We start from the raw sequence: 57671 nt of genomic DNA, 5'->3' as shown, positions 1-57671 counted from the left end.
CTCGATGCCGAAGGCGACGAGCATCGCGACATCTTCGATGCCCGCTTCGCCGGCACAGCGGACGGGCTGGACTGGGACCTGGAGGCGATGGGCCAGACCGGCTCGGTCGGACCGAAGTCGATCGCTGCCTGGGCCGCCGGCGCGCGCGCCGGCTACACCTTCGGCGACATGCCGTGGCAGCCGCGGCTCGGGCTGCAGGTCGACGCCGCGTCGGGCGACACCCGTGCCGGCGACGGCACCCTCGGAACCTTCAACCCGCTGTTCCCGAACGGCTACTATTTCAGCCTCGGCGGCTACACCGGCTACAGCAACCTGATCCATGTGAAGCCGTCGGTCACGGTGAAGCCGGTCGACGGGCTGGCGCTGACGGCGGCGCTCGGCCTGGTGTGGCGCGAGACCACGGCCGACGCCGTGTACACCCAGCCGAACGTGCCCGTGGCCGGCACGGCCGGGCGGGGCGACGCCTGGACCGGTGCCTATGGCCAGTTCCGCGCCGACTACGCCTTGAACGCCAACCTGACCGGCGCGGTCGAGGCCGTGCACTATCAGGTCGGCGATGCGCTGCGGCGGGCCGGCGCCCACGACAGCGACTATCTCGGCATCGAGCTGAAATTCGGATGGTGATGCGATGAAACCGACCCTCCCGGTGATCCTCAGCCTCAATGCCGGCTATGTCGACACGGCCGGTTTCCTGGCGCTGCAGGGGCTGTTCACCGCCCATGTCACCGGCAATTTCGTCACCTTCGGCGCGGCGGTGGCGCTCGGCACGACCGGCGCGGTGGCGAAGCTGCTGGCCCTGCCGGTCTTCTGCCTCGTCGTCATCGGCACGAAGCTGCTGGCCTACGCGCTGCAGGGTGCCGGTCTGCCGGTGTTGCGGGCGATGCTGCTGCTGAAGCTGCTGCTCCTGACCGCGGGCGCGGTGCTGGCGATCCGGCTCGGCCCGTTTCCCGACGGCGACGCCTGGCCGGCGATCGTCACCGGCATGGTGCTGGTCTCGGCAATGGCGATCCAGAACGCGGTCCACCGCATCCACCTGGCCAGCGCGCCGCCGACCACGCTGATGACCGGCACCACGACGCAGATCATGATCGATCTCGCCGATCTCCTGCACGGCGTGGCGCCGGACGCGGCCGGCGCGGCCCGGTCCCGGCTGGCCCGCATGTCGGCGGCCGTCATCGCCTTCGCCCTGGGCTGCGGAGCGGCCGCCCTGGCCTTCGTCCTGTTCGGCGAATGGTGCTTCGCCGTTCCGCCCGTCATTGCCCTGGCCTCGACGCTCGCGTCCGGCGCCAGGCAGGGCGCGTAGCCTTCGCTATGCGTCGGGAGCTTGCGCCATCGGCCGGCTCGGCGGATCACTGGGCGGCTGTTTGCTCCGCTGCCGGAATCGACGCGACAGGCAGATTGCCTTCGAAGAGAGGCCGTGAGCGCCCGATCTCGCCTGCCAGATAATCGAGGAACACCCGCACACGAGCCGATTGGCGAAGGTCGGGGTGGGTCAGCAGCCAGAGATCCGCCGCGAAATCCGGGTTGGGCGGGGCGAGGCGGACCAGCGTCGGGCGGACATCGCCGATGAAGCAGGGCAGGTGGCCGATGCCGATCCCGCTCTCGACCGCCTCCGCCAGGCCGAGCACCGTGTTGATCCGGTAGACGATTCGCTCCGGCGCGACGTGCTGCCGGACGAAGCGCACCGCCTTGAGCGCCGCGAGATTGTCGCCGAGCGATACCCAGGCGCGGTCGGTGAGGTCGCGCAGGGCAGGGCGCTCGGGCCGCGGGAAATCGGCGGCCCGCCCGTACAGCGCCCAGGCGATCCGCGCGACCCGTCGTCCCACCAGAGCTTCGGGCGGATCGTCCGTGGCCCGGATCGCGACGTCAGCGTCGCGCTTGGACAGGTTCAACGGCTCGTTGCTGAGCACGACCTCCAGCCGCACATCGGGGCACTCGCGCTGGAACTTGGCGAACAGCGGGGTCAACAGATGGATCAGCAGGGAATCGTTGGTGGTGACCCGAAGCTCGCCGGCCGGCGAGATGGTCCGGCCCGCAACCTTGCGGGTGAAGCCGGTGATATCGTCGTCGAGGCGGGTCGCCAGCTCCACCATCTCCTCGCCGACCGGGGTCAGGACGTAGCCGGAGCGATGCCGTTCGAACAGCGTCGTGCCGAGAGCCTGTTCGACCTGTCCGAGGCGGCGGAATACCGTCGAGTGGTTGAGGCCGAGCTGGGCGGCGGCTCCGGGCAGGCCCCGGGCGTCCGCGACGGCCTTGATCAGCCGGAAATCATCCCAGGAGACATTGCCGAAAGGCTCGCCCATCCCTCGACTCCGCGCTTCGTGAACAGCGATGCAGCCAAGCTGTCCCTTTCCTCTGTGCAAGACAAATTGCCAGATTGCAGTATCATCTTTGCATGAACGCAAGCGCTCTGCCATCGGCTGGTGGTGCAATCGGTACTATCTGAAGGTCTCGAGCGGGCCGACGGGGCTCGCATTCCGGAGACACGCCATGCGCAGCAACGGCATTCATCACGTCACGGCGATCGCGGGCCCGGCCCGGCGGAACCTCGACTTCTACACGCGGGTGCTGGGGCTCCGCCTGGTGAAGAAGACGGTCAATTTCGACGATCCCGGCACCTATCACTTCTACTATGGCGACGAGGCCGGCCAGCCCGGCACGATCCTGACCTTCTTCCCCTGGGCGCATGTCGCGCCGGGGCGGCTCGGCAGCGGCGAGACGCAGGAGACGGTGTTCCGCGTGCCGGAGGGGGCGATCGGCTACTGGGTGCAGCGCTTCGTCGAGAAGGGCGTGCCGCACCAGGCCGTCGAGCAGCGTTTCGGCGAGACCGTGCTCGCCTTCAAGGACCCGGACGGCATGCGCCTGGCCCTCGTCGCGGTCCCCGGGATCGGCAACGAGCCCGGCTGGGCCGGCGGCGACGTTCCGGCGGAGCATGCGATCCGCGGCTTCCACAGCGTCAGCCTGCTGCTCGAGGACACGGCCGCGACCGGCGCGATCCTCGACGACGTGCTCGGCTTCAAAGAGATCGGGCGGGAAGGGGCCATGGTCCGCTACCGAGCCGGCGACACCGCGATCGGCGGCATCGTCGATCTGCAGGCGGCGGGCGGGGCTCTGCCCAGCCGGCCCGGCGCGGGCTCGGTGCACCACATCGCCTTCCGCGCGGCCGACGACGCGGCCCAGGCCGAGATGGTGAAGCGGCTGGCCGACAACCACCGGCTCATCACCACCGAGCAGAAGGACCGCGCCTATTTCCGCTCGGTCTATTTCCGCGAGCCGGGCCGCGTCCTGTTCGAGATCGCCACCGACATCCCGGGCTTCGCGGTCGATGAGCCGGCGGATACGCTCGGCCGGGCGCTGAAGCTGCCGCGCTTCCTGGAGCCGCATCGGGCCGAGATCGAACGGGTTCTGCCGGACGTCGCCTGACCTGCGGAGACAACTTTTGCCGGGCGCCCCTGCGGCGTCCGGACCCCATCTTGCCAGACATCGGAGCTTGCGCGATGACCCAAGCCTTCATCCATCGGTTCGAGCCCGGCACGCAGCCGGGCGCGCCGCCGCTCCTGCTGCTGCACGGCACGGGCGGCGACGAGGGCGACCTGCTGCCGCTGGGGCGTGTCGTCGCCCCGGGCTCGGCGCTGCTGTCGCCGCGTGGCAAGGTGCTGGAAGGCGGGATGCCGCGCTTCTTCCGCCGGCTGCGGGAGGGCGTGTTCGACGAGGAGGATGTCCGCGCCCGAGCCCATGAGCTCGCGGATTTCATCGCCGAGGCCAGGGCGGCCTACGGCCTGCCGGCCCCCGTGGCGCTCGGCTTCTCCAACGGGGCGAACATCGCCGCCGCCGTGCTGCAACTGCGGTCGGAGGCGCTGGCCGGCGCCGTCCTGCTGCGGGCAATGGTGCCGTTCGGCGATCCTCCGGCTGCGGATCTGCGCGGCAAGCCGGTGCTGCTGCTGTCGGGCCAGTTGGACCCGATCGTACCGGCCGACAATGCGGCGCGGCTCGCCGGGCTGCTCAGGGATGCCGGCGCCGCCGTCCGGCACCGCGTCCTGCCGTCGGGCCACGGCCTGTCGCAGGCCGATGTCACGATCGCCAGTGCCTGGCTGCGGGAGCTTGCGGCGGCATCGCCGGCCCCGGCCCATCAGCAGGCCTGCTTGCGTTGAGATAAGATCCGACGGCACGGCCTTGCCAAGCGGCGGTTGAAACCACCGAAGGCCGCGTCGAGCGGCCGCCAGGTGGTGACGAGCTACCACCCCAGCATCACGGCCGGTGGAGGTCGTGGATCAGGTGCCGGGAACGCAGGACCCATCGATCACGATCAATCTCGGCGCGGTGGATGCTGTAGGACTCGGTCAAGATGACTCTCCGAGACTCGGAGAGGCCTTGGGCGTTCGGGAGCTGTGGTTCTTCTTGAGGAAGGCATCCATCAGCTCGACGATTTCGTCCGCCGCGGTGTCGAGCGCGAAATGGCCGCCCTCCAGGACATGGACCTCCGCTGCAGGAACATCGCGCTTGTAGGCGTCAGGCTCCGAGAGCTCGAAGGACGGGTCGTATTTTCCCCACAGCACCAGCATTGGCGGCTGGTTCTCGCGCAGCCATGCCTGCCATGCCGGATAGGAGGCGACATTGTTGCGGTAGTCGTAAAACAGCTCGATCTGGATGTCGGCCTGGCCTTCCCGATTGAGGAAGGCGAATTCGTCGGTCCAAAGGTCCGGGTCATAGCGGTCGGTCCTCGGATCGCTGCCGAGATGGCGGGCGCGCGTGGTTTCAAGCGACAGCAGATTGGTGCGCAAGGCCGCTTCGTGCGCCGCGCGGTCCGCCCAGAAAGCGCGCCTGGTCGCCCAGATCTTGCCCAGGCCCTCGTCATGCGCCACGGCATTCTGGATGATCAGGCTCTCGACGCGATCCGGGTGGGCGAGCGCGAGCCGGAAGCCGACCGGCCCACCGTAATCCTGCATGTAGAGATGGTACCGGGAGAGCCCGATTTTCTCGGTGAAGCGGCCGATGACGTCGGCAAGGTGGTCGAAGGTGTAGGAGAAGTCGTTCGGCTTCGGCGCGTCGCTGTGGCCGAAGCCGGGATAGTCCGGCGCGACCAGGTGAAAGCGGTCCGAGAGCCGCTGCAGCAGCGGCTCGAACATCCGCGACGATGACGGCAGGCCGTGCAGCAGAAGAACCGTCGGCGCATCCGTCGGGCCGGCCTCCCGGTAGAAGATCGACAGGCCGTCGACATCGACGGTGCGGTAGCGGGCCGGGTGACTCATGCGGGGCTCCTGGGGATGCGCCTGCCGGGCTCAGTCACCGACCTGCAGGATGATCTCGATTTCGACCGGCATGCCAAGCGGCAGGCTCGCCACGCCCAGGACGATGCGTGGCGAAAGCATCCCGATCCCGAAGGCCTTGACGAGGATCTCCGACGCGCCGTCGGCAACCTTCGGGTGCTCCCGGAAATCGCCTGCGGTCGCGATGTAGACGCCGAGCTTCGCGACGCCGGTCACCTTGTCGAGCGTGCCGAGATGCGCCTTGGCCGCGGACAATGCGTTGAGACAGGCGGTCCGTGCCGCCTCCCGCCCCGCCTCGATCGACAGTTCGGCGCCGAGTCGCCCGACGGATTGTGGGGTTCGGCCGACGACCGGGAGCATCCCGCTCAGGAAGAGCAGGTCGCCGATCTCCACGGCCTCGACATAGGCGCCGAGCGGTATGGGCGGCGGCGGCAGCTCGATGCCCAGGCTCTTCAGCCGCTGTTCCACGCCGGCGGCCGGCACCGTGCCGAGAGCTACCATCGGCCCAGATGGGCGCCGCCGTCGACATGCAGCACCTCCCCAGTGATGTGCGGGGCCTCGGTCAGGAAGACGACGGCGTCGACGATATCCTGAACGGTGGAGATGACGCCCATCGGCGACAGTGTCTTGAGAACGTCCTTCGGATCGTCCTTGTGGAGCGGCGTGTCGACAATGCCGGGCGCCACCGTGTTCACGCGGATTCCCGCCTTCGCATATTCCATCGCGATGTTCTTCGACGCGGCTTCGATGCCGCCCTTGGTGATCATCGCGACCGAGACGTCGACGCCGGCGATTGGATGGTCGACCAGCGGCGTGGTGATGCTGACGATGCTGCCGCCGGACTTCTGCACCAGCATCTGCCGGACCACGAGCTGGGTGAGATGCAGGAATCCCTCGGTGTTCGTCGACGCGAGCTTGCGGTAGTCGTCGACGGTGTAGTCGATGAACGGCTTGGTGAAGAAAATCCCGGCATTGTTGACCAGGGCGTTGATCGCGCCGAACCGGGCCAGGGCGATCTCGGCGACGTTCCGGGCCGTCGCCGGATTCGCGATGTCGCCGTCGACGCGGGCCACGCGGTCGGAATCGGGGATCTCCCCCGACCGGCTGACCTGCCGCGATGTCGCGACGACGTTGTAGCCGCGGTCGAGGAAGGCGTTGGCAACTCCTGCACCGATGCCCTGCGAGGCACCGGTGACGATCACTGTCTTGTCAGCGGGCATGATCATCTCCGAACTGTGATGCGGCAGCACTCGGGCGAGCCGGTGGCGATCAGGTTGTCTGGCGCAGGGGCCGGAAGGCGGCGCGCAGCTCGGCGCTGAACGCGGCCGGCTGCTCCCAGGCGGCGAAATGGCCGCCCTTCTCGGGCCTGTTGTAGTGGATCAGCTTCGGATACGCCTGCTCCGCCCAGCGCTTGGGCGCCTGGTAGATCTCGTCCGGGAACGCGCTCACGGCGACCGGGATCTTGATTCCCCGCGGGTCGAAGAAGCCACCCGACGGGAAATGCGCGTTGTCCCAGTACAGGCGCGCCGAAGAGATCGCGGTGTTGGTCAGCCAGTACAGCGTGACGTTGTCGAGGATGTCGTCGCGCGTCAGGCCTTCGGTCTTGCCGCCGAAGACGCGCGCGATCAGCCTGTAGCTGCGGATGTCATGATCGAGCATCCACGCCGCGAGGCCGATCGGCGAGTCGACGATCCCGTACAGCGTCTGCGGCCGGTTGTTCATCTCGATCGCGTAGCCCAGCCCGTTCTTGTAGAAGTCGTCGAGCTGGTCCCAGGCGCGCTTTTCGTCCGGCGAGAGGCCTGCGGGCGGCGGACCGCCGGCGGCGAGCGCCTTCGAGACATCGGCCGGAACGGTGGCCGCCATGTTGGTGTGGATGCCGAGCAGCCCCGGTGGCTGCTGCAGCGCCATCTGCTCGGAGACGGCATTGCCCCAATCGCCACCCTGGGCGACGTATTTCCTGTAGCCGAGCCGTTGCATCAGCGTCGCCCAGGCCTGCGCGATGCGGACCGGCGTCCATCCGGGCGCCGTGGGCTTGCCGGAGAAGCCGTAGCCCGGCAGCGACGGGATCACCACATGGAACGCATCCGACGCGGTCCCGCCATGCGCCGTGGGATCGGTCAGCGGCCCGATGATCTTGAGCTGCTCGATGATCGAACCGGGCCAGCCATGGGTGACGATCACCGGCAGGGCATTCTCGTGCTTCGAGCGGACATGGATGAAGTGAATGTCCAGCCCGTCAATCTCGGTGACGAACTGCGGCAGGGCCTTGAGCCGCGCCTCCATCTTGCTCCAGTCGTAATCCGTCGCCCAATACTCCGCGAGCTTCCGGATCGTTGCCAGCTGCACGCCTTGCGTGTCATCCGGGACGGTCTCCTGGTCCGGCCAGCGCGTTGCCGCCACGCGGCGGCGCAGATCGTCGAGCTGCTCCTGCGGGAAGCTGATGCTGAAGGGCCGGACGGCGTCGCCCGTGGCCGCACCGACCGGCAGCGGCATCATCATGGCGACGCTCGCCAGCGCCGACGCCACCAGGACGTCACGGCGCGTGGGGGACAAACCTTCCGACATGGCGGGCTCCTCTCAGTAATGTCGTTGGCAGCTAAGCGTCAGACAGACTGGGGCGAGATCGATGGAAGACGCGATTGCACGTTGGTATCGCCGACACCTTAGTATCGGCGGAAACCGGATAATACCAAGGTATCGGCGATACCTTGGTTTGATGGATGGGGCCGTTGAGGACTGGCATCTCGATGACACCGGGATTGTCCCAGTGACCATCGGAGATTGAAAATGGATGCCATCGCAGACGTCGGCCGGATCAGCGTCGATCGCCGCTCGCCGGCCTATTGGCGCGTCACCTTCGACCTGCCGCCCCTGAACATCTTCGGGCCGGGGAACATGGCGCAGCTGAACGCCGTCGTTACGGCGCTCGAGAGTGACGGACAGGTCAAGGTCGTCGTCTTCGACAGTGCGATCGAGGGCTTCTTCCTGACCCATTACGACTTCCTGGCGAATCCGGAGGACACGCTCAGCCTGCCGCCGGGCCCGACCGGGCTGCAGCAACTGCCCGACATGCTGGTGCGGCTGAGCCGCGCCCCTGTCGTCTCGATCGCGTCGATCCGCGGCCGGGCGACGGGCGTGGGCAGCGAGCTCGCCCTCGCCAGCGACATGCGCTTCGCCAGCCGCGAGAAGGCGATCCTGTCGCAATGGGAGGTCGGCGCCGGCCTGGTCCCCGGCGGCGGGCCGATGGCCCGGCTGCCCCGTCTGATGGGCCGTGGCCGCGCGCTGGAAGTGCTGCTCGGGGCGGATGACATTCCGGGCGATCTCGCGGAGCGCTATGGCTATGTCAACCGCGCCCTGCCGGATGCGGAGCTCGACGCCTTCGTCGACGCGCTGGCACAGCGGATCGCGTCCTTCGACAAGCAAGCCATCGCCGAGACGAAGCGCCTGGTCGATGCGGCCAGCCTGCCGCCAGACGCCGAGATCGCGCCGGAATGGGAGGCGTTCATGGCGGCGCTGGCCCGCCCTGCCGCCCAGACCCGGATCAAGGCGCTGATGGAGCGCGGCTTCCACAAGCCGGGCGATGTCGAAACGCGGCTCGGACACCACGTCGGGCAGCTCGGCCGCTGACGGAGACCAGACTCAGGAGCTCACCATGACCAATACCCAGATGCGCGTTGAGCCCGCCAGGGCGCAGGCGATCGACACGAAGCTCGAGGTGATCGTGATCCCGGTTTCGGACGTCGAGCGCGCCAAGGGCTTCTATTCCGGCCTCGGCTGGAGGCTCGATGGCGATTTCGCCACGGATGGCGGATTTCGCGTGATGCAGTTCACCCCGCCAGGCTCGCCGTGCTCGATCATCTTCGGCACCGGCGTGACGTCGGCGGCGCCCGGGTCGGCGCAGGGGCTCCACCTCATCGTCTCCGATGTCGAGGCCGCTCGCGCCGAGTTCGCGAGCCGCGGCGTGGAGGTGAGCGAGGTGTTCCATGACGCCGGCGGCATCTTCCACCATGCGGACCAGGACGGCCGCGTTCCGGGCCCCGACCCGCGGCGGCGCAGCTACGCCTCATTCGCCTCGTTCAGCGATCCCGACGGCAATGGCTGGGTTTTCCAGGAGATCACGGCGCGCTTGCCGGGGCGGGTGGATGGCGACACCATGTTCACCTCGTCGGCGGATCTTGCGGCCGCGCTGCGACGTGCGGCGGCCGCTCACGGCGAGCACGAGAAGCGGACGGGCGGGCAGCATGACGCAAACTGGCCGGATTGGTACGCCGAGTACATCATCCGCGAGCAGGCCGGACACGACCTGCCCACCTAATCGCCGACGGTGCCGGATGGCCCGCACGGCCTTCGGCGCGCTGCTGCTGGCGAGCCTCGCCGGAAGCGGGGCCGCGCTCGCCGAGGATGCCGGGCGCGCGCGGCTCACCGGGGATTGGGGTGCCTTCCGCACGGATCTCGACAAGGCCGGCGTCGATCTCCAGCTCGGCTACACTTCCGAGCTCGCCTACAACCCGGCCGGCGGCACCAGGGACCAGTTGAGCTATACCGACCAGCTGTCGTTCGGCGCCACCTTCGATCTCGATCGCCTGGCGGGCGTCCACGATGCGAAGATCCAGCTCACGATCACCGACCGCAACGGCCGGAACCTCAGCGATGACGCCCATCTCGGCACGCTTCAGCAGGTCCAGGAGGTCTTCGGCCGCGGCCAGACCTGGCGGCTGACTCAGTTCTGGTACAACCAGAAATATTTCTCCGGCCTGCTGGACTGGAAGATCGGCCGGTTGACGGTCGGCGAGGACTTCGCCAGCTTCACCTGCCAGTTCCAGAACCTGACCTTCTGTGGTTCGCAGCCCGGCAACATTGTCGGCAACTACTGGTACAACTGGCCGGTCAGCCAATGGGCCAGCCGGCTGAAGCTGAACATCGACGGCGTCGGCTACGTCCAGACCGGCGCCTACGAGATGAACCCCGGCTTCCTGAACGTCGATCAGGCGGCGCTGCCGAACAACCCGTCCGGCGCCGCCGGCGTGATGATCCCGGTCGAGTTCGGCTGGACCCCGCTGCTCGGACAGGCCCGCCTTCCCGGCAGCTACAAGTTCGGCGCCTGGTACGACACCTCGACCGCGAACGACGTGTTCAGGGACGACGACGGCAATCCCGAGGTTCTCACCGGCCGGCCGTTCGCGGACCGCCACGGACGATACGGGGCCTATATCAACTTCCTGCAGCAGGTCACGCGTCCCGATGCCCACGACCCCAGCCGGGGCCTGAGCCTCTTCCTCAACGCCACCATCGCCGACCGGCGGACCTCGACGATCGACAGCCAGATCGCGCTCGGCCTGATCTACAAGGGTCCGTTCGACCTGCGGCCGAAGGACGAGATCGGCCTGGCGTTCGGGCGCACGCATGTCAACGACCGCGTGGCGAAAGGGCAGAAGCTGCTGAATCAGGCGGGGCTCGGCCCCGTGGCCGTCCAGGACGCCGAATATGCGTTCGAGCTTTATTACGGCCTGCAGGCGACCGGCTGGCTGATGGCGCGTCCCAACATCCAATATGTGCGGCTTCCCGGAGGCACGCGCCACAATGACGACGTCGTGGTCGTCGGGCTGAAGACCTCCATCGACTTCTGAATCGACCAGACTCGGCTCGCTGGTGCCATGAAGCCCCAGATACCAAAGTATCGTCTACACCATCGTATTATCGAGAATGTCTCTGCTCTGCGGTAGTTCCTGAAGACGGATCACGCGACGACCCGCGGCCGACAGTGACGGTCGTCGACATTCAAGCTGTCCAAGGAGTGAGGCATGAGCAACCTTGAGATGCGGAGCAGGTCCGCAGTCGACATCCCGCGCACAGGTAAGGTCGACATGCGGCTCGAGATCGTCATCATTCCCGTCTCGGACGTCGATCGGGCCAAGCGCTTCTATGGTGATCTGGGCTGGAGGCTCGATATCGACCACGCAACCGGGGACGACTACCGCGTGATCCAGTTCACGCCGCCCGGATCCGAATGCTCGGTCATCTTCGGCAAGAACGTCACCGCCGCCGCGCCAGGATCGATGCAGGGGCTGCACCTGATCGTGTCCGACATCGAAGCCGCCCGCGAGGACCTGCTCCGTCGTGGCGTCGAGGTCGGCGAGCCGTTCCACGATACCGGCGGCGTGTTTCACCATGCCGACGGAAGGGGCGTAACCGCCGGCCCGAATCCGCACCGGAAAAGCTACGCCTCATATGCCTCGTTCAGCGATCCGGACGGCAATGGCTGGGTCTTCCAGGAGGTGACCGCGCGACTGTCCGGAGACATCGAACCGGGCGATGCGCGGTTCACCCCCGAGGTCGTGGCTGCGGTCCGGCATACAGCAAGCGGAGGGTGAAGTGGATCTCGACAGAACGATCGTCATCACCGGCGCCTCGGAGGAGATCGGCGCGAGCCTTGTCGGCACCTTTCTCGAGCGCGGCTACAACGTCGTCGCGGCGTCTTCGGAGATCGGCCGGTCTGCGGGAAACCTGCAGTCGGGCCGGCTGGCCTGCGTCGCCGGCGATATCGCGGATCCGGACACGGCCAAGATCGTCGCCAAGACCGCGGTTGCGCGCTTCGGAAGAATCGACGCGTTGATCAACGGCGCGGGGACCTTCGTCACGAAGCCGTTCATCGACTACACGGTCGAGGACTACCGCCATCTCGTGGCGACGAACCTCGACGGGTTTCTGCACCTCACCCAACTGGTCGTCCGGCAAATGCTGGCGCAGGGGACCGGCGGAAGCATCGTCACCATCACCTCCTCGTCGGTTGACCAGGCAACCCCCGGCGTCAATGCGTCTGTCGCGATCATCACCTCGAGCGGTGTTGAAGCGGCCTCCAAGACCATCGCGATGGAGCACGCGCGGGATGGCATTCGCGTCAATATCGTGGCCCCCGGCGTCGACGCCATGCCGCCTCGAACGGCCAATCAGGAAATCCTGCTCGAGACGCCGCCGGTGAGGCACAGCCCCTCCATGACGAAGGAGCTCGTCGATGCCGTCGTCTTCCTGACCGAGGCGCCGCAGATCACCGGCAAGGTGCTGCACGTCGATCGCGAACCAGTGGACAGATGGTGAGCCCGGGACCGGTGTCGACGGCATCAGCCGTTTGGCCGGAGCTCCTGCAGCAGTTCCTGCGCGACCATGAGATCGTGCGTATCCTGCCCTTCGGCGAAGCGATCATAGATGGGCGCCAGGAGCGCGAGCGCCTCGCGGGCCCGACCTTGATCCTTCCACAACCGTGCCAAGCTCGTCGCGGTCCGCAACTCCCACGCGATCGTCTGCTGCCGGCGGGCCCATTCGAGCGATCGGTGATAGTACAACTCGGCCTCCCGCGGCCCATCGGGCGCGCCGTAGGACAGGATCAGCTCGCCTTTGATCCTGAGGATCTCGGCGAAATACCATCGCTCATCATTCTGTTCGGATCGTGCCAGGGCTTCGTCGATCGCCGCCAGCCCCTCGGCAATGTTTCCGGCACGCCCGAGGGCAGAGGCGAACTCGCTCTGGAAGACGATGTAATAGACGCCGTACTGGATCTCGCGGAACTCTGCCAGGGCGGCTTCGAGTTCGGCCAGCCCACCATCGAGGTCACCGCGCTCGATGAGCAGGACGCCTCGGAAGCACCGGCCCCAGCCTTGCCAGAAACCGAGCCCTTCGGCCGCATTGTCGATCAGCATCGAGACGTAGCGCTCGACCAGCGCCCGATCGCCGACGAACAGGGCCACGGGGCACGCGGCGTGGACCAGGACTTGGCACAGGGTGAGGGTATCGTTCCCAGAGGCGGCGCCGTCGACGATGCTCTTGACCAGGAGCACGGCCTGCTTCGGCCGGCCCTGCAGCCACAGAATCCGGGCAAGAAAGCACCGGGCCATTGCGCGTTGGTCGAAAACAAAGCGGATCATCTGGGCGCCGATGACCGGAACCTCGTATCTGCTCAGCATGCGTTCGATGGTGTGCCGCGCCTCGGCCTGGTCGCCCAGGACATGCAGGATGTAGCCGACCATCCGGTCTCCCACCAGGATGCCGAGCTTGTCGCCGGCGCCGGCGGCAAGCTCGGAAAACCTCCTCGCGAGCGCCAGGGCCTCGCGGAACTCGCCCTTGTTCAGCAAGCCGGCCCACAGGCCCCACAGGGCCCGCAACTGGTAATCGCCATTCTCCTGCCGCTCGGAAGTTTCGAGAGCCCGGTTCCATGCAGCCAAGGTCTCCGTCCCCAGACCCTTCGTCTGCATCAAGGACCAGGCGCGCGCCGCGCGCAGGCGCATCTCCTGGTCCAGAGTCCGGCTGGTCTCGGGCGCGGCCAGGGCGCGGTCGACCCGTTCCTCGCACTCACTGGTGAGCGAAAGATGAAACCAGAGCGGGATGGCGAGGACCGTCAATGCGACGCCCGTTGCCACATCGCCGATGGGCGAAAAGGTCCAGTCGAGCGCGGCTCTGACATTGTCGATGTTGTGCCGGTAACGTGGGAGCCAATCGGTTGCGGGCTCGCGCTCCCATTCCCCATAGGCCTGTTCGAGCAAAGCCCGATAGTGCTCGGCGTGGCGCCGGGCAAACCGGTCTCTTTCGCCGCATTCGTCGAGCTTGACCAGCGCATAGGCTCGGGTGGTGTCGAGCAGGCGGTAAAGCGCCACGGCCGCATCCAGGCTGGCCGTGACCAACGATTTGGCGATCAGATCGGCGATCGCATCGACGATCTCGGATGGAGGGGTATCGCTGTCGGCCAGGACGGCGCTTGCCGATTCCATCGTGAACATGCCGGCAAACACGGCCAGGCGACGCAGGACGACCTGCTGCAACTCCGGCAGCAGGGCATAGCTCCAGTCGAGCGTGGTGTGCAGGGTCTGATGGCGGGGCAGGGCGGTGCGGCGACCGCGCAGCAACAGGCTGAAGCGTTCGTCGAGCCGGGCCGCGAGCCCGGCGACACCGAAGGTGTCGACGCGCCCCGCCACGATCTCGATGGCCAGAGCGATACCGTCGAGACGGCGGCATATCTCGGCGACCAGCGGTGCCTCAGGGTCGCCCAGCTCGAAAGCATCGAGACATGCGGCGGCACGCTCGACGAACAGCTGCACCGAGGGAAATGCCAGGGCCTCGGCGGCGGTGAGCTCGGTGCCGCTCTGCGGAAAGGCCAACGGCGCGAGCCGGTGTACGCGCTCGCCTTCGGAGCGCAGGGCTTCCCGGCTTGTCGCCAGGATATGGACCCTCGGGGCTCCCTTCAGAACATCTTCCGCCATCCTTGCGGCGGCCTCGACAAGGTGCTCGCAGTTGTCGAGCACGATCAGCAGGTGCTTTTCCCGCAGGAAGGCGATTACCGTCGACAGCGGCTGTTCCGAACCCACGCCGACTCCGAGGACGGTTGCCAGTGCGCCTGGCGCCAGCAGCGGATCGGACAGAGGGGCGAGGTCGACGAAGCGGACACCGTCCTCGAAGGTGCCGGCCAGGGTATCGGCGACGGCCACCGCGACGGTCGTCTTGCCGATACCGCCGGAGCCGACGATGGTGACGAAGCGCTGGCGGGTGATCTGGGCGGACAGGGCGGCCACAGTGTCGGAACGGCCGACCATGCGCGTGAGCGGCATCGGCAGATCCTGCCGCGCCTCGATCTTCTCGATCTGCGGGTCGACGCCGCCGAGCACCGGGCCGTGATGGACAGGCGCCACGAAGCTGTAGCCGCGGCCGGGGATGTTGGCGATGAAGCGCTTCCCGGCCTGTCCGTCGCCGAGGGCGCGGCGCAGGGCGGCGACGTGGACCTTCAGATTGCCTTCTTCCACGAAGGTGTTGGGCCATACGCGGTCGAGCAACTCCTGCTTGCTCAGGATCTGGCCGGGCCGCTCGAGAAGAGCCACGAGGATGTCGCGGGCACGGCTGCCGAGGTGGACGGGTTGGTCACCCTCGAGCAGCAGCCGTTGCGCGGGAAGCAGCCGGAAGGCGCCAAAGGAGATTTCGCTCGGCTTCCCAGCCTCGTACCCGGTCACTCGTCGCCCCTTCGGCTCGTGAGTCTGACGGCGCTTGCAAGACGCCCGATTCAAGCCGTGCGGGCTTTGTCCTGGCCGGCCTCATGCGTATCGTCCCGCGATCGACGGGCACGGTCAACGCCCGGTGCTGACGATCTGAGGGGCGAGGGCCTGCATTGCCTCCGACCCCGGAATCGTGGAATATTTTAATGTTGGACAAAAGACAGGTCTGGGAGGCACCAAATGGCATTCCGGAAGGGGCAGACATTCCTTCGGGGGGTGGAATTTACTCCTCAGTACTTAAACAATATCAACCGGCGCGACTTCATCACGCAAAGCGTGACGGCCGGGCTCGGCTTGGCCGGTGTCGGAGCCATCGCGAGGATGGGCAGCGGCGCAGCCTATGCGGCGGACCGCCCGCTGACGCCGACGATCTACCAATGGATCCAGGACCTCCACCCCGGGATCCCGGCGGTGAACGAGAAGTTTCCGGGGATCAACTACCAGATCGCGCCGGTCGAGGGGTTCGGTATCGAACGCTTCGTCGCCGAGGCGAAAAACAAGGAAAGCTCCTGGGACGTCTATGTCGGGCAGACGCCCTTCGTCGAGATGTCCGCCTTCGTCAAGGCCGATGTGATCGAACCCTGGGACAACTACATCCCGAAGGAGGTGATCGATGATCTCCTCCCCTCGATCCGCGAGGAATGCACGATCGACGGCAAGCTCTACAGCTGGCCGTTCCTTCTGGATGTGATCGGCACGGGCTGGCATTCCGGCCTGACGAGCGCCGCGGGACTGGCCGATGCGGCGCCGCCGACATGGGATGATTTTCTCTCCGCGGCCAAAATGATCATGGACAAGAAGGCTGCCCCCTGGGGGGCCACGTTCGACTGTCATGGCTGGCGCTCGCTGGCTCCGATCGCGCACAGCTTGAGCACCCATGTCTATACGCCGGACGGACTTTTCGACTTCACCAGCGAGCCTGCGATCGAGGCGCTGAAGCTGATGAAGCAGATCATGCAGCTCGCGAATCCCGATGTCCTGCTGGAAGGCACATCGGACGCCGGCGTCAACGGCACCCCTGACGAGGTCGCGTTCGCCGCGCAGCGCGTCGGCCTCTATTTCAAGTATTTTAATGCGCCGTTGCGGATGGCGGCGAACTGGGACGACCCGAAGGCGTTGCACCTCGGTCCGTTGCCCAGATTTGCCAATGGCGAAGGCTCGACGGTGTTCTGGACGACCGGCTGCGCATTGTTCAAGTACGGCCAGAACAAGGACAAGGCGGCGGAATACGTCAAGGCCCTGACCTATGACAGGCAGATCTGGAAAGACTCGATCATGGGGACGGCGAGCGGCCATCCGGGGCAGCTGCCGCCATACAAATCGATCTACGCCGAATGGCAGGCCAGCAAGCCCGACTGGATGCCGAACTTCGTGGGTTTGGTGCGGGACCAGCTCGACAGGGCCAAGGCGATCAACAATCACCTGTTCGGGCTGCAGCAGTTCGTCATCGGCAAGCCGATCTGGGAGAGCTACCTCAAGGGCGAGGAGGCGGACCCGAGAGTGGCCATGCAGAAGGTCGCCGAGGCAGTCAACGCCGAGGTGAAGAAGGGCTGACGCACGGCCGGCGGCCAAGTCGCCGAACGCGACATGTCGCTCCAGGGTAATCGTCGTGCATATTGCCGGACAGGTCGGCGAAGGCTGTGGCTCCAGGGGTCGCAGCCTCGCGGATGTGTGCGCAGAGTTCCAACAGGTTCGATGGCATGGAAGAGACGATCCCGTCCCCTTCGGCAACGGCGACTGCCTTGCACCGCCACGCGGTGCAGCTTCGCCGAGCGGCCGGCGCGTGGCTGTTCCTGCTGCCGGCCTTGGCGTTCTTCGCCCTGTATCAGCTCTATCCGATCCTGCGCGTGCTCTGGATCAGCTTCACCGACTATCAGGTCCTGTCCGACCAGCCCGCCAATTGGGTCTGGCTGAAGAACTATGGCGATGCCCTGCAGGACCCCTTGCTGTGGTCCGGTCTCGGGCGTGCGGCTCTGTTCACCGTCATGTTCCTGCCTGGAACGATCATCCTCCCGCTCCTCCTGGCAATCCTCGTCGACCGGGTGTCGAGCCCTCGCCTGGCGACCTTCTATCGCGTCGTCTTGTTGATTCCAGCCGTCATCCCGAGCACGCTGATATTCGTCTTATGGAAGTGGATGTACAATTACCAAGCAGGCCCGATTAATCACTTCCTTGTCGATACGCTCGGGCTGTTCACCCTGCACGATGCGCCGCAGTKGCTGGGCGGGACGCCGCTGACGCTGCCCTCGATCGCCATCATGGAAGTCTGGTGGGGCCTCGGCTACCACACCATTTTCTTCCTCGCCGGCCTCGCGGCGATCCCCAAGGATCTGCCTGATGCCGCACGCATCGACGGGGCGAATGAGTGGCAGATCTTCTGGTATGTCATCCGGCCGCGGCTTGCGCCGATCATGATGGTGCTGGTCGTCCTGCGCTTCGGCACGGCGATGGCGGTCATCGATGAGTATCTGATCTTCGGCGGCTTCAACCGCGCCTCGCCAACCTATACCTGGACGATCTTCATGTACGATCAGGCGTTCAAGCTCGGCCTCTGGAGGCAAGGCTACGCCGCGGCGATCGGCATGATCGGAGCCGTCGCCATGATGTGTGTCATGGTGCTGCTGCTCCGGGCTTTCCGCACCAAGGACTGACTGTGGGATCGAGCTGCCCATGAGCCCTGAACCCATCGATTACGCCGCGGGCGCGGCAATGCGGACGGCCGGCGGGACAGCCAGGCCGGGCTGGTCCAGGCGCAGGCGGGCCACGGTCGTCCGGCATGTGGTCATCAATCTGTTTCTGCTGATCATCGTGCTGCCGCTGGTCTGGGTCCTGCTGATGTCGGTAAAGACATTGCCGGATGCGATGCGCGGCGATTTCCTGCCGAGCCAGCTTGACTTCAGCCATTACCCTTATGTGTTCGAGCGCATCGCGACGTTGCCCACCAACCTGTTCAACAGCATCTACGTCACGTTCAGCGCAGTTCTGATCACCATGTTCTGCTCGGTCACGGCCGGTTATGCGCTCGTCCACCTCAGGCCGCGCGGCTCCGGCAAGGTGATCGCCTTGTTGCTGGTCTCACTCTACTTCCCCGTTCGCGTCGTGTCGCTGATCAGCATCTACGAGACCCAGCGTTGGCTCGGCCTGATCAACGATACTGCCGGCCTCATCCTGCCCTATGTGACCCTTCAGTTGGCGATCAGCGTCCTGATCATGCGCAGCATGTTCCAGCTCGTCCCGCATGAAATCATCGACGCCGCGCGGGTCGACGGCGCCGGTCCCTGGCGCACGCTCTGGATGGTGGGCCTGCCGATGGTGCGCAACGGCCTCGTCGTCATCTTCATCGTCAATTTCGTCGCCGCATGGGGTGAGTATCTGCTGTGCGTGACGCTGGTCGACGACCAGGCGAGGCGCACGATGCCGGTCGTCCTGGCCGTGGCTCAGGGCGRTCAAGGCCAATGGGCCTGGCCCAACCTCGCGGCCGTGTACATCATTGTGACCATGCCCGGCATCATCGCGTTCGCATTCGCCCAGAGGCTGTTCTTCAAGGGCTTGGCTGAAGGCGCGATGAAGCTGTAGCGGGATCGCCCGGCAGGGGAGGGCGTGGGCCGCGTCGGTCGCGAGCCGGCCTCAGTGTGTGCCGCTGTCGGCGGATATCGCCACGGCATTTCTCAGACGGATTCGTTTCTGCGCGTCCTGTTCGACGAAGCCGGACACGCTGATATGGCACGCCGTCAGGGGCCCGGTGTCGGTGCAATGCTTCAGTGCCTGCCGCAGGCTTGCACGATCGAAGGTCGCGGGGTCGATCGAAACTCTGCCGCGGCCTGACTCGGCGTAGCATCCCGCGGCATCGCTGATGAAACCGGCGATACGACATCCGGTGAGGGTGACCTGTGAACCCAGCAGCGTCATCGGGTCGGCCAGGAACGTGTCGACGTCGACGCCGGTGGCCGGCGTCGCACTCGGTCGGTCTGCCGGGTTCTGGCCCAGTCCCGGCCCGGCCGCACCGACAATACCCGCACCCATCGCAAGCCCGATAGCGGCTGCCATGGGCAGCTTGCCGGAGCCGGAGAGTCTGTGCTGCATGGTCCGCTCCTCGAATCCGGATCAGATTGCCGCTCGCCGGCGGGAGCACGCAACTCGCCGGAACGGGTCTATGCGCATAGGCGATTGCTTCTGAAGGGCGGTCGAAGGCTGAGCTTCGTCGCCATCGCGATCAGGTCGGCCAGGGAATTCGCCTCCATCTTGCGCATGACCCTGCCGCGATGGGCCTTCACGGTGATTTCGCTGATGCCCAGCTCGAAGCCGACCTGCTTGTTGAGGAGCCCGGTGACGACCAGCGCCAAGACCTCCTGCTCGCGACCGCTGAGCGACTCGTGACGCCTTCGGAGGGCGAGCAGTTCCGCTTCATGCTCCAGCCCAGTCCTGCTGGCTTCGAGAGCGCGACCGATCGCCGTCAGGAGCTCCTCGTCGTCGAACGGCTTCATGAAGAACTCGGCCGCGCCGGCTTTCATGGCCTGGACCGCGATCGGGACGTCGCTGTAGCCGGTCAGGAAGATGACCGGCATTTCGCTGCGCTCCGCCTTGATGCGTCTCTGAAGCTCGAGACCGCTCAGGTCGGGAAGGCGAAGATCCAGGACAACGCAGCTCGGGACCGAGATATGGGGCCGCTCCAGGAACCCGAATGCAGATCCGAAAGCCTCCGCCCGCCAGCCCGAAATCCGGATGAGATCGGCAAGAGACTCGCGGGCGGCCATGTCATTGTCGACGATGAAGACGGTCGGCGTCCGGTCGGCATCCGACGACGGCGGAGCGCTCGCGACGATGCGGCTCGCTGGCATGCCGCGACCCAAGCCCAGATCAAGCAGCTTCCCGCGTTCCAGGAAGTCGATGCGAGCCGGCTCAGTGGCTCTGCTCCGCGCAAGGCCGATCTCCGGGAGAGGGCTGCAGCGGATCTGGGCGGACGCACTGTGATATGAATGTGAGATCATGTGTCCCTCCTCTGATTTATTGCTCGTGCGTCTCGGCTGTCCCGACTGACGGCCGGGCTTCAATCCAGGACAGAGCGCAGGGCGGCGACCGCCTGGGCGATGGCGCTTCGCGTTGCCGGCGTGTCGGCCAGCGCGTTCAGCATGACGAACCCGTGAACGGTGCCGTTGTAGCGGACCGAGGTCACCCTGACGCCGGCACGAAGGAGCTGGCGGGCATAGCCTTCGCCCTCGTCGCGGAGCACATCGTTCTCCGCGATGATGACCAGCGCATCGGGCAAGCCCCGCAATTGGTCGATGGAGGCCCGCAGGGGCGCGGCGGTGATCTCGTTTCGTGAGGCGACATCCGGGAGATAGGCATCCCAGAATCGTTCCATGGCATTTTTCGTCAGCCACGGCCCATTCGCGAAGGTCTGGTACGAGGATGTGGCGAAATCGGCATCCGTGATCGGATAGAACAGGACCTGCAGATCGATCTTGGGCCCACGGCGTTGCATCGCCAGCAGAGTGACGGCGGCGGCCATGTTGCCGCCCGCGCCGTCGCCGACGACCGCGAGCCTGGTCGGGTCCACGCCAAGGCTCTCGCCATGCGCGGCAACATGAGCGGTGACGGCATAGATCTGCTCCAGAGCGACCGGATAGCGTGCTTCGGGTGAGCGGTCGTATTCCACGAAGAACAGCGCCGCGCTCGCGGCAACGGCCAGCTCTCGCACGATCCGATCGTGAGTATCGGCGTCCCCGAGGCACCAACCGCCGCCATGGATGTAGACGATGACGGGTAAGAGTCGCTGCGTATCGCTGGGCCGGAAGATCCTGACGACCACGGATCCGGTCGGCCCGACCGGAAAGGTCGTGTCCTCGATCTGAGCAGAGGGCCGCCCGACGGCGCCAGCTTGAATCCGGACCAGCGCTTGGCGCGCTTCCTCGGGCGATCGGCGGCACAGATCGGGGTTCTCGCCGACCGTATCGAGAAAGTCCTGCGTTATCGGCTCGAGAACCCAACCTGCGTCGTTCATTCTGTGACCTCGGCTCGCGCATCTGAGGTTGGCCACGAAGGCGCCTCGACCGAAGAAATGCTGCGCCTGTTCGACCATCGGTTCGAGTTAAGACTGGTAAATCCGAGGGTTGGGTGTCGCGCCCAACGGATCCGCCGCCGCAGCCCTTGTCGCAGCGCCGAAAAGCTGCGCTCGTGCGAGGTCGCTGCATCGACCACTGCGGTTAACCCCCTTTAACGAGGACTAACTGGGCAGCGCCTGCGGGTCGGCATCAGGATCTGAGCATTCCCATCCGGCGCCGGGCCGGTGCCGGTCGGGCGGCGGAGCATCCGCTCCTTCCCGGCTCTCTGCAAAGGTCGCATCCCTCATGGACATCATCAGCTCATCCGAAACGATCGACCGGCAGCGTCGCCATTTGCTTGGCGCCGCCGCGCTCGCCCTCGCCGCTGCTCCACTGGGCACGATCGCCGCGCGCGCCCAGTCCGCAGGATCGGGCGCGTCCTTCGCCGCGCTGAAGCAAGTCGATGCCGGCGTGCTGAACGTCGGATATGCCGAGGCCGGCCCGGCTGACGGAGCACCGGTCCTGCTCCTGCACGGCTGGCCTTACGACATCCACAGCTATGCCGATGTCGCGCCCTTGCTCGCATCCGCCGGCCATCGCGTGATCGTGCCGTATCTGCGCGGCCACGGCACGACGCGCTTCCTGTCCGGCGCGACCGCTCGCAACGGCCAGCAGTCGGCGATCGCCGTCGACATCCTTGCCCTGATGGACGCCCTCAAGATCGAGACGGCGACGATCGCCGGGTTCGATTGGGGCGCGCGGACGGCGGATATCATCGCCGCCCTCTGCCCGGAGCGCTGCAAGGCCCTGGTCTCGGTCAGCGGCTATCTGATCGGCAGTCAGAAGGCCGGCGGAATGCCCTTGCCGCCGAAGGCCGAGCTGCAGTGGTGGTATCAATATTATTTCGCCACCGAACGCGGCCGGGCCGGCTATGAGCAGTACCGGCGCGACTTCGCGCGGCTCATCTGGCAGCTCGCATCGCCGAAATGGGCCTTCGACGACGCCACCTTCGATCGCAGCGCCGCCGCCTTCGACAACCCGGATCATGTCGCGATCGTGATTCACAACTACCGCTGGCGGCTGGGTTTGGCCGAGGGCGAGGCGCGGTACGACGATCTCGAACGGCGGCTGGCGGAAGCGCCGGTGATCGGCGTTCCGACGATCACCCTGGAAGGCGACGCCAACGGCGCGCCGCATCCCGAACCCGCGGCGTACCGCCAGAAATTCTCCGGCCCCTACGAGCACCGGACGCTGACCGGCGGGATCGGCCACAACCTGCCACAGGAAGCACCGCGGGCCTTTGCCCAGGCGGTCATCGATGTGGCCGAGGCCTGACCGGCGGCCGCCAACCCGAGGAATACAGATCACGTACAGCAGGCCGCGCTGCGGCCCAAGGAGGTGACCCATGGCCGACATCGTCTATCCGCATGAGAGGACAGCGCTTCTCTTCGTCGACCCCTACAATGACTTCCTGTCCGAAGGCGGGAAGATCTATCCGCGCGTCAAGGAGGTCGCGGATGAGAACGGGCTTCTCGACAATCTGCGCCGGGTGAGCGGCGCGGCCCGTGCGGCGGGGATCCAGGTGGTGATCGTGCCGCACCGGCGGTGGGAGCCGGGCGACTATGAGGATTGGGGCCACCCCAATCCGACCCAGCGGGCGATCATGCATCGCCACAGCTTCGCCCGCGGCGAATGGGGCGGCGACTGGCATCCGGACTTCGCGCCGCAGCCGGGCGACATCGTCGTCAAGGAGCATTGGGGCCAGAGCGGCTTCGCCAACACCGACCTGGATTTCCGGCTGAAGCAGAAGGGGATCACCCATGTGATCCTGGTCGGGCTCCTGGCCAACACCTGCATCGAATCCACCGGCCGCTTCGCCATGGAGCTTGGCTATCACGTGACCCTGGTGCGCGACGCGACCGCCGCCTTCTCCCACGACATGATGCATGCCGCGCATGAGCTGAACGGGCCGACCTTCGCCCACGCCGTCCTGACGGCGGCGGAGGTGATCGCAGCCTTGCCCGGACCGTCCGAGCCGCTCGCCAAGACTGCCTGATCGCTCGTCCGGCACGCGCGCCGCCCAGCGGCAGGACCGTAGCCGCGGCCCGACACTCATCGAAAGGAGACAGACATGGACGATAACGAGATCGTCGACTCGAGCTTTACCGCGATCATCGATGCGCCGATCGAGAAGATCGACATTCCCAAATGGTGCTTCACGCTGGCCGATAAGGACTACCAGGGCTGTTCACCGGCGCATATCGCGGCAGGTTTCACCACGGCGCCGGATGGAAAGCGCATGTCGATCAATGTCGAGATCATCGGCGGAAGCCTGATGGTCCAGCACTATGTCGAGACGCTCGGCGAGAAAGACCATCTGATCCTGGAATCGGTTTCCGACGTCTTCACCCCGACCGGCCGGACGACCATCCACATCCGCTGGGAGCTGAGCGTGAAGGCGATCGACAGGGAAAGATGCGAGTTCACCAATCGGGTCCGGTCTCGCGCGACGCCGGAGTTCATGGAGTTCCTCGGCCGGCAGGGCATCCCCTTCGACGTCTTCAAAGCCCAGCGCCAGCCGATGTCGATCTATCACAACAAGTCGGAAACGCCGCTCTTCGCCGCCAGCATCGAGCGCGCCGCGCTCAACAGCTAGCGTTCCGCCGGCGCCGGAACACCGTGGCGGCCCGGGGATCCAGCAAGCCCTGGGCCGTTTTTGCTCTGGCTCACGAGCGGCAGCGAGCGGTTCGACAGAGCGCAAAAGAAATGCGGCCCGGCCGCAGGCGAGGCTTCAACTCGTGTGGCCGGGCCGCCAGCGCTGCTGGGCTAACGACAGCGCCTCGAGGTTGTGGCCGCTTCATGGGGGGAATGAAGGCTGGGCCACGTGCCGCGTTCGGGGGGAGGAACAGCGGCGAAGCAGAGAGTAGTCGATCCCTGGCTGCCCCTAAATCATATGAAAGTATCGGTCCTCTGCTTCCTATGGCCGGGTCGGCGCCGCTTCCGGCGACCTGATCCTCGCACCGTTGATGGGCGCATTCGCGCGCGGCGGACGCTTTGACCATGCCGATTAACATCGCTTAACGAGTCCTAACTGGCTGGGTCCCGTGGATCAGCGTCAAAGTGTACGCAGCAGACAAGCTGGTCGAGCACGTATCTGAAGCTGATCTACGAGAACCAACTCGACGGAGGTGGCCATCTCGCGCCCGGAAGCTGCCAGCCCCTCGGCGTCGAACCGCGCTCGGCCCGGCCTCTGCGCGAAACAGGTCTGATGCGCCAGCCCCAGAAGGGGGCCTGCTTGCGGCCGTCAGCGGCGCTTCACGCAACCGAGACATGGAGGGTGATCATGCAACTCGACCAGCCGCTCCCACGGAGGTCGGCATCGTTGCCGTCGCAGCGAAGGAGCGCGGCGGACCAAGCGCTCGTCATCATCGTCGATGATCAGGAATGCGTTCGGGAGGGGCTGTCGGAGCTGATCCTGTCGGCGGGTCTCCAGCCGGTCTGCTTCGCGTCAGCCCGCGAATTCCTCGACGCCGACGTATTGGACAGCCCCGGTTGCATGATCCTCGACGTACGGATGCCGGGGGCGAGCGGTCTCGATCTGCAGCGGATTCTCGGCCAGAACGGCGATCCCAAGCCGATCATTTTCCTGACCGGTCATGGCGATATTCCGATGACGGTCCAGGCGATGAAGGCCGGCGCCGTGGATTTCCTCACCAAGCCGGTGCGCGACCAGACGCTGCTGGACGCCGTGTTTGCGGGCGTCGCGATTGATGCCGCACAGCGCACCAAGGCCCGGATCGCCCGGCTGCATGCCGACCGCTACAAGACCCTGACCCTGCGCGAGCGGCAGGTGATGTGCGCCGTGGCGTTGGGGCGCCTGAACAAGCAGATCGCCTACGACCTCGGCATCAGCGAGGTCACCGTCAAGCTCCACCGCAGCAACGCCATGCGCAAGATGCAGCTGACCTCGGTCGGCGAGGTCGTTCGCGTCTGGGAGGTGCTGCCGGCCGAGATGCGCGAGAGGCAGGCGGCGTGACGTGGGTGGCGGCGAGATTTGAGGCCTGACGCTCCGGATCGCCCAGGGAGCCGGCGGGCATCGGCACAGCGCGTTTGATCGGAAGGGGATCATCGATGACCTATGCTCTGAACGTGAACGGCAAGACCCATCCGGTCGATGTGGATGGGGACATCCCGCTGCTGTGGGTGCTGCGGGACGTCATCGGCCTGACCGGGACCAAGTTCGGCTGCGGCATCGCCATGTGCGGCGCCTGCACGGTCCATCTCGACGGGCAGGCGGTGCGGTCCTGCGTCACTCCTGTTGCCGATGCCGCGTCATTCGCGATCACCACCGTCGAGGCGATCGGCGAGACCGATGCGGGCGCCCGCATCCAGAAGGCGTGGCTCGCGGACGAGGTGGTGCAGTGCGGCTACTGCCAGTCCGGCCAGATCATGTCGGCGACCGCCCTGCTCGTGGCCAACCCCGAACCGACCGACGCGGATATCGACGCCGTGATGGCCGGCAACATCTGCCGCTGCGGCACCTATCCGCGCATCCGCGCGGCGATCAAGCGGGCCGCCGGCCTGACGCTGACCGGGGAGGGCCGCTGACATGGGCATCCTCGCCGCCACCGTCTCCGGCCAGGTCTCGCGCCGATCCTTCCTGATCTCGGCCGCGCTGGCGGGCGGCAGCCTCGTCATCGGCCCGCGCTTCGCCGCGGCCGCCGGGACGTTCACCCCGAACCCGTTCATCCGCATCCCGTCGGCCGGCCCGGTCGAGTTGGTGATCGCCTCCGCCGAAATGGGGCAGGGGGTCTACAGCGGCATCGCCACGCTGATCGCCGAGGAGCTGGAGGTTCCGCTGGACCAGGTCCGGGCCATCCCGGCCCCTGCCGACCCCTCGCGCTATGCGCATCCCATGCTCGGCGACCAGATTACCGGCGGTTCGGTCACCATCCGCGGCTTCTGGGAGCCGATGCGCCGCGCCGGCGCCGCGGCCCGGATGATGCTGGTCGCCGCCGCCGCCCGGGACTGGGGCGTCCCCGTCTCGGCCTGCCGGGCCGAGGCGGGCGAGGTGGTCCATCCCGAAAGTGGCCGCCGCATCGCCTATGGCGCGCTCGCCGGCAAGGCGGCGCGGGAGCCGGTGCCGGAGCAGATCACCCTCAAATCCGAGGCGGAGTTCAAGCTTATCGGCAAGAAGGCGCCGCGCCTCGACACCCCGGGCAAGGTCAACGGCACGGCCAGGTTCGGGCTCGATGCCCACCCATCCGGGGTGAAGTTCGCAGCGATCGCCGTCTGCCCGACCTTCGGCGGAACGCTGAAGGCGGTGGATGACGGCGAGGCGCTCCAGGTCAAAGGCGTGCGCCAGGTCGTCCGGCTGAGCGACGCGGTCGCCGTCGTGGCCGACCATACGGGGGCCGCACGCAAAGGGCTCGCCGCGCTGCGCATCATCTGGGATCCGGGGGCGAATGGCAGCCTGACGACCACTGAGCTCGAGCGCCGCATCGACATCGCTATGGCGAGCGGCGAGGCGCTGGTGGCGCATGAGAGCGGGACCAGCGCCGGGGCCGCCGGCTTGCGCGGGATCGAAGCCGTCTACCGCATGCCCATCCTCGCTCATACGGCGATGGAGCCGATGAACTGCACGGTCCATGTGCGGCCGGACTCCTGCGAGGTCTGGGTCGGCACGCAGGTGGCAGGCCGTGCCCGCCAGGCGGCGGCGCAGGTCACCGGCCTGCCGGTCGAGAAGGTGTTGGTCCACAACCACCTGCTCGGCGGCGGGTTCGGCCGGCGCCTCGATCACGACGGCATCGTCATGGCGACGCGGGTGGCGCAGCAGGTGGACGGGCCGGTGCAGGTGGTCTGGAGCCGGGAGGAGGACATCCGCCATGACTCCTATCGCTATCTCAATCTGAGCCGTCTCGACATCAGACTCGGTCCCGATGGCCTGCCGGTCTCGTGGCGGCATCGGGTGGTCGGTCCCGCGATCATGGCGCGGTTCCTGCCGATCCTGTTCAAGGACGGCATCGACCTCGACATCACCGGCGGTGCCGAAAGCCCCTATGACATCCCGAACAAGCGGGTGGAGTATGTCCGGCACGAGGCGCCGGAGGGCATGCTGACCGGCAACTGGCGCGGCGTCGGCCCCACCCGCAACGCCCCGCCGGTCGAGGGCGGCATCGACGAGGCGGCGCATCTGGCCGGCCGCGATCCGGTGGCATATCGCCGCCAGCTGCTGGGCAAGGCGCCTCGGCTGCGGGGTGTGCTGGACCTCGCCGCGGAGCAGGCCGGCTGGGGCACGCCGCTCGGCGCCGATCGCGGCCGCGGCGTCGCCGTGACGGCGGATTTCGGCAGCTTCGCCGCCCTGGTCGCGCAGGTACATGTCGACAAGGATGGCGGCTTGAAGGTCGAGCGCATGGTCTGCGCCATCGATTGCGGCCAGGCCGTCAACCCCGACATCCTGCGGCAGCAGGTCGAGGGCGGCATCATCTATGGCCTGAGCGCCGCGTTCTACGGCCGGCTCACCATTGCCGATGGGGCGGTCGTCGAGGGCAATTTCGACGACTCGCCGGTGCTGCGCATTCATGAGTGCCCGCCGATCGAAGTCCACATCGTATCGAGCACCGAACCGCCGGGCGGGGTCGGCGAGCTCGGCACGCCGGGAGTCGCGCCGGCCCTGATGAACGCGATCTTCGCGGCGACCGGGAAGCGTCTGCGGGATCTGCCGATCGATACCCGCCAGTTGGGGAGGGCGTGATCATGCCGAAGCGTTCACGCCAGATCGGGCTGCTCGCGCTGGCCTCGACCATTTCCGCCGCCATCACGCTCGGGATCGGATCCGGCATCGCCGACTCCGCGCCCGAGGATCCGGGCCGCCAGCTGCAGGGCGTCGCCGCGTTCCAGTCGATCGCGGATGTCGGCGACCGCTCCCGCGCCCTCTTCACCGAGGCGGCGAAGGTCATCACCGACCCGCGCTGCATGAACTGCCACCCGGTCACCGGCCGGCCCACCCAGGGCGACGACCTGCATCCGCATGTGCCCTTCATGCAGGCGGGCGCCAGCCGCATCGGGGTGGACGGCCTGGCCTGCAGCACCTGCCATCGCGCGGAGAACACGACCGTCCTGGGCAGCCGCATCCGCTCCATCCCGGGCAACGCGCACTGGTCGCTGGCGCCGGACAGCATGGGCTGGCAGGGGCATTCGCTCGGCTATATCTGCCGGCAGATCCAGGATCCCGTGCGCAACGGCGGCCGCAGCCTGGCCCAGATCCGGCAGCACCTGGCCGAGGATCATCTCGTGGCCTGGGCGTGGCATCCGGGCGAAGGGCGGCGGCCCGCACCCGGCACCCAGGCCGAGCTCGGCGCACTTGTCGCCGCCTGGATCGAGACGGGCGCCGAATGCCCGCCCGAGTGACGCGGCGGGACCGCCGGATCAGCGACTACGACGGCACGGCCGGCGCCGCGCGCAGCCGGGCGGCCGATCTCAATCACGACCAACTGGGTGACCCTGACAAGCTCGCAGCCGTGCTGGTGGCCTTCGCCGACGTGCCTAACCCGCCGATCCGCCTGCCGCTGGGCAGCGACACCATCGCCGCGAACGAGGCCGAGCATGCCTCCGACGCTGCGATCCTTGCAGATTGGCGGTCCGTGGCTGCCTCGACCGACTTCGTCTCAAGCCGATCCGGTTGACGCCGGCCGGAACTGCGAGTGAGCATCCAGCTCACCGGCGCCATCGCACTGGCGGCTTCGGATTTCGCATTGCCGCCGCGCGGCACCGCCAATCTCGAGAACCACCGGATCAGCTATCGCAGGGTGGCTGGTCCATCTCTCGCGACTACTCGGTCGGGACCCTTGCGGGCCATCCTGCCTCAATCCGGCTGTCGTCAGATATTGGAGGATAAATGTCCTATATCGGATTCTCCATACCTGCGATTCTTGCATAATAATTCTGCGAAATACGGCTTTATGCTTTCTACAGTTATTGAAATTCTCTTTTTAAGATCTGTTAGTCTGGCCGATATTTAGGAGAAATGGAAACAAGATATCAAATTTCTATCGTATCCTTTGAATGTGCTTACCAACTATGGAGGCCAGGACCGAGATGTCCATTCTTTCGACTATGTGACGGTCTGATCCATACAAATAAATGTAAAATCCTCGATAATGGTTCCGTCGATTTCTATTGACCCATGCGCGGCTCGAAAGCATCCTGCGCCGAGACACATGTCCTGCCGTCTGCACGGCTCGGCTGCGGTTCACCGCCGCGGGGTCCGTCCGATGGTCAGGGATACCGGTAATTCGAGATCGTCCGCTTTTGCATTTTCACAAGGAGATTGAGAATGTCCCCGACTGCAACCGAGAAGACCGCCGCGCCGGCTGGTTCGATCCTCGATGAAGCGCCGCCGCAGAATGAGCTGATGAACACGGCGAGGGTCGCTAGTGAGATCCTCGTTCCGGGTGCAAGCCAGCTGATTGCCGGCAACGTCGCCAGCGGCGTCGGCCATTTCCTGGCCAATGGCGTCGCGCTTGCGGTGCTCGCCCCGACGATGCCGGTGCTGGCTGCGCTGGCCGTGATCGGCATCCGGGCGAATTCGTACAGCATGAGCACCAGGGGGGCGGCCCTCTGGAAGAGGTAAGCAGGGTCGAGTCGCACCTCGCCTGCTTCGTGGTTCGTCGCGGTTTCGCCTGAAAGGCAACGATCTGGCAGGAGTGCCTGCCCGGCAATCCCGCCGGATCGTCATCGCCGATCGCCGGTATGAGCGACGGCCCCGGTGACCCCCATCCTGCGACCTCCCCGCGGGGTCGTGCATCCGAATAGTTTTCGGCTCCCGGTGCTGTCCAGCGCTCGGATTGCCGTTGTTTTAGCCTCGCTCTGAAGCATCCGCGGGATCGCTCCGCGGCATGCCGGACCTCGGATTGTCCTGGGACCGCCAGGATTTCCGACGATAGGCGAATGCTGCCCGAATTTCTGAATACTGCCCGAATTTGTGGGAGCTGCAGTGATATCTCGCAAGCAGACTGCTGAATATCAGCCAGACGATGACGGCAAGGCCCCCGCGTCGGACCGGATGCCAGAGGATGCGAAGCCGCCGGCCGCCGGCGGCGAGGGCATGGCCGATGCGCTCGACCAGCGCTACGCCGAGACGCTGAGACGGGCGTCGACCAAGATCAAGGATCTGCTGCGCGAGAACGCGTCGCTGAAACGGCGTGGTCTGATCGCCGTCATCGGCCTCGCCTGCCGCTTTCCCGGCGGGGCCGGGACTCCGGACCAGTTCTGGGACCTCCTGGCCGAGGGCCGGGACGCCGTGGCCGACATCCCGCCGGCGCGGTGGGATCTGGAGCGCTGGTGGGATCCCGATCCGGAAGCTCCGGGCCGGATGTATGTGCGCAGCGGGGCCTTTCTCGACGACGTGAAGGGCTTCGACCCCGTCTTCTTCAGCATCACCCCCAAGGAGGCCGAGGCGCTGGACCCGCAGCAGCGGCTGCTGCTCGAAGTCAGCTGGGAGGCCTTCGAGGATGCCGGGCTCGATCCCCGGCGGCTGGCCGGCGGCCGGGTCGGGGTGTTCATCGGCCTGTCGAACTACGACTACATCCAGGCTCATATCCATTCCGGAGATGCGGCGCGGATCACGGCCTATTCAGGCAGCGGCGTGATGTTCAGCACCGCCGCCGGCCGGCTGTCCTACTTCTACGATTTCCATGGGCCCTGCCTGACGCTCGACACCGCCTGCTCATCCTCGCTGGTCGCGCTCGATGCCGCGATGAAGAGTCTGCGCAACGGCGAATGCGATGTGGCGCTCGTCGGCGGCGTCAGCCTGCTGCTGTCGCCGGACAGCACCGTGGCGCTGTGCAAGGTGAAGGCGCTGGCGGCCGACGGCCGCAGCCGGGCCTTCGACGACGCCGCCTCGGGCTATGGCCGGGGTGAAGGCTGCGGGCTGCTGGTTCTCAAGCGGCTGGAAGACGCCGAGCACGGCGGCGACCGGATCCAGGCGGTGCTGGCGGGATCCGCGGTCAATCATGACGGCCGCAGCAACGGCCTGACCGCTCCCAACGGCGTCGCCCAGCAGGCGGTGATCCGGACTGCCCTGGCCGATGCGGGCCTGGAACCCGAGGCGATCGACTACATCGAGGCCCATGGCACCGGCACGCCGTTGGGCGACCCAATCGAATTCGAGGCCCTGCGCCAGGTCTTCGGTCCGCGCGCCAGCGGCCAGGAACTGCTGCTGGGTTCGGTCAAGTCCAACATCGGCCATACCGAGGCCGCCGCCGGCGTCGCCGGCGTGATCAAGGTCGTTCTGGCGCTGCGGCATCGGCGGCTGCCGGCGAGCCTGCATTTCGCCACGCCGAACCGGCACATCGATTGGGCGGCGGCGCCCATCCGGGTGACCGGCGATGCGGTCGATTGGCCCGGTCGCGACCGGCCGCGCGCGGCAGGGGTCAGCTCCTTCGGTCTCAGCGGCACCAACGCCCATGTCGTCGTCGTCGAACCGCCGGCGGTGCCGCAACCCGCATCGGCGGACGAGCCGCGGCCGGTCCACATCCTGCCGCTGTCCGCAGCCACCGTTCCGGCCCTGCACGACCTGGCGGATCACTGGCGCCGACATCTCGAGACTGCCGATCCGTCGACGGTCGCCGATCTTTGCTTCACGGCCGGGACGAGGCCGACCCTGCGCGAGCGGCTGGCGGTGACGGGCGCCACCGTGGCGGAGATCGCGGCTGCCCTCGCCGCGGCGCCGACCGACGCTGACGCGTCGAGCCGCCGCCGGCAGGGGGCCAAGGGGCCGGTGTTCCTGTTCACCGGCCAAGGTTCCCAATATGTCGGCATGGGCCGGGCGCTCTATCGCTCGCAGCCGGTGTTCCGGGCCGCTTTCGACCGCTGCGCGGCCGCGCTGGGCGACACGCTCGGCCGGCCGCTCGTCGATATCGTCATGGCGCCGGAGACCACGGCGGCTGAGCTGGCCGCGACGGCAGTCGCCCAACCTGCGCTCTATGCTTTGCAATGGGCGCTGACCGAACTGTGGGCGAGCTGGGGCGTCAAGCCGGCTGCGGTCCTCGGCCACAGCATCGGCGAGTATGCCGCCGCGGCGGCGGCGGGGATCCTTGACCCCGAGGCGGGCCTGCGGCTTGCCGCCGAGCGGGGCCGGAGGATGCAGCAGCTCCCGGCTGGCGGCGCCATGGCTGCGGTCTTCGCCTCCGTCGACGCGGTCGCCCCGGCCCTGGGCGCGGCCGGCGGCCGGGTCGTCGTGGCGGCGGTCAACGAGACCGATGCCGTGACCCTGTCCGGCGAGGCGCCGGCATTGCAGGCAGTCCTGGCCGATCTCGCCGTGCGGGGGATCGAGGCCCGGCCGCTCGACGTGTCCCACGCCTTTCACTCGCCGCTCATGGCGCCGATGATTGCGGGATTCGAGGCGGCCCTGGCCGACGAACCGTTCCGCCCGGCACGATTGCCCTTCTACTCGACGGTTTCGGGTGACGCCTGGCCGGCGCGCGAGCGGCTGACCGCCGGGTACTGGGCCGAGCAGATCCTCGCCCCGGTACAATTCCATGCCGCGATCACGGCGCTCCGCCGCGACGGCTACGACACCTTCCTGGAGATCGGCCCCGGCGACACGCTCGCCGCCTTGGCGCGCGGTGGCGAGACCCCGGTGCTGGCGCTGAGCTCGCTGCGTCGCGGCGTCGACGATTGGCGACAGATCACGGCGACGGCGGCCAGGCTCTGGACGGGCGGCGCCGAGATCGATTGGGCCGGGTTCGACAGGCCCTGGCCGCGGCGCAAAACGGCAGCGCCGCCCTATCCGTTCCAGCGCCAGCCCTTTTGGCTGGAGGTCGGTCCGCTGCGACCGGCCATGAGCCCCACAGAGGCGGCCCGGCCCGCGGTGGACACGATCACCCCGGCGGCCGAGGCCGCACCGTTACCAGTCGAGGTGAGAGCGATGGACAGGCGTCCGCAAGTGACTTCCGATCTCGTGGCCGCGCTGGCCGAGGTGAGCGGCTTCAGCCCCGACGAGATCAGTCCTGCCGAGCGCCTGATGAATATGGGCCTCGATTCCCTGATGCTGCTGAAGCTCGGGCAGACCGTGGAGCGCGCCTACGGCGTCGAGCTGAAGATGAGCCAGCTGTTCGATGATCTGGGAACGCTCGACGATGTCGCGGCCTATGTCATGCGCCACGGCACCGTCGCCCCGGCCGAAGTGCCGGCGGCTGCGGCGGCTCGGCCAGCGGTGTCGGAGGTCGCACCGGTCTCGGCTGCACCGATGACCGCGCCGGCCGGCCTTCCGGTCGCTCCCCCGCCCGTGCTTTCCGGCGCGGAGATGCCGCTGCTGCAGCAGCAGCTGCACTATCTGGCGCAGATGGCGGCGCAGAACCTGCAAAGCATGACCGAGCTTACCCGCCAGCAGCTCGGCCTGACCGGGACGATCGCTCAGCCGGCCGCTGTTGCCTTGCACGCCGTCGCCGGGATGGCCACTTCGACGCCTCATATCGCAGCTCCGGTCGCTGTCGTTTCGCAAGCCGCGCCTGAGAGCGCGAAAATCCTGAAGCTGACCCCGCCCGCGCCTGCCAAGGTGCCGAAGTCGACGGCTGTGGCCGCGATCCGCGGGATCAACCTGGCCGGTGCCAGGCTGACGCCGGAACAGCAGGCCTTCGTCGAGGCCGTGGTCCGCGACCATGTGGCACGCACCGGCCGCTCCAAGACGCTGACCCAGGAATCGCGCGCGGTCCTGGCCGACTGGAAGCACACGCTGTCGTTCTGGGGGCAGCTCAAGGAGGCGAAGTATCCGATCGTCTCCGCCCGCTCAGAAGGGGCGCGGTTCTGGGATCTCGACGGCAACGAATATGTCGACGTCGCCATGGGCATGGGCGTCCATTTCTTCGGCCACAAGCCGGGGTTCATCCAGGACGCCCTCGAGCAGCAGATGGCGGCGGGGCTCGAGCTCGGCACCCAGTCGCGGCTGACCGGTGCCGCCGCCCAGCTGTTCCACGAACTGACCGGCAACGAGCGGGTGGCCTTCAGCAACACCGGCTCTGAAGCCGTCATGGTCGCGATCCGGCTCGCCCGCGCTGTGACCGGGCGGCCCAAAATCGTGATCTTCAAGAATTCCTACCACGGCATCTTCGACGGCGTGCTGGCGGTCGAGGATGACGGCGCCATCGTCCCGATCGGGCTGGGCACGCCGCAGGCCATGATCGCGGATGTGATGGTCCTCGAATACGGGTCGGCGCGCGCGCTGGAGCTGATCCAGGCCCATGCTCATGAGTTGGCCGCCGTCCTGGTCGAGCCGGTGCAGAGCCGCAATCCGGACCTGCAGCCGCAGGGCTTCCTGAAGAAGCTGCGCCGGATCACGCGGTCGGCCGGCACGGCGCTGATCTTCGACGAGATGATCAACGGCTTCCGTATCCTGCCCGGCGGCGCCCAGGCGTGGTTCGGCATCGACGCCGACATCGCGGTGTACGGCAAGATCGTCGGCGGCGGCATGCCGATCGGCGTGATCGCCGGCAAGGCCAGGTATCTCGACTACATCGACGGCGGCGCCTGGGCCTATGGCGACCGGTCGGGACCGCAATCGGCGATGATCTATTTCGGCGGTACCTTCTGCCGCAACCCCGCGACCATGGCTACCACCCATGCGGCCCTGGCCCATATGAAGGCCAACGGGCCGGCGCTGCAGCAGGCGGTGACGGCACGGACGACGGCCTTCTGCGACCGCCTCAACCGTTGGTTCGAGCAGCAGCGGGTGCCGCTGCGCGCCAAGCATTTCTCATCGCAGTGGCGGCTGGTGCCGCTGGGCGACAAGGACCTGCAGCCGATCGAGCTGGAGCTCCTGTATCTCCTGATGCTCGATCGCGGCGTCTATACCTGGGAGCGTCGGATCTCGTTCTTCTCCGAGGCGCATGGCTCGGCCGAGATCGACCATGTCTTCGACGTCGTGACCGGCAGCGTCCGGGACATCCGCGCCGGCGGCTTCGCCTGGTCGATCGACGAATACCCGGACCCGCAATTCGCCGCCCCGTCCTCGGCGCAGCGGCGGCTCTATGCCCTGGACCAGCGCCCGGGCGTCCAGATGGCCTATCATCTGCCGCAGGCCTTCTGGATCGATGGGCCGCTCGATCTCGACCGGCTCGAAGACGCCTTCCGCACCATCATCCAGCGGCACGAGAGCCTGCGGACGAGCTACGTCGTGCTTGATGGCGAGCTGGTCGCCAAGCGCTGGGCCGAGCCGCGCTTCGAGATCGAACGGCTGTCGGCGGACGAGGCCACGATCGACCGGACGGTCGCCGCCTTCCTGCGGCCGTTCGATCTGGCCGAGGCGCCGCTGATGCGGGTGGCGACGGTGTCGGTCCGGCCCGATCGTCACCTGCTGCTCACCGATGCGCATCACATCGCCGCCGACGGCCTGTCCAGCAACGTCCTCGCCGCCGATCTGATGGCGCTCTACGAGGGGCGCCCGGCGGCGCCCGTCACCTACGACCTGCGCCGCTGCCTCAGCCTGGCCGATGCCGGCGCGGAGGGTGACCGTGGCCGGGCGAACGCGGCCTTCTGGCAGGACCAGCTCGCCGGCGAGCTGCCGCTGCTGGAGCTGCCGGCCGACCGGCCGCGCATGGCCGAGCCGGACTTCCAGGGCGACACGGTGGTCCTGACGCTGCCGGCGGAGACCACCCGGGGGTTGAGGGAGCTTGGCCGTCGATCGGGCGCCTCGCTCTACATCGTCCTGCTGGCGGCGTGGAGCACCCTGCTGCATCGCCTGACCGGACAGGGCGACATCCTGGTGGGCGGCGCGGCCTCCGGCCGGCAGCAGCGCGAGCTCGCCCAGGCGGTCGGCATGTTCGTCAACACCGTGGTGTTCCGCACGCGGCCCGCTTCGGACCAGCCGTTCCGCCGGCATCTCGAGGCCGTCGCCGCGACCTGCCTGGCCGTCTACGATCACCAGGACTATCCGTTCGAGGCGATCGCGGCCCTCGACCGCAGCCGGCCGAAGGACCGCAACCCGGTCTTCGACACCATGCTGTCCTATGAGAATGCCAGCGATCGGACGTTCCGGATCGCGGATCTCGCCTTCTCCCCGCATGAGATCGCGGTGCCGGCCGCGATGTTCGATCTCTTCCTCGAAGCGATCGAGGAGCATGAGGTGCTGAGGCTGCGCTTCGGCTATGCGACCGCGCTGTTCGACCGCAGCACGGTCGAGCGCTGGGCCGCGTCGTTCGAGCGGATCGTCGCCGGGGTGTTGACCGACCCCGATCGGCCGCTCGGCCGTCTCGACCTCCTGGGACGTGGCGAGCGCGACATCATCGCCCGGTTCAACGACACCGCTGCCGCCTATCCCGAGGCGGCGACCCTGCTTGACCTCTTCGCGGCATCGGTGGCGCAGCATCCCGCTCGCCCGGCGGTGGTCTTCGACGCGGTCGAGCTGTCCTACGCCGAGCTCGACAGGCGGGCCGAGCGCCTGGCCGCGGCCTTGGCCGGACGGGTCGGACCTGGCGGCTTCGTCGGCATCTTCCTCGAGCGGTCCGAGGCGGTGGCGGTCGCCATTGTCGCCATCCTCAAGGCCGGTTGCGCCTATGTGCCGCTCGACGTGTCCTATCCGCCAGATCTCGTCGACCACATGCTGACCGATGCGGGCTGCCGGGCGGTGCTGACCACCGCGGCGCTGGCGGAGCGCTTGCCGGCGGCACAGCGCGGCCTCGCCCTCGACATCGCCGCCCCGGGCGATGTGCCCTCAGTGCGGCTGTCGGGGCCGCGGCCAGACGGCGTCGCCTATGTCATCTACACCTCGGGCTCGACGGGCCGGCCCAAGGGCTGCCTTGTCAGCCATCGCAACGTGGTTCGTCTGCTGGTCAACGACCGGCATGATTTCCGGTTCGGCGCCGACGATGTGTGGCTCTGCGCCCATTCTTTCTCGTTCGACTTCTCGGTCTGGGAGCTGTGGGGCGCCTTGGCCTATGGCGGCCGGGTCGTGATCGCGCGGCAGGAGGAGGCGCGCGATCCGAACGCGGTCCTCGACCTCATCCGCCGTCATCGGGTGACCGTCCTCAACCAGACGCCGGGCGCCTTCTACGGCCTGATCGAGGCTGAAGCCGGCCAGCCGGTGCACGATCTCGCCGACCATCTCCACACCGTGATCTTCGGCGGCGACCGGCTGGAGCCGACCTATCTCCAGCCCTGGGCGGAATTATATCCGCCGCACCAGGTGGTGCTGGTCAACATGTACGGCATTACCGAGACCACCGTGCATGTCAGCTACTACCGGCTGAGCGACGCCGACATTTACGGGCCGCCGCAGCGCAGCCTGATCGGCCGGCCGCTGCCGGAGACCACGATCGCGGTGCTGAGCCCGCTGATGGAGCCGCAGCCCCTCGGGGTGTCGGGCGAGCTCTGGGTCGGCGGCAGCGGCGTGTGCGGCGGCTACCTCAACCGCCCGGAGCTCACCGCCGAACGCTTCGTCGAGCATCTCGGCCGACGGCTGTACAAGACCGGCGACCTTGGCCGGCTGCGCGCCGACGGCGTGCTCGAATATCTCGGCCGCAACGATCATCAGGTGCAGGTCCGCGGCCATCGGGTTGAGATCGGCGCCGTGGAGCAGCAGCTTCTGAGCCATCCCGGGGTCGCCAAGGCGCTGGTGATCGACCGCGACGGATCCCAGGGCACCCGGGAGCTGGTGGCGTATGTGATCGGCACGGCCGGGCTGACGGCCGTGGGCCTGCGCCAGCATCTGGCCGAGGCGCTGCCCGACTACATGATCCCGAACCACTTCGTCGCCCTGGACGCGCTGCCGCTGACCGCGAACGGCAAGGTCGATCGGGCGGCCCTGCCCCCGCCGGAGCAGGCGCGGCTGGCGCCGGGCAGCAGCTTCGTGACGCCGCAGGATCCCGTGGCGATCGCGATCGCGCGCGTCTGGCAGGAGGTCCTGGGCCTGGACCGGGTCGGCGCCGATGACAATTTCTTCGCGCTGGGCGGCGATTCGATCAAGGCGCTGCAGATCGTCAGCCGGCTGCATCGGGCCGGCGTGCGCCTGACAGCGGGCCAGATCTTCTCGGCCAGGACCGTGGCCCGCCTCGCCGCCCTGGCGGCTCCCGCGGCGCCCGCCGGCGAACCGGCCGCACGGCGCGACCGGGCCGGGCTGACGCCGATCCAGCACTGGCTGGTGAGCGATCTCCGGCGCGATATCGGCCATTTCAACAACACCGCCCTGCTGGCCAGCGCCGACCCGGTCGACGCGGAGGCGCTACAGCGTGCGGTCGATGCGGTGGTGGCGCACCATGACGCCCTGCGCCTCGCGCTCGACCTCACGGCGACGCCGCCACGCCAGATCGTGACGGCGGCTGCCGCAGTGACGGTCGAGATCGTCCCGCTCGGCACCGTCGCGGAGCTGACCGCCTATGCGACGAAGCTGCATCGCAGCTTCGATGTCACGCGGCCGCCACTGCTGCGGGTGATGATCTGCCGGTTGCCGGACGGCGACCGGGTGCTGGTGCTGTGCCACCACCTGGTGGTCGACGGGCTGTCCTGGCGCATCCTGCTGGAGGATCTGACTGAGGCCTATGCGGCGGCGCGCGACGGTCGCGCGATCGCGCTGCTGCCGACCAGCCGGCCCTGGCTCGACTGGGCCGGGATGCTGGAGGCCCATGCCGGGAGCCCCGAGCTCCTGCCCGAGCTGCCCTATTGGACCGCGGTCGATGCGACGCCGCTGCCCGCATGGCCCCAGGATTTCGAGGACCCCATCAATGAGACCGGCGATGCCCGACGGGTGCGGTTCACCCTCGGCGAGCGGCAGACCCATGCGCTTCTGACTGAAGCGCCGCGCCGCCATGGCGCCCGGATCAATGCGATCCTGCTGACCGCCGTGGCCCGCGCCTGCCGCGACTGCTTCGGCATCGAGCGGATCCGGGTCAGGCTCGAAGGCCATGGCCGGGAAGAGATCGTCCCGGGCGTCGACCTCAGCCGGACGGTCGGCTGGTTCACCTCGATGTTTCCGGTGGTCCTGGATATCGCCGGCGCCGCGGACCTCGCGGCCGAGTTGCACCGCGTGGCCGAGACCCTGGACCGGGTGCCGAACAAGGGCATCGGCTACGGGATCCTGCGCTACCTCACCCCGGATGGCGCCAAGGCCCTGCGCGGGTTCGGCGGGGCGCCGGAGATCAGCGTCAACTATCTCGGCCAGTTCGATGCCGAGTCCGGCGGCGGCTTCAGCCTCTCCGACGAGAACACGGGCCCGAATATGGGGCCGTCGGTGCCCCGCCAGGCGCTGATCGAAATTGAGGCGGCCGTGGTCGGTGGCCGGCTCGCGGTCGAGATCGGCTATGGCAGCCGGATCCACGCGCAGCCGACCATCGATCGGCTGACGGCGGCCCTGCAGGCAGCGCTCGGCGCCCTGGCCGGCGATCAAGGCGGAGCCGGGTTGCCGGACTCGGTGCTTGCCGTTCTGGGTGTCGATGAGCGCATGGTCGAGGCGGTACTGCCGCTGTCCTCGCTTCAGGAGGGCATGCGGTTCCATGCCCTGAGCGGCGACCGCGCCTCCTATTTCCAGCAATTCACCTATCGTCTGACCGGTGACCTCGATCTCGGCTGGTTCGACGCCAGCTGGCAAGCATTGGCGGCCCGCCACCAGTCATTGCGGGCCGCGATCGTGGAACTGCCCGACGGGCGGCCGGTCCAGGTGGTGCTGCGGCACCGTCCCCTGCCGGTCCTGGTCCGGGACATCAGCCATCTGTCGGCCGTCGGACAGGCGGCGGCGCTCGCCGCGATGACCGCCGACGACCGCGCCCGAGGCTTCGATCTGGCGCGTGACCCCCTGATGCGGCTGAGTGTGCTGCGTCTCGGTCCGCAGGAGTTCGAGGTGCTGTGGACCATGCACCACATCGTCGTCGACGGCTGGTCGCTGGGGATCCTGCAGCAGGAGCTGATGGCGATCTATGGAGCCCTCGCCGATGGCGGAACGCCGAAGCTTCCGCCGGCGCCGCAATTCGCCCGCCATCTTGACTGGCTGGCGGCGCGCGACCCGCAGGCCGGCCGCGGCTATTGGCAGAAGATCCTGGCAGATTGCCCGCCGCCGTCGACCCTGCCCGGGATCAATCCCGCCGGACGTCGCGCCGGCATCGCTGTGGAGGAGTATCGCTTCGAGCTGGACCCGGCCGAAACCGCCAGGCTCAAGGGCCTCGCCGCGCGCCTCGAGGTCACGCTCAACACGCTCGTGCAAAGCCTGTGGTCGGTGCTGCTCTCGGGCTTCGCCGGCTCGGACGACGTGATTTTCGGTGCCGTGGTCTCCGGCCGTCCGCCGGAGCTACAGGGGGTCGAATCGATCGTCGGCCTGTTCCTGCAGACGATCCCCGTCCGCGTCAGGTTCGAAGCCGATGACAGCTTCGCCACGCTGTGCCGCAGGGTGCAGCAGGCGGCCACCGAGGCCGAGCCCTTCCACCATCTGCCGCTGGCCGAGATGCAGCGTCTGGGCGGGCTGCGCCGGACCCTGTTCGACCATGTGCTGGTGTTCGAGAACTATCCCCTCGGCGGCGACGCCAGCGGCCGCTTCCGCATCGGCGAGGTCAAGGTTGCCGAGCACATGCATTACGACTTCAGCCTGGTGATCGATCCGGGCGAGACGCTGCTGGCCACCTTCACCTTCAACCGCAACGTCATCTCGGCCGCCGAGTTCACCAGGATCGAGCGGGAGATCCGCGCCCTGGTCGCCGCCGTGCTGGCGGATCCCGACCAGCAGTTCGACCGGATCGACTTCGTCGTTGTCGAACCCCTGGCAGTGGATCCGCCGGCGACGGCCCCTGGGACGGTCCTCGATCTGGTCGAGCGGCAGGTCGCCCTTGATCCGGAGCGCAGCGCGGTCGAGGAGGAGGGCAGGGGCATCAGCTACGGAACTCTCGATGCCCGTGCCGCTGGCCTCGGCCGAATCCTGAAGGCCCTGGGGGTTCGCCGCGGCGTGCCGGTGGCCCTCTATCTCCGCAACGGCATCGACTATGTGGCCAGCATCCTGGCGGTGCAGAAGGCGGGCGGCATCTTCGTCCCGCTGGACGTGGACTCGCCCAGCCGCCGTCTGGTCCAGCTGATGGAACGGGTCGCCCCGGCCGCGGTGGTGACCGACCTCGATCTGCGCGATAGCCTCGGCGAAGCGCTCGGCGCCTTGCCGGACGGCCTGGTCACCTGGGCGGCCGACGGCACGCTGAACCACGCCGCCGCAGCGGTCGAGGACCAGAGCCTCGCCGAGCGGCCGCAGCCCGGCGACCCGATGTATGTGATGTTCACCTCGGGCTCGACCGGAGAGCCCAAGGCGATCCTCTCCGGCCATGAGGGGCTGCACCATTTCATCGCCTGGGAGCAGGCGGAGCTGGGCGTCGGCTCCGGAACGCGGGTCAGCAATCTCGCGCTGACCACCTTCGATGTCAGCCTGCGCGACATCTTCCTGCCGCTGGCATCGGGCGGAACGATCTGCGTGCCGCCGCCCGCCGCCCGGCGCGATGCCGCGCTACTCGCCGCTTGGCTGGCCGAGGCGGAGGTGGAGGTCAGCCACGTCGTGCCGAGCCTGTTCCGCTCGACCCTGAAGGAGCTCGAGCAGAACCCGCGGCCGCTGCCGCGGCTGCGGCATCTCCTGTTCGCCGGCGAGACGCTGTGGGGCAGCGACGTCGAACGCACCCGCCGGGTGCTCGGGCCCGATGTGGCCCTGCGCAATCTCTACGGCCCGTCCGAGACGACGCTGGCCAAATGCTGCATGAGGATCGGCGCGGCGCCGCTCGACCCTGCCCGGGCCGTGCCGGTCGGCAGGCCGCTGCCGGGAGTCCAGGTGCTGGTGCTCAAGGACGGCCGGCCGGCACCGGCGGGAGCGCTGGGCGAGTTGCACATCGTGCCGCCCTTCCAGCCGCTCGGCTATTTTCGCGATGAGGCCCGCACGGCGGAAAGCTTTATCGCGGCGCCGTCCGCCCTGGGGCTGGCGGGCCTGATGTACCGCACCGGGGATCTCGGCCGGGTTCTGGCCGATGGCACGATCGAGGTCTGCGGCCGGCTGGATGGCCAGGTCAAGGTCAACGGCGTCCGCATCGAGACGGCCGAGATCGAGAGCGCGGCCAGGGCCAGCGACGAGATCGACCAGGTCGCGGTGGTCGCCCATCGGCGGGCCGACGGCGACAGCGCGCTGGCCTGCTACTACACCGAAAAGCGCCCCCTCGATCAGGGCGTGCTGCGCGAGCGTCTGGCGCTGGTGCTGCCCCAGGCGATGGTGCCGCATTTCTTCCTGCGGCTGGACGCCTTCCCGCTGAACATCAACGGCAAGATCGACCGTCGCGCCCTGCCCAAGCCCGAGGAGCTGATCACCGACCGGATCCGCTACGAGGCGCCGGAGGGAGCTGCCGAAACCCGGATCGCGGCGATCTGGGCCGAGGTGCTGGGGCTCCCCCGCGTCGGCGCCAATTCGCCGTTCTTCGAGATCGGCGGCGATTCACTGCGCGCGATCCGGCTGCTGTCGCGGATCAACCAGGCCTTCGAAGGCGAGCTTTCGATCGCCGCGTTCTTCGAGCAGCCGACGGTGCGCGGCATGGCTGCGGCCCTGAGCGGCGTCTCCGTTGCTGCGGAAGGGCGAATTCCGGCGGTGGCGCCGGCCGCAGCCTATCCGCTGTCCCATGCCCAGCGCCGGCTCTGGGTCCTGGACCAGTTCGGTGGCAACCCGGCCGCCTACACCCTGCCGGCAGCTTATCTGCTGGACGGGCCGCTGGATGCCGCGGCGCTGACGAGCGCCTTCGAGGCGCTGGTGGCGCGGCACGAGGCGCTGCGGACCGTCTTCGTCGAGGTCGACGGCGAGCCGTACCAGACGATCCTGGCCGAGCCCAACTTCCGGGTGGAGTGCGTCGACCTCTCCCATGAATCCGACCCGGAGGCGGCCGCACGCGGGCTCGCCGCTCGCCATGCCGCGCACCGCTTCGACCTCGCCCGCGGCTCGTTGCTGACGGCCAGCCTGCTCGCGCTCGGGCCCTCGCGGCATGTCTTGCTGGTCAATGTCCACCACATCGTCAGCGATGCCTGGTCGGTCACCGTGATGGTGGAGGAGCTGCTGCGGCTGGTCCGCGGCGAGACGCTGCCGCCGTTGCGGATCCACTACAAGGACTATGCCGCCCAGGAGGCCGCGGCCCCGCGCACACCTACCGCCGCGGCCGTCCGGAGCTGGTGGCATCGCCAGCTCGGAGACCTGCCCGAGCGGGCCGAGCTGCCCAGCGACCGCTCGCCGCCGGGCCTGCCGAGCTTCGATGGCGATCGGGTCAGCATCGCGCTGAATTCGGCCGTGCTGGGGCGGCTGCGCGAATTCGCCCAGGCCGGCCGCAGCACGCTGTTCACCGGACTCCTCACTGCCGTGCTGGCTGTGCTGCATCGCTACACCGGCCAGCGCGACCTCGTGGTCGGGACCCCGGTGGCCTGCCGCGACGATCCCGATCTCGAGGCCCAGGTCGGCTTCTACGTCAATACCCTGGCCCTGCGTGTGGCGCTCGCCGAGGCCGAGACCTTCGAGGCGCTCTTTGCGAAGGCCAGGGACAGCCTGACCGGGGCGCTCGACCACCGCAGCCATCCGTTCGATCTGCTGGTCGACGAGCTCGACCTGCCGCGCGACAGCCGCCGGCCGCCTCTGTTCGATGTCATGGTGGTCTTCCAGGACAGGCTGCAGCGCAGCTTCGCCCTGGACGGCATCGAGATCTCTCTCTTCGCCGATGACGGCAAGGTCGCGAAATTCCCGCTGGTCTTCGAGTTCGTCGAGACCACGGCGGGCGTCGTCCTCAACCTCGAATATTCCACCGATCTGTTCGACCGGGACCGCATCGAGCGGCTGGCCGGTCACTTCCAGCACCTGCTGGCGGCCGCGGTCGCCGATCCGGCGCGGCCGGTGACGGCGCTCGACCTCTTGGGCGAGGAGGAGCGGCGCCTGCTGCTCGGGCCCGACACGGCCACCACGACACCGCCGGACACGACCGTGCCCGCCGCCTTCGCGGCGGTGGCCGCGGCCCAGCCCGCCAGCCTGGCGGTGATCCATGAGGATGTCGGCCTCACCTATGCCGAGCTGGAGGGCCGCGCCAACGCGCTGGCGCGGGCCCTGGTCAAGGAGCACGGCGTGCGCCCCGGCGACATCGTGGCGGCGCTGCTCGATCGTTCCGAGCGTCTGGTGGTGGCCTTTCTCGGCATCCTCAAATGCGGGGCGGTCTATCTGCCGCTCGATCCGACCTACCCCGAGGAGCGGCTGCGCTACATGCTGGGCGATGCCGCGGCCAAGGTGGTGGTGACCGAGGCGCCGCATGCCGCCCTGGTGGCGGACGGGGAGCACAGCACGCTCGACATCGGCCGCCTGGGCTCGGTGGCGGTCGCCCGGGCGCCGCGCGCGGCGCCAAGTGCCGGCGATCCGGCCTATCTGATCTACACCTCCGGCTCGACCGGCCAGCCCAAGGGTGTGCTGCTGGAGCATCGCGGCGCGGTCAATCTGGCGGCCGCCCAGCATCTGGGCCTGGGCATCGAGCCCCGGCATCGGGTGCTGCAATTCGCCCCGTCCTCGTTCGATGCCTCGGTCTGGGAAATGCTGATGGCGCTGCTGAACGGCGCCACGCTGGTGATCGCCGGCCCGGACCGGATCCGCGATCCGCTCACCTTCGCCGACTATCTCCGCCGTCACCAGGTGAGCGTCGCGACCCTGCCGCCGACCTATCTCGCCGAGCTCGACGACGCCGCGCTCGATCCGCTGGAATTGCTGATCACCGCCGGTGAGCCGCCCAGGCCCGACCAGGCGTTGCGGCTGGCCGGCCGGCTTGCCTATGTCAACGCCTATGGCCCGACCGAGACCACAGTCTGTGCCACCTGGCACCGCGTCGATCCCGTGCTCGACCGCGACCGGCCGATCCCGATCGGGCGCGCGATCGCGAACACCCAGGCCCTGGTGCTGGATCCGCACGGCAATCTCGCCCCGATCGGGGTGCCGGGCGAGATCCATATCGGCGGCCTCGGGCTGACGCGGGGATATCTCGGACGGCCGGCCCTCACCGAAGCCGCACTGGTCGCCCATCCTTTCGCTGCGGGCCAGCGGCTGTATCGCAGCGGCGACCAGGGCGTGGTGACGGCGACGGGCGACATCCTCTACCTCGGCCGCAAGGACGGCCAGGTCAAGCTGCGCGGCCACCGGGTCGAGCTGGGCGAGATCGAGCGGGCCATCGAACGTCACCCGCAGGTCGCCCATGCGGTGGTCAGCCTGTACCGCAACGGCACCGGCCCCGATCTGGTGGCCTATGTGGTGCCGGAGGGGCAGGCGTCGGTTGCGACCCTTCGCGACAGCCTCGTCCGCAGCCTGCCCGACTACATGGTGCCGGCCCATTGGGTGATGCTGGACGCCTTGCCGCTGCTGCCGAACGGGAAGCTCGATCATGCCGCCCTGCCGCCGCCCACCGCGGGCGCGGCGGATGATGGCGATGTGGCCGACGGCCCGCTGGAGGCGCTGGTGGCCCAGACCTGGCGCGATGTGCTGGGCCGCAACGGCTTCGGGCGGCACGACCGCTTCTTCGAGCTCGGCGGGGATTCGATCAAGGCGATCCAGGTCGTCGGCCGGCTGCGCCAGGCCGGACACCGGATCGAGATGCGGGAGTTCCTCGAGGGCCCGACCGTGGCGACCGTGTCCGCGCGGCTCGCTGCAGCCGCGCCGGCACCCGAACCGCCGGCGTCCCGCAGTCCGGCTGGCCTCGCGGCGCATGTTTCGCTGAGTGCCGCAGAATTCGAGGGGCTGCTCGGTGGCGAATGACACGGCACCCCGGCTGTCGCGGGAGACAGTCGAGCGGATCTACCCGCTGCGGCCGCTGCAGCAGGGCATGCTGTTCCATGAACTGTCAACGCCGGAGGCGCCGCCCTATTTCCGGCAGGTCTCGTTCACGATCGACGGCGCCTTCGACCCGGCGCTGTGTGAGGCGACGTGGAACCGGCTGATGGAGCGGCACGAGTTGCTGCGGTCGACCTTCGACTACGAAACCACATCGCAGCCGCTCCAGATCGTGCTGAAGCGGCAGACCGTGGAGTTCGGCTTCGAGGATCTCGAAGGGGCCGACGCGGCCGCGCGGATCCAGGCATGGCGTCGCGCGGATGAGAGGCGGGGCTTCGACCTGCGCCGCGACCGGCTGATGCGGATCCAGCTGTTCCGCCTGGGTCCCGACCGCTTCGAGATGATCTGGAGCCACCCGCATATCCTGCTCGACGGCTGGTCCGGCGCCATCCTGCTCGATGAATTCGCCCGGATCTATGCCGCGGCCCGATCGGGCCGGGCGCCGGATCTGCCGGCACCGCCGGCGCCCGGGGACTATCTGGCGGCGCTGGCGGACCGCGATCCGGCCGCAACGCGCCGCCATTGGGCGACCCTGCTGGCCGAGTATGACGAACTCTCCACCCTGCCGCGGCCGGCCGGCCGCCGCGCCCGGCCGCAGCCGGCGATGCATCGCTTTCGCATCGGCGAGCGCGAGACCGCTGCCGCAGCGGCTCTCGCGGCGCGCAGCGGTGTCACGCTCGGCACCATGCTCCAGGCGCTCTGGGGCATTCTGCTCGGGCGCTGGGTCGACCGAGGGGACGTGGTCTTCGGCACCGTGGTGTCGGGCCGCTCGGTTGCGATCCCGGGCGTGGAGCGCCTGGTCGGCTGTTTCATCAACACCGTGCCGGTGCGGGTCCGCCTGGCTCCGCGGCAGGGTTTCGCCGGGCTGCTGCAGGCGCTGCAGCGCCAGGCCCTCGACGGCCTTGCGCATGACCACGCCGGCCTGGCCGAGATCCAGACGGCCTCCGCGGTGCCGGACGGGCTGCTCGACCATCTGCTGGTCTTCGAGAACTATCCGGCGGTGGAGGACGGCACGGCGGATGCCGAGTTCCGGGTCACTATGGCCGAGCCGTTGGAACAGGCCAATTATGATTTCGGCGTGATGGTGCATGCCGGCGCCGCGCTCGATGTGACCCTGCCCTATGATGCGGCCGTCTTCGCCCCTGCCCGGATGCGGCAGATTGAGGCGCAACTGCGTTCGCTGGTGGCGCAGGTGCTGGCCGATCCCGATCGGCCGGTGGACGAGCTCGACGTGCTGGGTGCCGAGGAGCGGCAGGCGCTCGAGGCCGGCGCTGCCGGGCCGGCCGTGCCCTGGCCCGAGACGGCGACGCTGGTCGACCTCTGGCACGCCCAGGTCGATCGCACGCCAGACGCCGAAGCCGTGTCGGCCGGGGACGAGCGGCTGAGCTATCGCGAGCTGGACCGGGCGGCGGACGATGTCGGCCGCCGGCTCCTGGCCGACGGACTTGCGCCGGAAGAGGTGGTGGGCGTGCTGGCGGATCGCGGGATCGGCCGGATCGTCGCCTTGCTGGGCRTCCTCAAGGCGGGTGGCGTCTACCTGCCTTTGAGCCCGGCCTTCCCCGACGGGCGCATCGGCTTCATGCTCGACGACACCGGCTGTCGCACGGTGCTGACCGACGCGGCCGGGGCGGCGCGGCTGGCGCCGCTGCGCCCCGGTGTTGCCCGTCCAATCGCCGGCGAAGCTGTGGCAGCCGGGAAACGGTTGGGCGGGGCGTCGCCGCGGAGCCTGGCCTACATCATCTTCACCTCGGGTTCGACCGGCCGGCCGAAGGGCGTGGCGGTCGAGCATCGCGGCTTCGTCAACATGATCCTGGCGCAGATCTCGGGGTTCGGCGTCCGGCCCGACGACGCCGTCGTTCAGTTCGCTTCCTGCTCGTTCGACGCCTCGCTCTCCGAGATCTTCATGGCGCTGCTGGCCGGCGCCCGGCTGGTGCTGGCGCCGGAGGCGACGATCCGCGACGGCGCCAGGCTGCTGGCGCTGATGGCTGCGGAGCGGGTGACGGTGGCGACGCTGCCGCCCTCCTATCTGCGGGCGCTCGACGGCGCCGATCTGGGCGGCCTGCGCGTGCTGCTCACCGCGGGCGAGCCGCCCGACGAGCGCGATGCCAGGCACTATGCCCGCAGGCTGCGCTACTTCAACGCCTATGGTCCGACCGAAGCTTCGGTCTGCGCCAGCTGGCAAGAGGTCGATCCGGACGCGGCCTATCCGGACGGGATCCCGATCGGTCGGCCGATCGCCAACACCCGGATGACGGTGCTGGACCGGGCCGGACGATCGATGCCCGTCGGCGCGGTCGGCGAGATCTGCCTGGCCGGGCCGGGGCTCGCCCGCGGCTATTTCGGCCGGCCGGATCTCTCGGCGGAGCGCTTTGTCGATGTGGACGGCCGTCGGGTCTACCGCACCGGCGATGCGGGGTTGGTGCAGCCCGATGGGACGGTGGTCTATCTCGGCCGGCGCGACAACCAGGTAAAGTTTCACGGCTATCGGGTTGAGCTCGGCGAGATCGAGAGCCTGTTGCGCGGGCACCCGGCCGTGGCCCAGGCCGCCGCCATCGTGCGCGACGAGCCGAAACGGATCGTGGCCTATGTCGTCCCGCGGGGCGAAGTCGATCCGGCTGTGCTGCGGCACGCCCTGGCGGCGGAGCTGCCGCCCTGGATGGTCCCGGCCGCGGTGGTCCTGCTGCCCGAATTGCCGCGCACCGTCGCCGGCAAGATCGACCGGAATGCCCTGCCGGCGCCGGAGCGTCCATCCGCCGTCGGTGAGGCACCGATGACGCCGGCCGAAGCAGCGGTCGCCGAGGCCTTTGCCGCCGTGCTGGGCAGCGGTCCGCTCGGCCGGCATGGCTCCTTCGCCGGGTCGGGGGGGGATTCCCTGCGCGCCATCCAGCTTCTGGCGCGGCTCCGCCGGGACGGCTTCGCGCTCGATCTTCGGGGCCTGCTCGCCGCTGACACGGTGGCGGCGGTGGCGGCGGTCGCTGCGACCGCGGAGGCCGGCGGAGATGATCGACCGGTCACGGGGGCGCTGCCCCTGACTCCGATCCAGCGGTGGCTGTTCGGCGCGCACAGTCGAGGGTTCGCGCATCTGAACCATCTTGTCCTGCTGCAGGCCGCGGCGCCTCTGGACGGGGCGGCCCTCGCTGCGGCCGTGGATGCCCTCTGGCGGCACCATGACGCGCTGCGCCTGCGCTGCCGCCAGGACGCCGGCGTCTGGATCCAGGAGATCGCCGCCCCGGAGCCCGGGCCCGGTGTCAGGGAGTTCGATCTGCGCCAACTGGCGGATCCCTGGCCGGCGCTGACGGCCGACGCCACGGCGCTCCAGGCGGGCTTCGATCTCGGCCGCGGGCCGCTGTTCAAGACGGTGCGCTACCGGCTGGCGGAGGGCGACCATCTGCTGCTGACGGCGCACCATCTGGTGGTGGATGCGGTGTCGTGGCGCTTCATCCTCGAGGATCTGTTCTCCGGCCTGCGCCAGGCAGCAACGGGCCAGCCGATCGTCCTGCCCGGCAAGACCACCTCCTATCGCGCCTGGGCGACGGCGCTGGACGGTTGGAGCCGCAGCGCGGCGCTCGAGGCGGAACGGCCCTATTGGGCGAAGATCGCTGGGGCCACCGTGCCGCCGCTGCCGACCGACGCCGCGGTGGTCGAGCATGGCTACGCCGAAACCGAGGCCATGACCGTGGATCTCGACGCGATTCCGTCCGGCGTTCCGGACACGCGGATCGTCGCGCGGCTGCTGGCCGCGCTGGCCGACGCGCTGCACGGCTGGGATGGTCGGCGGCTGGCGCGGGTGATGCTGTCGAGCCATGGCCGCAACCCGCCCGTGCCTGGCATCGATCCGGCCCGCACGGTCGGCTGGTTCACCGCGGATTTCCCATTTCTCATCGATTGTCCGGGCGGCCCGGCTGCGGTGCAGGGGATCGAGGCGGCGCTGGCCTCGGTGCCGTCGAAGGGATTGGGCTGGGGCGTGCTGCGGTGGCTGTCGCCAAGCCCGATCGGCGGGACCGAGGCGGAGCTCAGCCTCAACTATCTCGGCACCGCCGTCCCGGAGCTCGACCCGGCGTTCCGGCTCAGCGAGCGGCTGCCGAATGCGTCGATCGGCACCATGGAGCGCCGCCGCCTGATCGAGCTGGAGGCTTGGGTGACCTCGGGGCGGCTCCGGCTCGGGCTGCGCTATGCCCCCGGACTCCATGCGCCGGCCGCGATCCGCGCTCTGGCGCAGGGGCTCGCCGAAAGCTTCGCTGCCGGATCGAGCCCGGAAGGTGAGCAGTCAAAGGTTGGAGAGGAAAACGCCTTAACAGGCAGTCGAGCGTAAGAGCTACGTGACTTTGATAAATAATTTCAGCGATTTCTACTATAGGAGATATGCATGAAACGCGGAGTATCGAAGACGTCACCATGGCTTCTGCCGCTGGCTTTGTCCGTCGCGATTGCGCCAGCCGCGCCCAGCTGGGCAGAGGCGCTGCCTCTGACCACATCAAGGGCCGCGCCGGCGATCGCCGGTCCGACCGCGACCCTGGCCGCCCCTCGAGGCTCCGCCGAGGAGGTCAGCCCGATCGTCCCCGGCTATCCGCCGGCAGTCTGCGCTGCGCCGCCGATCTCCGGGCCGATCGTCGAGAAGAAGACGGCATCCAATGTACAGCCGAGCCGGCCCTTCCCCGCGACCTGGCAAAAGGTGCTGGACAGCTTCACCGCCAATGGCCGCGTCCCCGGCGCCGTGATCCTCGTCAAATCGCCGGACTGGGGGGTAAGACTCGGCACCACCGGCTATGCCAATCTTGAGGCCAAGACCCCGATTTCGCCCGACATGCAGTTCCGCGTCGGCAGTGTCTCCAAGATCTTCACCGCCCAGACGATTCTGCAGATGGAACAGGAGGGCAAGCTCAAGCTCACCGATCCGGTGCTGAAATACCTGGACGACGATGGCATCGTCGCCGGGATACCGTATATCAACGAGATGACCATCGGCATGCTGCTGCAGATGACCACGGGCATCACCAACTATCTGGCCGACAGCGATATTGGATTCTCGCCCCAAATAACGCCGCAACGGCACTTCGATCCCGATCAATTGATGAGCGGATTGAGCAACAACGGTCCGAACCCGCCGCTGCCGTCCGACTTCGCACCCGGCGCGACCTATCCGAATCCCTACTGGGCGACCATCTACGGGAGCGCGCCGCCGGAGCCGCCGCAATATCCCTTCTGGTACTACTCCAACTCGAACTACATCCTGCTGGGAATGATCGCCGAGAAGATCAGCGGCCAGAAGGCTGAGCAGGTGATCCAGCATTACGTGATGGATAAGCTCGGCATGCGGGACACCTATTTCGCGACCAACGATCAGCAACTGCCGCAGATGCACGGCTACACCAAATGGGGTTCGATCCCCTATCCGCAGCAGGTCTACGAGGACTGGTGCGACGTCACCGCGACGAATCCGAGCTATGCCTGGACAGCGGGGGCCATCGTCTCGACGCCGTGGGATCTGCTGAAGTTCGGAGAGGGGATGTTCCGATCCGACCAGTTGCTGAACCAGGGCACCAAGGAGAAATGGTTCACCTTCGTCTCGGCGGACATCCATATCGGCTGGCAGCCGATGGACTACGGCGTCGGCGGGCTGATGCAGCCGGCGCGGTCMTATGGCAGCGCCCGCGGCCATGGCGGGGCGTTCCCGGGCTACAAGACCTTGCTCTATTACTTCTTCGACGCGGACACGTTCTTCGTGCTGGCCTCCAACACCTGGGACCAGGAGTGGGAGGCCAACATGCTCGACCAGATCATGCCGCTGGTCTCGTCGGCCGTGACGACGCCGCAGCCGGGCGAGAGTGCGCAGGTGAAACCCATCAACGGCCTGGTTGACCTCGCCTGGCAGGCCGGCCGGATCTATGGGACGAGCTACAACGTCTATTGGGGGACGGACGCCGACGCGGTCGATCAGGCAAGTCCCGATGCGCATGACGGCGTGGAATTCAAGAACGTTCCGGGGACCGGTGTCGAGGCGATGCTGAAGCCCGGCGCCACCTATTACTGGCGGGTCGATACCGTCGCGCAGGATCAGGTGATCCCGTTGGTGAACGGGCCTTTGTGGACATTCACCACCAGCGCCGCCCAGTGAGGTCTGAAGGAAGCGCCGTCCTCGACACCCGGTGTCGGGGGCGGCGCCGTTGTGCGGGTTCAACAAGGCGGGATGGCGGCCAGGATGTGCGGCATCGTCGGACTCTTCAGCTCGGACCGGGACCGCCCGATCGATCCCGGTCAGATCGAGGCCATGACCGGCAGGCTGCGCCATCGCGGCCCGGACGACGGCGGCACTTTCGCCGCGGGTGGCGTGGCCCTCGGCTTCACCAGGCTCTCGATCGTCGATCTCGCGACCGGCAACCAGCCGCACCACAGCGAGGACGGCCGGATCACCTCGGTCTGCAATGGCGAGATCTTCAATCATCGTGAATTGCGACAGGAGCTGGAACGGCGCGGCCACAGCTTCCGCACCCGCTGCGATGTCGAAGTCCTGGTTCATCTTTACGAGGAGTATGGCGCCGACTTCGTCGGCCGGCTCAACGGTCAGTTCGCCTTCGCCCTCTACGACCATCGTCGGCATCGGCTGCTGCTCGGCCGCGACCATGTCGGCATCGCCCCCCTGTTCTATACCGAGGCGGGGGGCGAGCTGCTGTTCGCCTCGGAGATCAAGGCCCTGCTGGCGCATCCGACGGTCGAGCGACGGGTCGATCTCGCCGGTCTCGACCAGATCCTGACCTTCCCGGGAATGGTCAGCCCCACCACCATGTTCCAGGGCATCCACGCCCTACCGCCAGGCCATGTGCTGGAGGCCGGCTCCGGCCGCCCGGCCCACACCTGGCCCTATTGGGACCTGGTGTATCCCGAGGCCGCCCGGCCGGCCGAACGGCGCGAGACCGAGTTCTATGTCGCGCGGCTGGAGGAATTGCTGCTGGCGTCGGTGCGCCGTCGGCTCGATGCCGATGTCCCGGTCGGCTTCTATCTCAGCGGGGGCCTCGATTCGAGCCTGATCGGCGCCCTGGCGCAGGCGGCGGCACCGGACCGCCAGTTCCATTCCTACTCGATCACCTTTCCGCAGGCCGATATCGACGAGCGCCGGCCGCAGCGGCTGATGGCCGAGCAACTGGGCACGCGGCATCACGAGATCGAGTTCCCGCCGGCCGAGATCATCCGCCGGCTTCGCCAAGCGGTGGCGGCGGCCGAGGCGCCGCTGAAGGAGGCCTACAACACCTGCTCGCTGGCGCTGTCGGCCATGGTGCGCGAGAGCGGCCACAAGGTGGTCCTGACCGGGGAGGGGGCGGACGAGCTGTTCGCCGGCTATGTCGGCTATCGCTTCGATGCCACCGGCGGCCGGTCCCCGGGGACCGCCGACCCGCTCGAGGCGATGCTCGAGGACGAGGTCCGGGCGGAGCTGTGGGGTGACCCGGCCTTCTTCTACGAGCGCGACTACCGTCTGTTCCGCGAGACCAAGGCGGGGCTCTATTCGCCCGCCGTCGCCGCGGCGCTGCCGCGGTTCGAATGCACGCAGCGGCCGCCCGTCGACCGATCATGCCTCGCCGGGCGCCACCCGCTGCACCAGCGCTCCTATGCTGACTTCAAGCTGCGGCTGGCCGACCATCTTTTGGCCGATCACGGCGACCGCGTCTCTTACGCCAATTCGATCGAGGCGCGCTATCCGTTCCTCGACATCGAGGTCGTCGACTTCGTCCGCTCGATTCCACCCGACCTGCTGGTCCGGGACGACACCGAGAAGTGGCTGCTGCGGGAGATCGCCAGGAAATACCTGCCGCCGGCGGTCGCCGGGCGCGAGAAGTTCAGCTTCGTGGCGCCGGGGTCGCCCTATCTCCTGGCCCAGCGGGTCGACTGGATCGACGATCTGCTGTCGCCCGAACTGATCCGCCGGCAGAATTACTTCGATGCCGAAACGGTGGAGCGCCTGCGCCGGCAGCACATGGCCGGGACCACGCAGATCAACGCCACCTTCGACACGGATGTGCTGATGCTGGTGCTGACCTTCGGGCTGTTCCTGGAGGAGTTCGACATGCCGGGCTATGCCTGATATCGGCGAGCCTACTAAAGGATCGTCATGGCGAGCGCAGCGAAGCAATCCAGGGCAGCAAGAGCGGCAGCATGGATTGCTTCGTCGGCTTTGCCTCCTCGCAATGACGGTTCTTTTGTAGGGAAGGAGCCTCACTTATCCCCATTCAGCAGCACCGGCAGCTGATTCTCGCCGGCGCCCATCACGATGATCTTGGCGTTGGGGGACGCAGCGAGGCGCTCGGTCGCCTGGATGCCACGCCATTTGAGCATCGAGATGCGTGATTTCTCCTCGAATTCGCGAATGCCGTCGGCCTCGATCGACCATTTCTGCTGTTCCATCTCGGCTTGCTTCAGAATGAAGTCGTAGGCGAGGGCCTTCTGCTCCTGGGCCAGCTTTTCCTGGATCTCGGCCGACAGCCGTTCGGGCAGGGCGATGCGCGTGATCAAGACCCGGTCGAGGTCGACCCAATGGGACTGCACGGCGCTCCTCGCAGCGTCATCGACCTTGGTGGAGAGGCCGGCTTCGCCCAGCACCCGCAGCTCGTCCGGCTTGAATTGACGGATCACCTGGCGCAGCGCGGCGACCACGTCCGGCCAGACCACGGTCTCCCGGTAACGCGGGCCGACCGATCTGTGCAGCATCGGCAGATCGGCCGCCCGTGGCGCGAAGCGCGCAGTGACGTCGAGCGAGACCTCCAGCCCGTCGGCGGTGAGAACAGCCACGGTATTGTGCATCTCCTGCAGGCGGGTGTCGTAGACCGTCATGGTGTCCCACGGCCAGATCGCCGGATAGCCCTCGCCATAGACATGGCCCATATCCGTGCCGCCGTCGAAGCGGGACCAGCGTATGCCCAGCTGGCCGGACCCGATCGGAATGAAGATGCTGCGCCACAGATAGAACAGGATCAGCAGTGTCCCCAGACCGGCCAGCCACGCCCGCAAGGCTCGGCGCGACATGCCGGGGGGAAGGGGCGGCGGGTCCGCCAGGGTTCGCGCAGGCGCGGCGGCCTGGCGAACCGGCTGCCAACCAAGCCACCGCCGCAGGCTGCGGCACAACAGGATGATGGCCCGCCGCAGATCCGACAGAGGGTGGGCGCTCATGGCTCGGCGTTCCGCCGGATCGACTGCACCTTGCCGAGCTCCATCTTCACCACGGTGTCGGCGATGCGGAAATACTGGTCGTCATGGGTGGCGACGATCAAGGTCTTGCCGCGTTTCTTGAGCTCGGGCAGCAGCGCTTCATAGAAGTAGCGCCGGAAATCGGGATCCTGGTCCGCTGCCCATTCGTCGAAGATCAGCACGGGTCGATCCTCCAGCAGGGCCACGACCATGGCGATGCGCTTGCGTTGTCCGGTCGAGAGGTCGAGGGTGCTGAACGTGTCGCCGCCATAGCGCACCTTCTCGCCGATGCCCATGTGCCGCAGCTGGCCCTCGACCGTCTCGACCTCCACGGCAAGGCCGTAGAGTTTCCGGAACAGATGGAAGTCGGTGTAGATCGCGCTGAAGAGTTCGCGATAATCCTGCAGATTGCTGCGTTCCAGCGCCACCCCGTCGATCGCGACGCCGCCGCCGGTCGGCTGGTACAGGCCGGCGAGCACCTTCAGGAAGGTGGTCTTGCCGCTGCCATTGCCGCCGATGATCATCGTGATCTCGCCGCGCGGTATGGCCAGGTCGATCGGGCCGATGCGGAAGGCCTGGGGATCCGCCGCCGCATAGCTGAACCCGAGGGCGTGGCACCGAATCTCGCGATGGAATTGCAGCGGCTGCTCGCTGGCGACGACCCGGCCGACCTCGGCGTTGATGCGGTCGATTTCGGCCTCGATCCGGGCGATCGAATCTGCCGCCTGGTTGCTTTTGGCGAAGGCGGGCATCGCGGTGACGATGGTCGACAGCGGCCCGATGATGAACAGGATCGCCGCCACCAGTTGCGGCACGGCGGGGGCGAAATCTTGCACGATCCTCGGCAGGAAGAAGACGACGATCGCGATCAGCACGTAGAAGAAGCACTGCGAGAAGACGGCATTCTTGTTGTAAAGATCGGTCGTCTTGATCTTCAGGTCGCGCATCACCTGCGCCACCTGGCGAAGGTCCAGGAGGACGGCCTGGCCGCGCGCCTGGTTGAGCTTGACCTCCTTCAGGCCGTCGACCAGATCGCTGGTCATGCCGAAGAAGCGCACCTCCTCGCCGACGCTGGCCTGAATCAGCCGCATCATCTGCTGCTGCCGGGAGATGTAGATCGTGATCCCGGCCCCGATCACGCCCAGGATGGTGAGGAATGCAGGCAGCGAAACCGTCATGACATAGATCGCCGTGCACAGCACCATCACCACGGATTGCGCCGCCGCAACCAGCAGCCCTTGGGATTCCGAGATCAGGGTCGTATCCTGAGTGATGCTCTGGAAGATCCGGGCCTTGCCGACCTGGTGCAGCAGCAGCAGCTCCGACCCCGCGATCTTTTCGACCAGGCGGATTCTGATCCGCGTGATCATCTGCTCGAAGATCCGGGTGGCGGAATCGAAGGTGTATTTCAGCCCGACCACGTAGAGCGCCATGGCGATGGCGAACAGCACCAGGTAACGGAAATTCAGGGATTCGTAGGAGGCGGTTTGGGCGGCCTCATTGATCACGGCCAGCATCATGGCGTTGGCCGCGCCAGAGACCACGACCGCGATGATCATGTCCCGGCGCGAGCCTGCCGATTCGCGGTTCAGGAGATCGATCAGTGCCATCGGCCAGAAGCCCACGCGCGCGCCGGAACCGTCGACATAAAGGCTGAGATCGTCATGATGCCATCGATTGCATGAGAGCCGTTCCAGAACCTGGCTGCCGGGCGCGTTCCGGCGGTTGTAATGCCGATGAGGATTGCCTGAGAATCTTCGGCCGAAACCCCGCGGCCGGGCCCTTTCAAATTCGCTTTCGCCCGGCGGCGCTGCGCCCCCGACCCGGCATCGATCAAGATCACCATCCTCAAGGTCTTTTCAACCAATAAATGTCCATCCACATTGGAAATGTAATATAAATCCATAAACATTGCTTCAATTTAGGCGCGATATTGTATCTTACAAATACACTTGTCGGGAAACGCGATGTGCGTTAGTCAATTCGGTATAGACTGAGGTCGCGGCGCCGGTTCGCCGGAAGCTGTCCGGGATGCCCGTATTGATACCGATTCGATAAGATCGGGGGCAGGAAAGCTATTGTCCTGAAAATCACATAGGGAGATTCGTTGCGAATACGGACTTCGATAAAGACTTCATTATAGCGATTAGGAAGGATTGATGGTGTCATGTATTGATGCCGTACGCTCCATTGTAGGGCGTCCTGGTCGTCGAGCGGTGCTCGAGTGTCTCCGGCCGGCTCGGGCCTTTCAACGCGACATTGACAGGTCGACAATCCGCCGGCAGGAGCGGTCATGCTAGAGCGCTCGGTGCCAGCGGCCGCCGGGCACGAGACT

The 57671-nt window shown here is 67.6% G+C and carries 39 protein-coding genes (2 of these 39 running past the window's edge); 27 read left to right on the top strand and 12 right to left on the bottom strand.

What is annotated here, in order from left to right:
* Both AB4Z01_RS01690 and AB4Z01_RS01685 read left to right on the top strand, forming a co-directional pair.
* Positions 1–624, top strand: the final stretch of a protein-coding gene (locus AB4Z01_RS01690; RefSeq protein ID WP_441689839.1) for an alginate export family protein. Its footprint begins 747 nt before the window's first position; 624 of the gene's 1371 nt are visible here — the last part of the coding sequence; its start codon lies beyond the left edge, outside the window; it ends in the stop codon at positions 622–624.
* A 4-nt stretch (positions 625–628) separates the two neighbouring features.
* Positions 629–1303, top strand: a complete 675-nt coding sequence (locus tag AB4Z01_RS01685; protein WP_441689837.1) for a YoaK family protein — start codon at positions 629–631, stop codon at positions 1301–1303.
* Between the two features lie 46 nt (positions 1304–1349).
* Here AB4Z01_RS01685 and AB4Z01_RS01680 read toward each other — a convergent pair whose 3' ends face one another.
* Entirely contained in the window at positions 1350–2303 is a 954-nt protein-coding gene (locus AB4Z01_RS01680) for a LysR family transcriptional regulator (RefSeq protein WP_441689835.1), read from the bottom strand.
* A gap of 187 nt (positions 2304–2490) precedes the next feature.
* Between AB4Z01_RS01680 and AB4Z01_RS01675 the strand changes: the two genes are divergently transcribed.
* Positions 2491–3423 (top strand): ring-cleaving dioxygenase, encoded by a 933-nt coding sequence (locus AB4Z01_RS01675; RefSeq protein WP_441689833.1) that lies wholly within the window; start codon positions 2491–2493, stop codon positions 3421–3423.
* 74 nt (positions 3424–3497) lie between these two features.
* Positions 3498–4151: an alpha/beta hydrolase gene (locus AB4Z01_RS01670; protein ID WP_441689831.1), complete on the top strand. Its 654-nt coding sequence runs from the start codon at positions 3498–3500 to the stop codon at positions 4149–4151.
* Between the two features lie 189 nt (positions 4152–4340).
* Here the strand turns inward: AB4Z01_RS01670 and AB4Z01_RS01665 are convergent, their stop codons facing one another.
* Genes AB4Z01_RS01665 through AB4Z01_RS01650 form a run of 4 tightly spaced genes read right to left on the bottom strand, consistent with a single transcriptional unit; the run spans position 4341 to position 7832 of the window.
* A complete protein-coding gene (locus AB4Z01_RS01665; protein WP_441689829.1) occupies positions 4341–5249 on the bottom strand; it encodes an alpha/beta fold hydrolase in 909 nt (302 codons plus the stop codon).
* 30 nt (positions 5250–5279) lie between these two features.
* Complete coding sequence (locus AB4Z01_RS01660; RefSeq protein WP_441689828.1) at positions 5280–5735, bottom strand: RidA family protein; 456 nt, start codon at positions 5733–5735, stop codon at positions 5280–5282.
* A gap of 26 nt (positions 5736–5761) precedes the next feature.
* Positions 5762–6487, bottom strand: a complete 726-nt coding sequence (locus tag AB4Z01_RS01655; RefSeq protein WP_441689826.1) for an SDR family NAD(P)-dependent oxidoreductase — start codon at positions 6485–6487, stop codon at positions 5762–5764.
* A gap of 49 nt (positions 6488–6536) precedes the next feature.
* Entirely contained in the window at positions 6537–7832 is a 1296-nt protein-coding gene (locus AB4Z01_RS01650) for an epoxide hydrolase family protein (RefSeq protein ID WP_441689824.1), read from the bottom strand.
* A gap of 222 nt (positions 7833–8054) precedes the next feature.
* On the opposite strand from AB4Z01_RS01650, the gene AB4Z01_RS01645 reads away from it, so the two are divergent.
* The 5 genes from AB4Z01_RS01645 (at position 8055) to AB4Z01_RS01625 (ending at position 12362) form a co-directional block, all read left to right on the top strand.
* On the top strand, positions 8055–8894 hold the full coding sequence (locus tag AB4Z01_RS01645) for an enoyl-CoA hydratase/isomerase family protein (RefSeq protein WP_441689822.1): 840 nt from the start codon (positions 8055–8057) through the stop codon (positions 8892–8894).
* A gap of 25 nt (positions 8895–8919) precedes the next feature.
* Entirely contained in the window at positions 8920–9582 is a 663-nt protein-coding gene (locus AB4Z01_RS01640) for a VOC family protein (RefSeq protein ID WP_441689821.1), read from the top strand.
* Complete coding sequence (locus AB4Z01_RS01635) at positions 9509–10894, top strand: carbohydrate porin (protein WP_441689820.1); 1386 nt, start codon at positions 9509–9511, stop codon at positions 10892–10894. The genes AB4Z01_RS01640 and AB4Z01_RS01635 overlap by 74 nt, the downstream gene beginning before the upstream one ends.
* 174 nt (positions 10895–11068) lie before the next feature.
* Entirely contained in the window at positions 11069–11638 is a 570-nt protein-coding gene (locus AB4Z01_RS01630) for a VOC family protein (protein WP_441689818.1), read from the top strand.
* A 1-nt stretch (position 11639) separates the two neighbouring features.
* A complete protein-coding gene (locus AB4Z01_RS01625) occupies positions 11640–12362 on the top strand; it encodes an SDR family NAD(P)-dependent oxidoreductase (protein ID WP_441689816.1) in 723 nt (240 codons plus the stop codon).
* 23 nt (positions 12363–12385) lie between these two features.
* On the opposite strand, the gene AB4Z01_RS01620 is transcribed toward AB4Z01_RS01625, so the two are convergent.
* Entirely contained in the window at positions 12386–15256 is a 2871-nt protein-coding gene (locus tag AB4Z01_RS01620; protein WP_441689814.1) for an ATP-binding protein, read from the bottom strand.
* A gap of 222 nt (positions 15257–15478) precedes the next feature.
* Here AB4Z01_RS01620 and AB4Z01_RS01615 point away from each other — a divergent pair, with 222 nt between their 5' ends.
* From AB4Z01_RS01615 to AB4Z01_RS01605, 3 genes are all read left to right on the top strand, one after another.
* Positions 15479–16852, top strand: coding sequence for an ABC transporter substrate-binding protein (locus AB4Z01_RS01615; protein WP_441689812.1), 1374 nt, complete (start codon positions 15479–15481; stop codon positions 16850–16852).
* 146 nt (positions 16853–16998) lie between these two features.
* Positions 16999–17949, top strand: a complete 951-nt coding sequence (locus AB4Z01_RS01610) for a carbohydrate ABC transporter permease (protein WP_441689811.1) — start codon at positions 16999–17001, stop codon at positions 17947–17949.
* A 19-nt stretch (positions 17950–17968) separates the two neighbouring features.
* Positions 17969–18874, top strand: coding sequence for a carbohydrate ABC transporter permease (locus AB4Z01_RS01605; protein ID WP_441689809.1), 906 nt, complete (start codon positions 17969–17971; stop codon positions 18872–18874).
* A 51-nt stretch (positions 18875–18925) separates the two neighbouring features.
* Here the strand turns inward: AB4Z01_RS01605 and AB4Z01_RS01600 are convergent, their stop codons facing one another.
* The 3 genes from AB4Z01_RS01600 to AB4Z01_RS01590 all read right to left on the bottom strand — a co-directional run bounded on the left by AB4Z01_RS01600 (position 18926) and on the right by AB4Z01_RS01590 (position 21299).
* On the bottom strand, positions 18926–19381 hold the full coding sequence (locus AB4Z01_RS01600; protein WP_441689807.1) for a hypothetical protein: 456 nt from the start codon (positions 19379–19381) through the stop codon (positions 18926–18928).
* A gap of 68 nt (positions 19382–19449) precedes the next feature.
* Complete coding sequence (locus AB4Z01_RS01595; RefSeq protein ID WP_441689806.1) at positions 19450–20286, bottom strand: response regulator transcription factor; 837 nt, start codon at positions 20284–20286, stop codon at positions 19450–19452.
* A 59-nt stretch (positions 20287–20345) separates the two neighbouring features.
* The gene (locus AB4Z01_RS01590; RefSeq protein WP_441689804.1) at positions 20346–21299 is read right to left on the bottom strand and encodes an alpha/beta hydrolase; all 954 of its coding nucleotides are present in this window, start codon (positions 21297–21299) and stop codon (positions 20346–20348) included.
* A 346-nt stretch (positions 21300–21645) separates the two neighbouring features.
* Between AB4Z01_RS01590 and AB4Z01_RS01585 the strand changes: the two genes are divergently transcribed.
* The 14 genes from AB4Z01_RS01585 to asnB all read left to right on the top strand — a co-directional run bounded on the left by AB4Z01_RS01585 (position 21646) and on the right by asnB (position 54236).
* Positions 21646–22674: an alpha/beta fold hydrolase gene (locus tag AB4Z01_RS01585; protein WP_441689802.1), complete on the top strand. Its 1029-nt coding sequence runs from the start codon at positions 21646–21648 to the stop codon at positions 22672–22674.
* 70 nt (positions 22675–22744) lie between these two features.
* Positions 22745–23395 (top strand): isochorismatase family cysteine hydrolase, encoded by a 651-nt coding sequence (locus AB4Z01_RS01580; protein WP_441689800.1) that lies wholly within the window; start codon positions 22745–22747, stop codon positions 23393–23395.
* A gap of 75 nt (positions 23396–23470) precedes the next feature.
* Positions 23471–23995 (top strand): hypothetical protein, encoded by a 525-nt coding sequence (locus AB4Z01_RS01575; RefSeq protein WP_441689799.1) that lies wholly within the window; start codon positions 23471–23473, stop codon positions 23993–23995.
* 687 nt (positions 23996–24682) lie between these two features.
* Positions 24683–25375, top strand: coding sequence for a response regulator transcription factor (locus tag AB4Z01_RS01570; RefSeq protein WP_441689798.1), 693 nt, complete (start codon positions 24683–24685; stop codon positions 25373–25375).
* 95 nt (positions 25376–25470) lie between these two features.
* Positions 25471–25947 (top strand): (2Fe-2S)-binding protein, encoded by a 477-nt coding sequence (locus tag AB4Z01_RS01565; RefSeq protein WP_441689796.1) that lies wholly within the window; start codon positions 25471–25473, stop codon positions 25945–25947.
* A gap of 1 nt (position 25948) precedes the next feature.
* Positions 25949–28093, top strand: a complete 2145-nt coding sequence (locus tag AB4Z01_RS01560; protein ID WP_441689794.1) for a molybdopterin cofactor-binding domain-containing protein — start codon at positions 25949–25951, stop codon at positions 28091–28093.
* 2 nt (positions 28094–28095) lie between these two features.
* Positions 28096–28749, top strand: a complete 654-nt coding sequence (locus AB4Z01_RS01555) for a hypothetical protein (protein WP_441689792.1) — start codon at positions 28096–28098, stop codon at positions 28747–28749.
* On the top strand, positions 28734–29024 hold the full coding sequence (locus tag AB4Z01_RS01550) for a hypothetical protein (RefSeq protein WP_441689791.1): 291 nt from the start codon (positions 28734–28736) through the stop codon (positions 29022–29024). Before AB4Z01_RS01555 ends, AB4Z01_RS01550 begins: the two co-directional genes overlap by 16 nt.
* An 18-nt stretch (positions 29025–29042) precedes the next feature.
* Positions 29043–29360 (top strand): hypothetical protein, encoded by a 318-nt coding sequence (locus AB4Z01_RS01545; protein WP_441689789.1) that lies wholly within the window; start codon positions 29043–29045, stop codon positions 29358–29360.
* A 314-nt stretch (positions 29361–29674) separates the two neighbouring features.
* Positions 29675–29971, top strand: coding sequence for a hypothetical protein (locus AB4Z01_RS01540; protein WP_441689787.1), 297 nt, complete (start codon positions 29675–29677; stop codon positions 29969–29971).
* 432 nt (positions 29972–30403) lie between these two features.
* A complete protein-coding gene (locus AB4Z01_RS01535; RefSeq protein WP_441689786.1) occupies positions 30404–46087 on the top strand; it encodes an amino acid adenylation domain-containing protein in 15684 nt (5227 codons plus the stop codon).
* Complete coding sequence (locus AB4Z01_RS01530; protein WP_441689784.1) at positions 46077–50474, top strand: amino acid adenylation domain-containing protein; 4398 nt, start codon at positions 46077–46079, stop codon at positions 50472–50474. Before AB4Z01_RS01535 ends, AB4Z01_RS01530 begins: the two co-directional genes overlap by 11 nt.
* Before the next feature lie 54 nt (positions 50475–50528).
* Positions 50529–52277: a serine hydrolase gene (locus tag AB4Z01_RS01525; RefSeq protein WP_441689783.1), complete on the top strand. Its 1749-nt coding sequence runs from the start codon at positions 50529–50531 to the stop codon at positions 52275–52277.
* Between the two features lie 84 nt (positions 52278–52361).
* Positions 52362–54236 (top strand): asparagine synthase (glutamine-hydrolyzing), encoded by a 1875-nt coding sequence (asnB, locus tag AB4Z01_RS01520; protein ID WP_441689781.1) that lies wholly within the window; start codon positions 52362–52364, stop codon positions 54234–54236.
* 131 nt (positions 54237–54367) lie between these two features.
* Here asnB and AB4Z01_RS01515 read toward each other — a convergent pair whose 3' ends face one another.
* From AB4Z01_RS01515 to AB4Z01_RS01505, 3 genes are read right to left on the bottom strand one after another with little or no spacing between them, the layout of a single operon-like run.
* The gene (locus AB4Z01_RS01515) at positions 54368–55318 is read right to left on the bottom strand and encodes a prohibitin family protein (RefSeq protein ID WP_441689779.1); all 951 of its coding nucleotides are present in this window, start codon (positions 55316–55318) and stop codon (positions 54368–54370) included.
* A complete protein-coding gene (locus AB4Z01_RS01510; RefSeq protein WP_441689777.1) occupies positions 55315–56946 on the bottom strand; it encodes a cyclic peptide export ABC transporter in 1632 nt (543 codons plus the stop codon). The genes AB4Z01_RS01515 and AB4Z01_RS01510 overlap by 4 nt, the downstream gene beginning before the upstream one ends.
* Positions 56937–57242, bottom strand: coding sequence for a hypothetical protein (locus AB4Z01_RS01505; RefSeq protein WP_441689775.1), 306 nt, complete (start codon positions 57240–57242; stop codon positions 56937–56939). The genes AB4Z01_RS01510 and AB4Z01_RS01505 overlap by 10 nt, the downstream gene beginning before the upstream one ends.
* 387 nt (positions 57243–57629) lie before the next feature.
* Between AB4Z01_RS01505 and AB4Z01_RS01500 the strand changes: the two genes are divergently transcribed.
* Positions 57630–57671 carry the beginning of a beta-ketoacyl synthase N-terminal-like domain-containing protein gene (locus AB4Z01_RS01500; RefSeq protein ID WP_441689773.1) on the top strand. It continues 2142 nt past the right edge of the window, so 42 of the gene's 2184 nt are visible here — the first part of the coding sequence; the start codon lies at positions 57630–57632; its stop codon lies off the right edge, out of view.

The sequence above is a fragment of the Inquilinus sp. YAF38 genome, assembly GCF_052113205.1.
GTDB lineage: Bacteria > Pseudomonadota > Alphaproteobacteria > DSM-16000 > Inquilinaceae > Inquilinus.
This window is presented reverse-complemented; position numbering and strand designations above follow the sequence as displayed.

What these genes read in the sequence shown, in the direction of transcription:
- AB4Z01_RS01630 (WP_441689818.1), top strand. Translation starts at nt 11,069, where the DNA reads ATGAGCAACCTTGAGATGCGGAGCAGGTCCGCAGTCGACATCCCGCGC.
- AB4Z01_RS01510 (WP_441689777.1), bottom strand. Translation starts at nt 56,946, where the DNA reads ATGGCACTGATCGATCTCCTGAACCGCGAATCGGCAGGCTCGCGCCGG.
- AB4Z01_RS01640 (WP_441689821.1), top strand. Translation starts at nt 8,920, where the DNA reads ATGACCAATACCCAGATGCGCGTTGAGCCCGCCAGGGCGCAGGCGATC.
- AB4Z01_RS01585 (WP_441689802.1), top strand. Translation starts at nt 21,646, where the DNA reads ATGGACATCATCAGCTCATCCGAAACGATCGACCGGCAGCGTCGCCAT.
- AB4Z01_RS01600 (WP_441689807.1), bottom strand. Translation starts at nt 19,381, where the DNA reads ATGCAGCACAGACTCTCCGGCTCCGGCAAGCTGCCCATGGCAGCCGCT.
- AB4Z01_RS01575 (WP_441689799.1), top strand. Translation starts at nt 23,471, where the DNA reads ATGGACGATAACGAGATCGTCGACTCGAGCTTTACCGCGATCATCGAT.
- asnB (WP_441689781.1), top strand. Translation starts at nt 52,362, where the DNA reads ATGTGCGGCATCGTCGGACTCTTCAGCTCGGACCGGGACCGCCCGATC.
- AB4Z01_RS01665 (WP_441689829.1), bottom strand. Translation starts at nt 5,249, where the DNA reads ATGAGTCACCCGGCCCGCTACCGCACCGTCGATGTCGACGGCCTGTCG.
- AB4Z01_RS01595 (WP_441689806.1), bottom strand. Translation starts at nt 20,286, where the DNA reads ATGATCTCACATTCATATCACAGTGCGTCCGCCCAGATCCGCTGCAGC.
- AB4Z01_RS01680 (WP_441689835.1), bottom strand. Translation starts at nt 2,303, where the DNA reads ATGGGCGAGCCTTTCGGCAATGTCTCCTGGGATGATTTCCGGCTGATC.
- AB4Z01_RS01650 (WP_441689824.1), bottom strand. Translation starts at nt 7,832, where the DNA reads ATGTCGGAAGGTTTGTCCCCCACGCGCCGTGACGTCCTGGTGGCGTCG.
- AB4Z01_RS01540 (WP_441689787.1), top strand. Translation starts at nt 29,675, where the DNA reads ATGTCCCCGACTGCAACCGAGAAGACCGCCGCGCCGGCTGGTTCGATC.
- AB4Z01_RS01515 (WP_441689779.1), bottom strand. Translation starts at nt 55,318, where the DNA reads ATGAGCGCCCACCCTCTGTCGGATCTGCGGCGGGCCATCATCCTGTTG.
- AB4Z01_RS01565 (WP_441689796.1), top strand. Translation starts at nt 25,471, where the DNA reads ATGACCTATGCTCTGAACGTGAACGGCAAGACCCATCCGGTCGATGTG.
- AB4Z01_RS01645 (WP_441689822.1), top strand. Translation starts at nt 8,055, where the DNA reads ATGGATGCCATCGCAGACGTCGGCCGGATCAGCGTCGATCGCCGCTCG.
- AB4Z01_RS01670 (WP_441689831.1), top strand. Translation starts at nt 3,498, where the DNA reads ATGACCCAAGCCTTCATCCATCGGTTCGAGCCCGGCACGCAGCCGGGC.
- AB4Z01_RS01590 (WP_441689804.1), bottom strand. Translation starts at nt 21,299, where the DNA reads ATGAACGACGCAGGTTGGGTTCTCGAGCCGATAACGCAGGACTTTCTC.
- AB4Z01_RS01615 (WP_441689812.1), top strand. Translation starts at nt 15,479, where the DNA reads ATGGCATTCCGGAAGGGGCAGACATTCCTTCGGGGGGTGGAATTTACT.
- AB4Z01_RS01685 (WP_441689837.1), top strand. Translation starts at nt 629, where the DNA reads ATGAAACCGACCCTCCCGGTGATCCTCAGCCTCAATGCCGGCTATGTC.
- AB4Z01_RS01635 (WP_441689820.1), top strand. Translation starts at nt 9,509, where the DNA reads ATGACGCAAACTGGCCGGATTGGTACGCCGAGTACATCATCCGCGAGC.
- AB4Z01_RS01655 (WP_441689826.1), bottom strand. Translation starts at nt 6,487, where the DNA reads ATGCCCGCTGACAAGACAGTGATCGTCACCGGTGCCTCGCAGGGCATC.
- AB4Z01_RS01675 (WP_441689833.1), top strand. Translation starts at nt 2,491, where the DNA reads ATGCGCAGCAACGGCATTCATCACGTCACGGCGATCGCGGGCCCGGCC.
- AB4Z01_RS01580 (WP_441689800.1), top strand. Translation starts at nt 22,745, where the DNA reads ATGGCCGACATCGTCTATCCGCATGAGAGGACAGCGCTTCTCTTCGTC.
- AB4Z01_RS01560 (WP_441689794.1), top strand. Translation starts at nt 25,949, where the DNA reads ATGGGCATCCTCGCCGCCACCGTCTCCGGCCAGGTCTCGCGCCGATCC.
- AB4Z01_RS01505 (WP_441689775.1), bottom strand. Translation starts at nt 57,242, where the DNA reads ATGGATTTATATTACATTTCCAATGTGGATGGACATTTATTGGTTGAA.
- AB4Z01_RS01570 (WP_441689798.1), top strand. Translation starts at nt 24,683, where the DNA reads ATGCAACTCGACCAGCCGCTCCCACGGAGGTCGGCATCGTTGCCGTCG.
- AB4Z01_RS01555 (WP_441689792.1), top strand. Translation starts at nt 28,096, where the DNA reads ATGCCGAAGCGTTCACGCCAGATCGGGCTGCTCGCGCTGGCCTCGACC.
- AB4Z01_RS01550 (WP_441689791.1), top strand. Translation starts at nt 28,734, where the DNA reads ATGCCCGCCCGAGTGACGCGGCGGGACCGCCGGATCAGCGACTACGAC.
- AB4Z01_RS01535 (WP_441689786.1), top strand. Translation starts at nt 30,404, where the DNA reads ATGCCAGAGGATGCGAAGCCGCCGGCCGCCGGCGGCGAGGGCATGGCC.